Here is a 57,671-nt window from a genome sequence, read left to right as displayed (position 1 = left end):
GGGACAGCCAACGCGTGGCATTTTTATTATGCGTTGTTTTTTGTGGTTACGGTGTTATGCGGAAGCTTGGTTGTGGCGTTGGCTGCCCCTTAACCGGGCGTTAGCTTAAAACAATAAAAACCAATTGGTTGCAGCCTGTTTTTTCTTCCCTTGGTAGTTCGTTCAGGTTATTTCGGCAAATCAGCGTTGTTTGCTAATTCGAGTTCTGAGCGGTTGCCTCAATTGAGTTTTGGGGTTGCGCGAGTTTAGCAAGTTTGGCGCAAACTCGCTTTGGCAGTTTTGCTTTCGCGTTGAGTTTTTCGAAAATGTGTTGTCAAAATTTACTGATTTTCAAAGAGCACAAAATGTCACAAAGTTTGAATCAATTCGGGTTTTAAAACTCAAGCGGTTTGCTGGTTTTACAAATCAGGTTAATCTCGGGCTTAGTAAATCTAAGGTGCTGAAATTTAAGCTAACAAACTGCTTAAGAGGGATTCGCAATGCGTGGCATTTTCAGCATGCGGTGAGTTTTGTGATTAAGGCGGTGTGCGGTAGATTTTGCAGTGCATTGCTCACCCCTTAGCAGGGCGTTAGCTTAAAATATTAAAAATCAGTTGTTTGTGGCTTTTTCTTTCTTCCTCTGGCAATTCGTTCAGGTTTATCGGCAAATCAGTATTGTTTGCCAACGCGATTTTCGAGTTGTTGCCTCAATTGAATTTTGGGATTGCTCGAGGTGAGTAAGTTCGGCGCAAAGTCGCTTTGAAAGTTTTGCTTTCGCTATGAGTTTTCCGAAATTGATTTATAAAAATTTTCGGGTTTTCAAATCGCATGAAATGCCACAAAGTTTGAGTCAATTCGGGTTTTCAAACTCAAGCGTTTTGTTGGTTTCCCAAATCAGGTTAATCTCAACTTTAGCAAATCTAAGGTGCTGAAATTTAAGCTAACAAACTGCTTAAGAGGGATTCGCAATGCGTGGCATTTTCAGCATGCGGTGAGTTTTGTGATTAAGGCGGTGTGCGGTGGCTTTGGCAGTGTATTGCTCACCCCTTAGCAGGGCGTTAGCTTAAAACAATGAAAATCAATTGATTACAGCCTGTTTTTTCTTCCCTTGGCAGCTCGTTCCGGTTTCTCGGCAAATCAGCATTGTTTGCCAACGCGAGTTTTGAGCAGTTGCCTCAATTGAGTTTTGGGATTGCACGAGGTTAGCAAGTTTGGCGCAAAGTCGCTTTGGAAATGTCGCTTTCGCTTTAAGTTTTGCAAACATGTGTTATCAAAATTGATTGGTTTTCAAAGTAAATGAACAGTCACAAAGTTTGAATCAATTCGGGTTTTAAAACTCAGTTAGTTTGCCAGTTTTCCAAATCGGTTTAATCTCAGGTTTGGTTAATCTAAGGTGCTGAAATTTAAGCTAACAAGCTGCTTAAGAGGGATTCGCAATGCGTGGCATTTTCAGCATGCGGTGAGTTTTGAGATTAAGGCGGTTTGCGGTAGCTTTCGTAGTGCATTGCTCACCCCTTAGCAGGGCGTTAGCTTAAAACAAACAAAATCAACTGGTTGTGGTCTTTTCTTTCTGCCCTTGACCATTCGTTCAGGTTTTTCGGCAAATCAGTATTGTTTGATAACGCGAGTTTTGAGCTGTTGCCTCAATTGAGTTTTCGGATTGCGCGAGGTTAGCCAATTTGGTGCAAAGCCGCTTTGGAAGTTTTGAATTTTCCGAAAGTGATTTATTAAAATTTTCGGGTTTCCAAATAGCATGAAAGGCCACAAAGTTTGAGTCTATTCGGGTTTTAAAACTCAGGTGGTTTGTTAGGAACCCAAATAAGGTTAATCTCAACTTTGGTAAATCTAAGGTGCTGAAATTTAAGCTAACAAACTGCTTAAGAGGGATTCGCAATGCGTGGCATTTTCAGCATGCGGTGGGTTTTGTGATTAAGTCGGTGTGCGGTCGCTTTGGTAGTGCATTGCTCACCCCTTAGCAGGGCGTTAGGCTAATCAGGGAGAGAATGATGTCACTTTGGATTTTAATTCCGCTTTCATTTGTTCATATTACTGTTGGTGGAGCAATTGGTTTTGGTTTAGTTTTTGCTGCTTGTGCTGAACGTGGAGTGACAATGTCTCAGTTCAGTAATGATGTGTGTGTGGTTTTATGGTTCGCTTATACAATATCGTTGCTTTTAAGTGTTTTCTTAGTTATCTATTTTTATCTGGCAGATAGTGATGCGTCTTACTTTTGGTGGTACGCGATGCCATGGACGTTACTGATTGTGCTTATCACTTATTGGAGAGCATCGATCGTAAAATTAGCCTAACAAACTGCTTAAGAGGGATTCGCAATGCGTGGCATTTACAGCATGCGGTGAGTTTTGTGATTAAGGCGGCGTGCGGTAGCTTTTGCAGTGCATTGCTCACCCCTTAGCAGGGCGTTAGCTTAAAACACATAAAATCAATTGGTTGTGGTTTTTTCTTTCTTCCCTTGGCCATTCGCTCAGGTTTCTCGGCAAATCAGCATTGTTTGCCGGCGCAAGTTTTGAGCAGTTGCCTCAATGGAGTTTTAGGATTGCGCGAGGTTAGCAAGCTTGGCGCAAAGTCGCTTTGGAAGTTTTGCTTTCGCTTTGAGTTTGGCGAACATGTGTTGTCAAAAATTATTGGTTTTCAAATCACATGAAAGGCCACAAAGTTTGCGTCATTTCGGGTTTTAAAACTCAAGCGGTTTGTTGGTTTCCCAAATCGGGTTAATCTTAGCTTTGGTAAATCTAAGGTGCTGAAATTTAAGCTAACAAACTGCTTAAGAGGGATTCGCAATGCGTGGCATTTTCAGCATGCGGTGGGTTTTGTGATTAAGGCGGTGTGCGGTAGCATTCGTAGCGCATTGCTCACCCCTTAGCAGGGCGTTAGCTTAAAACATTAAAAATCAATTGGTTGTGGTCTTTTCTTTCTTCCTTGGCCATTCGTTCAGGTTTTTCGGCAAATCAGCATTGCTTATCAATGCGAGTTTTGAGTAGTTGCCTCAATTGAGTTTTGGGACTGCACGAGGTTAGCAAGTTTGCCGCAAAGTCGCTTTGGAAGTTTTGCTTTCGCTTTGAGTTTTCCGAAAGTGATTTATCAAAATTTACTGGTTTAAAAGCAAGTGAACGGTTACAAAGTTTGAGTCATTCCGAGTTTTAAAGCTCAAGTGGTTTGCCAGTTTTCTAAATCAAGTTAATCTCAGGTTTGATCAATCTAAGGTGCTGAAATTTAAGCTAACAAACTGCTTAAGCGGGATTCACAATGCGTGGCATTTTCAGCATGCGGTGAGTTTTGTGATTAAAGTTGTGTGCGGTAGCTTTCGTAGTGCATTGCTCACCCCTTAGCAGGGCGTTAGCTTAAAACAATAAAAATCAATTGGTTGTGGTCTTTTCTCTCTTCCCTTGGCCATTCGTTCTGGTTTTTCGGCAAATTAGCATTGTTTGTCAACGCGAGTTTTGAGCAGTTGCCTCAATCGAGCTTTGGGATTGCGCGAGGTTAGCCATTTTGCCGCAAAGTCGCTTTGGAAGTTTGGCTTTCGCTTTGAGTTCACCGAAAATGAATTTTCAAAATTTTCGGGTTTTCAAATCGCATGAAAGGCCACAAAGTTTGAGCCAATTCGGGTTTCAAAGCTTAAGTGGTTTGTTGGTTTTCCAAATCGGGTTAATCTCAAGCTTTTATAAATCTTAAGGTGCTGAAATTTAAGCTAACAAACTGCTTAAGCGGGATTCGCAATGCGTGGCATTTTCAGCATGCGGTGGGTTTCGTGATTAAGTCGGTGTGCGGTAGCTTTTGTAGTGCATTGCTCACCCCTTAGCAGGGCGTTATGCCTAAGGTGAAATTGATGATCAAGCAGCTTGATGTAAATGAAAAATTAGTGGTTGAACTGTCAGAGCGTTGCTTCGACGAACTTCGTCAAGTTTACAGGCCAACCGAGCTCGCAGTTAGCAATAAAAACAGTGCTAAAAGTGAGTGGAGTTGTTTTGGTTTCCATGTTGATCAGGTTTTAGTTGGAGTAGTTAAAGCTAAACAGGTTGGCTCAGAATTACAGCTTAGCTCGTTAGCAGTTACACCAAGTTTTCGCCAAAAAGGTGTAGCCAGAAAGCTCGTTGATTTCGTTGTTACACAGTTTAAGCGTATTAACTCAGTCTCGGTTTGGTGTGTTGAGCAAACAGGTAATGTCGCTGTTTTTAAGGCACTAGGCTTTAATGTGGTTCAACGTTTTGATTCAGACTTTTTCATACTTTCCGATGGTTCAAAAGCGGTAGAGGTTCACTTAAAACAAAAAGTAACGGCATAACAAAGCGTTTAAGAGGGACTTGGCACGCGTGGCATTTTCAATTTGCGTTGGGTTTAGTGGTTAAGGTGTTATGCGGTCACTTTTGTATTGCGTGCCTGCGCCCCTTAACGCGGCGTTAGCTTAAAACAATAAAAATCAATTGGTTGTAGCCTGTTTTTTCTTCCTCTGGCCATTCGTTCAGGTTTCTCGGCAAATCAGCATTGTTTGCCAACGCGAGTTTTGAGCAGTTGCCTCAATTCAGTTTTGGGCCTAATCGAGGTTAGCCAATTTGGTGCAAAGTCGCTTTGGAAGTTTTGCTTTCGCTTTGAGGAGTTTTCCGAAAATGAGTTCTCAAAATTTACTGGTTTTCAATGCGCATTAAAGGCCACAAAGTTTGAGCCTATTCGGGTTTTAAAACTCAGGTGGTTTGCCAGTTTTCCAAATCGGGTTAATCTCAGGTTTGGTTAATCTAAGGTGCTGAAATTTAAGCTAACAAACTGCTTAAGAGGGATTCGCAATGCGTGGCATTTTTAGCATGCGGTGGGTTTTGTGATTAGGTTGGTGTGCTGTAACTTTTGTAGTGCATTGCTCACCCCTTAGCAGGGCGTTATGTAACCGTAGAGAAAAAGCCCACAATGCATTGAAAATTAAAGTATTTTTATGATTTCTTCACTTTGAGTTTAGCTTCTGCTTTGCATGTTTTATTATTTTAACTGATTGTTTTAATGGGTTATTTTTAAAGTTGTAAATCCAGTTTTATTCATATTGGTTTAGGTTTAGTCTTCTTGTTCTTCGAGTCTGTACTCTGGGCTTTAATGGTAAAACGAGTTTGCGTTCAGCTTGTCTATAGTCATGATCCGCAGAACCAAGAGGCTTTTGTTGTTGCCAGAGTTTTTTCTACTGGGTCAATGCTGATTTTTCGTGTAAGTTAAATCGTGTTTGGCGATGCTGTTTTTGGTAATGCTTTGAAATGGTTAGTAAAGTTACATAACAAAGCATTTAAGAGGGACAATCAACGCGTGGCATTTTTGGTTTGGATACGCATTTGAGGTTAAGGCTGGCTAGTTTGAGCGCAGTTGTTCGCGTTGCTTGCCCCTTAATGCGGCGTTAGCTTAAAACAATGAAAATCAATTGGTTGTAGCCTGTTTTTTCTTCCCTTGGTAGTTCGTTCAGATTTCTCGGCAAATCGGCATTGTTTGCCAACGTGATTTTTGAGCAGTTGCCTCAATTAAATTTTGGGGCTGCGCGAGGTTAGCCAGCTTGGCGCAAAGTCGCTTTGGAAATGTCGCTTTCGTTTCGTGTGTTATCAAAATTTATTGTTTTTCAAAGCAGATGAACAGTTACAAAGTTTGAACCAATTCGGGTTTCAAAACTCAGGCAGTTTGCCAGTTTCCCAAATCAGGTTAATCTCGGGCTTAGTAAATCTAAGGTGCTGAAATTTAAGCTAACAAACTGCTTAAGAGGGATTCGCAATGCGTGGCATTTTCAGCATGCGGTGGGTTTTGTGATTAAGGCGGTGTGCGGTAGCTTTAGCAGTGCATTGCTCACCCCTTAGCAGGGCGTTAGCTTAAAACAATGAAAATCAATTGGTTGTGGCTTTTTCTTTCTTCCTTTAGCAATTCGTTCAGGTTTTTCGGCAAATCAGCATTGTATATGAACGTGAGTTTTGAGCTGTTGCCTCAATTGAGTTTTTAGGTTGCACGAGGTCAGTCAGTTTGGCGCAAAGTCGCTTTGGAAGTTTTGCTTTCGCTTTGAGTTTTCCGAAAATGAGTTCTCAAAATTTACTGGTTTTGTAAAGCAAATGAACGGCCACAAAGTTTGAGTCATTTCGGGTTTTAAAGCTCAGGTAGTTTGCCGGTTTCCTAAATCGGGTTAGTCTCAGGTTTGGTAAATCTAAGGCGTTGAAATTTAAGCTAACAAACTGCTTAAGAGGGATTCGCAATGCGTGGCATTTTCAGCATGCGTTGGGTTTTGTGATTAAGGCGGCGTGCGGCCGCTTTGGCAGTGCATTGCTCACCCCTTAGCAGGGCGTTATGTGCCTAATCCTGTATACGTGACTTAGGCTGTGAAATTCCAAATATCTTATGAAATTGGTTGTCTTTAGTAATAGTCTCAAGGTAATCAATTTTCAAGGATATAAAATCATGTTGGAACGCATAGAAAAAATACTGGATCTCAATGACATTGCTTATGAAAGCGGTGAAAGCACGATGTATGTAAAACTTGGCGGTCTGAGTTCAAAGGTAAAAATTAGGTATGATTATGCGAACAACACCTACAAATTTAGTTGTGGTGAGTTGAGAATGTTCATATCCAGTATCATCTTCTTTTGTCTGGCATTCAACACACTCATTCAAGCTAATCTCGGGTTATGGAATGGATATGCAGCAGGCTTAATGTTTGCTATAGCTATTGGAAATCTGTTTTCCGTGATAGTTACAAATATACAAATGTTAGATTTACGAACTCAACTCCGTCAGGAAGGCGTGTACTTGAAACCAGGCACATAACAAGGCGTTAAAGAGGGATTCATGCCGCGTGGCATTTTTGGTATGCGGTGATTTTTGGTGGTGAAAGTGGTCTGCTGAAGGTTGGTTTGTGCGGCATTCACCCCTTAACGCAGCGTTAGCTTAAAACAAATCAAATCAATTGGTTGTGGTCTGTTTTTTCTTCCTTTGGCCATTCGTTCAGGTTTTTCGGTAAATCTGTATTGTTTGCCCAATTCGAGTTTTAAGCAGTTGCCTCAATTGAGCTTTGAGATTGCGCGAGGTTAGCCAGTTTGCTGCAAAGTCGCTTTGGAAGTTTTGTGTTCGCTTTGAGTTTTTCGAAAGTGAGTTTTCAAAAATTTCGGGTTTTCAAATCGCATGAAAGACCACAAAGTTTGAGTCAATTCGGGTTTTAAAACTCAAGCGGTTTGCCGGTTTCCCAAATCGGGTTAATCTCAATTTTGGTAAATCTAAAGTGTTGAAATTTAAGCTAACAAACTGCTTAAGAGGGATTCACAATGCGTGGCATTTTCAGCATGCGGTGGGTTTTGTGATTAAAGCCGTGTGCGGTAGCTTTTGTAGTGCATTGCTCACCCCTTAGCAGGGCGTTAGCTTAAAACATTAAAAATCAGTTGTTTGTGGTTTTTCTTTCTTCCTTCGGCCATTCGCTCTGGTTCCACGGCAAATCCACATTGTTTGTCAACATGAGTTTCGAACAGTTGCCTCAATTGAGTTTTGGGACTGCGCGAGGTTCGCCAGTTTGGTGCAAAGTCGCTTTGGAGGTTTTGTTTTAGCTTTGAATTTTCCGAAAGTGATTTATCAAAATTTTCGGGTTTTCAAATCGCATGAAAGGCCACAAAGTTTGAGCCAATTCGGGTTTCAAAGCTTAAGTGGTTTGTTGATTTTCCAAATCGGTTTAATCTCAGGCTTGGTAAATCTAAGGTGCTGAAATTTAAGCTAACAAACTGCTTAAGCGGGATTCGCAATGCGTGGCATTTTCAGCATGCGGTGAGTTTTGTGATTAAGGCGGTGTGCAGTGGCTCTTGCAGTGCATTGCTCACCCCTTAGCAGGGCGTTAGCTTAAAATAAATAAAATCAATTGGTTGTGGTCTTTTCTTTCTTCCTTTGGCCATTCGTTCTGGTTTGTCGGCAAATCAGCATTGTTTGTCAACGTGAGTTTCGATCAGTTGCCTCAATTGAGTTTTGGGACTGCACGAGGTTAGCCAGTTTGCCGCAAAGTTGTTTTGGAAGTTTTGCTTTCGCTTTGAGTTTCCCGAAAGTGATCTATCAAAATTTTCGGGTTTTCAAATCGCATGAAAGGCCACAAAGTTTGAGCCAAATTGGGTTTTCAAACTCAAGCGGTTTGTTGGTTTTCCAAATCGGTTTAATCTCAGGTTTGGTAAATCTAAGGTACTGAAATTTAAGCTAACAAACTGCTTAAGAGGGATTCGCAATGCGTGGCATTTTCAGCATGCGGCGGGTTTTGTGATTCAGGTGGTGTGCGGTAGCTCTTGCAGTGCATTGCTCACCCCTTAGCAGGGCGTTAGCTTAAAACAATTAAAATCAATTGATTGCAGCCTGTCTTTTCTTCCCTTGGCAGCCCGTTCCGGTTTCTCGGCAAATCAGCATTGTTTGCCAACGCAAGTCTTGAGCAGTTGCCTCAATTGAGTTTTGGGAATGCGCGAGGTTAGTATGTTTGGCGCAAAGTCGCTTTGGCAGTTTTGCTTTCGCTTTTAGGAGTTTTCCGAAAATGAGTTCTCAAAATTTACTGGTTTCAAAGCAAGTGAACGGTTACAAAGCTTGAGTCATTCCGGGTTTTAAAGCTCAAGTGGTTTGTTGGTTTCCCAAATCGGGTAATCTCAGCTTTGATAAATCTTAAGGTGCTGAAATTTAAGCTAACAAACTGCTTAAGCGGGATTCGCAATGCGTGGCATTTTTAGCATGCGGTGAGTTTTGTGATTAAGGCGGCGTGCGGTAGCTTTGGTAGTGCATTGCTCACCCCTTAGCAGGGCGTTATGTTTTCGGGATAACTTGAGGAAAAGAGATGGATTTCATTTGGTTGGTTTTAGTTTTAGGCGCTGCTGCAACATTCTACTATTTCGTATTATATTCGAAGCCACAAGATGATGATTGGCACAAATTGCCGACACTTGAGAACTATTTGATAAAACATCCTGAATGTAAAACGGCAGATCCAGAAAGTGCTAAATGCTTTAGTTGTGGTTCAGACAAAGTGATTTTTCAACCATTAACAACTCATGCAGATCTTCGTTATAAACATATTTGCTTATCTTGCAAAAAAACACTTTTTAGAAGTAAGGCAATAATGTCTTAAATCAGTTGATGATCCTAAGAATATTTTCAGCAAAATCAGATGGTTGTAATAAAACATAACAAACGGTTCAAGAGGGACAACCAACGCGTGGCATTTTTACTATGCGTTGGTTTTTATGGTTACAGCGTTATGCGGAAGCTTGGTAGTGGCGTTGGTTGCCCCTTAACCGGGCGTTATGCCCTTGTCGTAATTTACTCAATAATTAACAATTTTCGTTAAATTTGGGCTTAATCAAATTGCAAGGTTTCTAACAACGCTATTGTCGAGTTTAAATTGAAATAACTTGGAACTGGCTTCAATGGAACGTTGTGGTAAATGTAAGCAATTCACTCGAACAAAAGAGAATGACAAGGATTTATGCGGAGCTTGGGAACAGCCAACTACAGCAGATAGGCAGGCTTGTCAGTTTTATATACCCAAAAATTTGAGCTTTTTCCAAAGCAAACAGGATTCAAAATCGTAGCAAACAAAAGGAACGGGCATAACAAACTGTTCAAGCAGATTCGGCATGCGTGGCATTTTTGGTTTGCGTTGGTTTTAGTGATGACGTAGTGTTGCGGAAGCTTTTGTAGTGCATGCCTCACTACTTAACAGGGCGTTAGCTTAAAACAATGAAAATCAATTGTTTGCAGCCTGTTTTTCTTCCCTTGGCAGTTCGTTCAGGTTATTTCGGCAAATCAGCATTGTTTGCCAACGTGAATTTTGAGTTGTTGTCTCAATTGGGTTTTGGGGCTACACGAGGTTAGCCAGTTTGGCGCAAAGTCGCTTTGGAAGTTTTGTGTTCGCTTTGAGTTCTCCGAAAATGAATTCTCAAAATTTACTGGTTTCAAAGCAAATGAACGGTCACAAAGTTTGAGTCAATGCGGGTTTTAAAGCTCAGGTAGTTTGTCGGTTTTCCAAATCAGGTTAATCTCGGGCTTAGTAAATCTAAGGCGTTGAAATTTAAGCTAACAAACTGCTTAAGCGGGATTCGCAATGCGTGGCATTTTTAGCATGCGGCGGGTTTTGTGGTTAAGGCGGTGTGCGGTAGCTTTTGTAGTGCATTGCTCACCCCTTAGCAGGGCGTTAGCTTAAAACATTAAAAATCAGTTGTTTGTGTTTTTTTCTTTCTTCCCTTGGTAATTCGTTCAGGTTTTTCGGCAAATCGGCATTGTTTGCCAACGCAAGCTTTGAGCAGTTGCCTCAATTGAGTTTCGTGGCTACACGAAGTTAGCCAGTTTGGCGCAAAGTCGCTTTGGAAGTTTTGCTTTCGCTTTGAGTTCTCCGAAAATGAGTTCTCAAAATTTACTGGTTTCAAAGCAAATGAACGGCCACAAAGTTTGAGTCATTTCGGGTTTTAAAACTCAAGCGGTTTGTCGGTTTCCCAAATCGGGTTAATCTCAATTTTGGTAAACCTAAGGTGCTGAAATTTAAGCTAACAAACTGCTTAAGCGGGATTCGCAATGCGTGGCATTTTTGGCATGCGGTGGGTTTCGTGATTCAGGCGGTGTGCGGTAGCTCTGGCAGTGCATTGCTCACCCCTTAGCAGGGCGTTAGCTGCTATCGAGGACAAAATGATTCGACACTTATTGCTTATCAAATTTAAACAATCCGCAGACTCATTAGAAATTGACAAGTTAAAGTGCTTGTTTGCGGCGATGCCGGAAAAAGTCGATGGTGTCCTTGCTGTTGAGTGGGGAGAAAACGATAGCCCCGAAGGCAAAAATCAAGGTTTCACGCATTCGGTTTTAATGACGCTTGCCGACGAAGCGGGCCGTCAAAACTATTTGCCACATCCAGAGCACGACGCACTTAAGCAAGTGTTTCGCCCGTTGCTCGAAGACATCGTGGTTTTTGATTACACAATCTAGAAGTGGGTAGCGCAGCTAACAAACTGTTCAAGTAGATTCGGCATGCGTGGCATTTTTGGTTTGCGTTGGTTTTAGTGATTACGTAGTGTTGCAGAAGCCTTTGTAGTGCATGCCTCACTACTTAACAGGGCGTTAGCTTAAAACAAATAAAATCAATTGGTTGTGGTTTTTTCTTTCTTCCTTCGGCCATTCGTTCTGGTTTCTCGGCAAATCAGCATTGTTTGCCAATTCAAGTTTTGAGCCGTTGCCTCAATTGAGTTTTGGGATTTAGCGAGGTTAGTCAATTTGGCGCAAAGTCGCTTTGGAAGTTTTACTTTCGCTTTGAGTTTTCCGAAAGTGATTTCTCAAAGTTTTAGGGTTTTCAAATCGGGTTAATCTCAAGCTTTTATAAATCTTAAGGTGCTGAAATTTAAGCTAACAAACTGCTTAAGCGGGATTCGCAATGCGTGGCATTTTCAGCATGCGGTGGGTTTCGTGATTAAGTCGGTGTGCGGTAGCTTTTGTAGTGCATTGCTCACCCCTTAGCAGGGCGTTAGCTTAAAACATTAAAAATCAGTTGTTTGTGGCTTTTTTTTCTTCCTTCGGCCATTCGCTCTGGTTCCTCGGCAAATCCACATTGTTTGTCAACGTGAGTTTCGAACAGTTGCCTCAATTGAGTTTTGGGACTGCGCGAGGTTCGCCAGTTTGGTGCAAAGTCGCTTTGGAGGTTTTGTTTTCGCTTTGAGTTTTCCGAAAGTGATTTGTCAAAATTTTCGGGTTTTCAAATCGCATGAAAGGCCACAAAGTTTGAGCCAATTCGGGTTTCAAAGCTTAAGTGGTTTGTTGGTTTCCCAAATCGGGTTAATCTTAGCTTTGGTAAATCTAAGGTGCTGAAATTTAAGCTAACAAACTGCTTAAGAGGGATTCGCAATGCGTGGCATTTTCAGCATGCGGTGGGTTTTGTGATTAAGGTGGTGTGCGGTAGCTTTTGTAGTGCATTGCTCACCCCTTAGCAGGGCGTTAGCTTAAAACAATAAAAATCAATTGTTTGCAGCCTGTTTTTTCTTCCTCTGGCCATTCGTTCAGGTTTCTCGGCAAATTAGCATTGTTTGTCAACGCGAGTTTTGAGTCGTGCCTCAATTGAATTTTGGGATTGCGCGAGGTTAGTCAATTTGGTGCCAAGTCGCTTTGGAAGTTTGGCATTCGCTTTGAGTTTCCCGAAAGTGTGTTATCAAAATTTGCAGGTTTTCAAAGCAAATGAACGGGCACAAAGTTTGAGTCAATTCGGGTTTTAAAACTCAAGCGGTTTGCCGGTTTCCCAAATCGGGTTAATCTCAATTTTGGTAAATCTAAGGTGCTGAAATTTAAGCTAACAAACTGCTTAAGCGGGATTCGCAATGCGTGGCATTTTTAGCATGCGGAGAGTTTCGTGATTAAGGCAGCATGCGGTAGCTTTTGCAGTGCATTGCTCACCCCTTAGCAGGGCGTTAGCTTAAAACAAATAAAATCAATTGGTTGCGGTCTATTCTTTCTTCCTTTGGCAATTCGTTTAGGTTTTCCGGCAAATCAGCATTGTTTAACAATGCGAGTTTTTGAGCTATTGCCTCAATTGAGTACTGGGATTGTGTGAGGTCAGCAAGTTTGGCGCAAAGTCGCTTTGGCAGTTTTGCTTTCGTTTTGAGGAGTCTTCCGAAAATGAGTTCTCAAAAATTACTGGTTTCAAAGCAAGTGAACGGTTACAAAGTTTGAGTCATTCCGGGTTTTAAAGCTCAAGTGGTTTGCCAGTTTTCTAAATCAAGTTAATCTCAGGTTTGATCAATCTAAGATGCTGAAATTTAAGCTAACAAACTGCTTAAGAGGGATTCGCAATGCGTGGCATTTTCAGCATGCGTTGGGTTTTGTGACTAAAGCGGTGTGCGGTACTTTCGTAGTGCATTGCTCACCCCTTAGCAGGGCGTTAGCTTAAAACAATTAAAATCAATTGGTTGTGGTCTTTTCTTTCTTCCTTAGGCAATTCGTTTCGGTTTATCGGCAAATCAGCGTTGTTTGCCAATGCGAGTTTTGAGCGCTTGCCTCAATTGAGTTTTGGGGTTGCGCGAGGTTAGCCAGTTTGGCGCAAAGTCGCTTTGGAAGTTTTGTGTTCGCACTGAGTTTTCCGAAAATGATTTATTAAAATTTTCGGGTTTTCAAATTACATGAAATTCCACATAGTTTGAGCCAATTTGGGTTTTAAAACTTAAGTGGTTTGCCGGTTTCCTAAATCGAGTAAATCTCAGGCTTGGTAAATCTAAGGCGTTGAAATTTAAGCTAACAAACTGCTTAAGAGGGATTCGCAATGCGTGGCATTTTCAGCATGCGGTGAGTTTTGTGATTAAGGCGGTTTGCGGTAGCTTTAGCAGTGCATTGCTCACCCCTTAGCAGGGCGTTAGCTTAAAACACATAAAATCAATTGGTTGTGGTTTTTTCTTTCTTCCCTTGGCCATTCGTTCAGGCTTCTCGGCAAATCAGCATTGTTTGCTAGCGCAAGTTTTGAGCAGTTGCCTCAATTGAGTTTTGGGATCGCGTGAGGTTAGCCAGTTTGCCGCAAAGTTGTTTTGGAAGTTTTGCTTTCGCTTTGAGTTTGCCGAAAATGATTTATCAAAAATTTTCGGATTTTCAAATCACATGAAAGGCCACAAAGTTTGCGTCATTTCGGGTTTTAAAACTCAAGCGGTTTGTTGGTTTCCCAAATCGGGTTAATCTTAGCTTTGGTAAATCTAAGGTGCTGAAATTTAAGCTAACAAACTGCTTAAGAGGGATTCGCAATGCGTGGCATTTTCAGCATGCGGTGGGTTTTGTAATTAAGGCGGTGTGCGGTAGCTTTCGTAGTGCATTGCTCACCCCTTAGCAGGGCGTTAGCTTAAAACATTAAAAATCAATTGTTTGCAGCCGTTTTTTCTTCCCTTGGCAGTTCGTTCAGGTTATTTCGGCAAGTCAGCATTGTTTGCCAACGTGACTTTTGAGTTGTTGCCTCAATTGGGTTTTGTGGCTACACGAGGTTAGCCAGTTTGGCGCGAAGTCGCTTTGGAAGTTTTTCTTTCGCTTTGAGTTCTCCGAAAATGAGTTCTCAAAATTTTCGGGTTTTCTAATCGCATGAACGGCCACAAAGTTTGAGTCATTCCGGGTTTTAAAACTCAGGTGGTTTGTCGTTTTTTCCAAACTGGGTTAGTCTCGGGTTTGGTAAATCTAAGGTGCTGAAATTTAAGCTAACAAACTGCTTAAGCGGGATTCGCAATGCGTGGCATTTTCAGCATGCGGTGGGTTTTGTGATTAAGGCGGTGTGCGGTAGCATTCGTAGCGCATTGCTCACCCCTTAGCAGGGCGTTAGCTTAAAACATTGAAAATCAATTGGTTGTGGTCTTTTTATCTTCTTTTAGCATTTGGTTCAGGCTTTTCGGCAAATCCACATTGTTTGTCAACGCAAGTTTTGAGCAGTTGCCTCAATTGAATTTTGGGATTGTGCGAGGTTCGCCAGTTTGGTGCAAAGTCGCTTTGGAGGTTTTGTTTTAGCTTTGAATTTTCCGAAAGTGATTTATCAAAATTTTCGGGTTTTCAAATCGCATGAAAGGCCACAAAGTTTGAGTCAATTCGGGTTTAAAACTCAAGTAGTTTGTTGGTTTCCCAAATCGGGTTAATCTCAGTTTTTGTAAATCTAAGGTGCTGAAATTTAAGCTAACAAACTGCTTAAGCGGGATTCGCAATGTGTGGCATTTTCAGCATGCGGTGGGTTTTGTGATTAAGGCGGTGTGCGGTAGCTTTCGTAGTGCATTGCTCACCCCTTAGCAGGGCGTTAGCTTAAAATAATGAAAATCAATTGTTTGCAGCCTGTTTTTCTTCCCTTGGCAGTTCGTTCAGGTTATTTCGGCAAATCAGCATTGTTTGCCAACGTGAATTTTGAGTTGTTGTCTCAATTGGGTTTTGGGGCTACACGAGGTTAGCCAGTTTGGCGCAAAGTCGCTTTGGAAGTTTTGCGTTCGCTCTGAGTTTTCCGAAAATGATTTATCAAAAATTTCGGGTTTTCAAACTTAAGTGGTTTGCCAGTTTCCTAAATCAGGTTAATCTCAGGTTTGGTAAATCTAAGACGTTGAAATTTAAGCTAACAAACTGCTTAAGAGGGATTCGCAATGCGTGGCATTTTCAGTATGCGGTGGGTTTTGTGATTAAGGCGGTGTGCGGTAGCATTCGTAGCGCATTGCTCACCCCTTAGCAGGGCGTTAGCTTAAAACAATTAAAATCAATTGGTTGTGGTCTTTTCTTTCTTCCTTTGGCCATTCGTTCAGGTTTTTCGGCAAATTAGCATTGGTTGTCAAAGCGAGTTTTGGGTTGTTGCCTCAATTGAATTTTGGGATTGCACGAGGTTAGCCAATTTGGTGCAAAGTTGCTTTGGCAGGTTTAGCTTTCGCTTTGAGTTTTGCGAAAACGTGTTTTCAAAACTTACTGGTTTTTAAAGCAAATGAACGGCCACAAAGTTTGAGCCATTTCGGGTTTTAAAACTCAGGTGGTTTGTTGCTTTTCCAAATTGGGTTAGTCTCGGGTTTGGTCAATCTAAGGTGCTGAAATTTAAGCTAACAAACTGCTTAAGTGGGATTCGCAATGCGTGGCATTTTTAGCATGCAGTGAGTTTCGTGATTAAGGCGGTGTGCGGTAGCTTCGTAGCGCATTGCTCACCCCTTAGCAGGGCGTTAGCTTAAAACGATAAAAATCAATTGATTGCAGCCTGTTTTTCCACCCTTGGCAGCTCGTTCCGGTTTTTCGGCAAATCAGCATTGTTTGCCAACGCGAGTTTTGAGCCGTTGCCTCAATTGAGTTTTGGGATTGCGCGAGGTTAGCCAGTTTGGCGCAAAGTCGCTTTGGAAGTTTTGCATTTGCTTTGAATTTGCCGAAAATGATCTATCAAAATTTTCAGGTTTTCAAATCGCATGAAAAGCCACAAAGTTTGAGTCATTTCGGGTATTAAAACTCTGGCTGTTTGTTAGGAACCCAAATCAGGTTAATCTCAGGCTTGGTAAATCTAAGGTGCTGAAATTTAAGCTAACAAACTGCTTAAGAGGGATTCGCAATGCGTGGCATTTTCAGCATGCGGTGGGTTTTGTAATTAAGGCGGTGTGCGGTAGCTTTCGTAGTGCATTGCTCACCCCTTAGCAGGGCGTTAGCTGTTAAAAAGTGTCTACCTATAAATTATTGGAGGATTTATGAAAGGTCATGCTAAATGTTTATGTGGCTCAGTCGCACTAGAAGTTGAATATGCTAGTAATGAGGTGGCGGCATGTCACTGTAGCATATGTCGCAATTGGGGCGGTGGTCCAATGCTAGCCATCGATTGTGCTGATTCAGTACAAATAGCAGGTGAAGAAAGTGTCACAAGATACTCATCCTCAGAGTGGGCAGACAGAGGGTTTTGCAATAAGTGTGGAACACATTTGTTTTATTACCTTAAGCCTGCAAATCAGTATCACCTGCCAGTTGGCTTGCTTCAAGGTGATGACAATTTTCAGTTTACTCATCAAATATTTGTTGATGAGAAGCCCGAATACTATGATTTCAAAAACGAAACTCAGAATATGACTGGTGCTGAAGTGTTTGCTCATTTTGAAGCTGAAAACAGCTAACAAAGCGTTAAAGAGGGACTTGGCACGCGTGGCATTTTCATTTTGCGTTGGGTTTAGTGGTTAAGTTGTCATGCGGTCACTTTTGTATTGCGTGCCTACGCCCCTTAACGCGGCGTTAGCTTAAAACATTGAAAATCAATTGGTTGTGGTCTTTTCTTTTTTCCTTTGGCCATTCGTTCAGGTTTCTCGGCAAATCAGCATTGTTTGCCAACGCGAGTTTTGAGCCGTTGCCTCAATTGAGTTTTGGGATCGCGCGAGGTTAGCCAGTTTGGCGCAAAGTCGCTGTGGTAGTTTTGCTTTCGTTTTGAGTATTTCGAAAATGATTTATCAAAATTTTCGAGTTTTCAAATCGCACGAAAGGCCACAAAGTTTGAGTCAATTCGGGTTTTAAATCTCAGGTGGTTTGTTGGTTTTCCAAATCGGGTTAATCTCAGTTTTGGCAAATCTAAGGTGCTGAAATTTAAGCTAACAAACTGCTTAAGCGGGATTCGCAATGCGTGGCATTTTTAGCATGCGGTGAGTTTTGTGATTAAAGCGTTGTGCGGTAGCTTTTGTAGTGCATTGCTCACCCCTTAGCAGGGCGTTAGCTTAAAACAAATAAATCAATTGGTTGCAGCCTGTTTTTTCTTCCCTTGGCAGCTCGTTTCGGTTTTTCGGCAAATCAGCATTTTTTGCCAGCGCGAGTTTTGATCTGTTGCCTCAATTTAGCTTTGGGATTGTGTGAGGTTAGTAAGTTTGGCGCAAAGTTGCTTTGGAAGTTTTGCTTTCGCTTTGAGTTCTCAGAAAATGATTTATCAAGATTTGCTGGTTTTCAAAGCAAATGAACGGCCACAAAGTTTGCGTTATTTCGGGTTTTAAAACTCAAGCGGTTTGTTGGTTTCCCAAATCGGGTTAATCTTAGCTTTGGTAAATCTAAGGTGCTGAAATTTAAGCTAACAAACTGCTTAAGAGGGATTCGCAATGCGTGGCATTTTCAGAATGCGGTGAGTTTTGTGATTAAGTTGGTGTGCGGTAGCTTTTGCAATGCATTGCTCACCCCTTAGCAGGGCGTTATATGCCAGTAATCAGAAAGTCGATAGCAGAGATGATCTCGTCTCTAAAAGTGCTTAGATCATTTACAGGCACTTTTAGAATTTTGGTTGGTACACTTGCCATTTGATGAGTCAGAATTACGAAGTCACCTTCATCAATATGGATTACGGGGCATAAATGACTGGGCGCTTTTTTCTCTAACAACGTAGTAGGCGTTAGCGGAATAACTAGCCGAGTGTTCAATGTATCAAGCAATTCACTTTGAACGTCAACAAAGTATGGGTATGCGGTTGAAGTGCTTTTATCGTTGTTTTTGTATAGCGAAAATTGTGGCATTAGAATACTCGGTAAGAATCAGAAAATAGTCCGTGGTTTTCAGTTAGCTCGTTGCAAGCATTAATGGCATCAGCATTTTGCTCTAACCATTCAGCTTTCAGGCGTTGACTCACTTCTTTCTCAAGTGCCTTTTCCATTGTTGCCGAAAGGTTTATATTTAAGCGTTTAGCCTCAGCGAGTAACTCACTGTTTAAGCTTAAGTTTGTAGCTTTCTTTGGTGCTTGCGTACTATATGCGTTTCTCATGATAGCAACCTATACGTATTGTGTGTGCGCATAAATTATAGGCGCAATACAAGCATATAACAAGGCGTTTAAGAGGGATTCATGCCGCGTGGCATTTTTGGTATGCGGTGAGTTTTGGTAGTGAAAATGCTCTGCGGAAAGTTGGTTTAGGCGGCATTCACCCCTTAACGCAGCGTTAGCTTAAAACAATGAAAATCAATTGATTGCAGCCTATTTTTTCTTCCCTTGGCGGCTCGTTCCGGTTTCTCGGCAAATCGGCATTGTTTGCCAACGTGATTTTTGAGCAGTTGCCTCAATTAAATTTTGGGGCTGCGCGAGGTTAGCCAGCTTGGCGCAAAGTCGCTTTGGAAGTTTTGCTTTCGCTTTGAGTTTTCTGAACGTGTGTTATCAAAATTTATTGTTTTTCAAAGCAAATGAACAGTTACAAAGTTTGAACCAATTCGGGTTTCAAAACTCAGGCAGTTTGCCAGTTTCCCAAATCAGGTTAATCTCGGGCTTAGTAAATCTAAGGTGCTGAAATTTAAGCTAACAAACTGCTTAAGCGGGATTCGCAATGCGTGGCATTTTCAGCATGCGGTGGGTTTTGTGATTAAGGCGGTGTGCGGTAGCTTTAGCAGTGCATTGCTCACCCCTTAGCAGGGCGTTAGCTTAAAACAATGAAAATCAATTGGTTGTAGCCTGTTTTTTCTTCCCTTGGCTGTTCGTTCAGATTTCTCGGCAAATCGGCATTGTTTGCCAACGTGATTTTTGAGCAGTTGCCTCAATTAAATTTTGGGGCTGCGCGAGGTTAGCCAGCTTGGCGCAAAGTCGCTTTGGAAGTTTTGCTTTCGCTTTGAGTTTCCCGAAAGTGATTTATCAAAATTTTCGGGTTTTTAAATCGCATGAAATGCCACAACGTTTGAGTCATTTCGGGTATTAAAACTCTGGCTGTTTGTTAGGAACCCAAATCAGGTTAATCTCAGGCTTGGTAAGTTTAAGGTGCTGAAATTTAAGCTAACAAACTGCTTAAGCGGGATTCGCAATGCGTGGCATTTTCAGCATGCGTTGGGTTTTGTGGTTAAGGCGGTGTGCGGTAACTTTCGTATTGCATTGCTCACCCCTTAGCAGGGCGTTATGCTTAATCTCACAAAATCAATCGGTTGTGGCCTTTTCTTTGTTCCTTCGGCCATTCGTTCGTGTTTGTCGGCAATTGAATAATGCTGTCGCGGTTTCATGTAAATTGATGCTGTGAATTCCGAGTGCTTGCCTCATTTTAGTTTCGAGCCGGTTCGTGTTGAGTTTCTTTTTCTCAAAGTCGCTTTGAGTGATTTGGTTCCTTGGCTTATCGGCCAAAAGCGCATCGGCAATTTGCTATTGTTTTGCGCTGCCTAATGAAAAGGCAATTTGGCTGGCGCTTGTGGTTCAGCGTTGTTGCCTCATTCGAGTTTTACGCCAATTTGCTGTGAGCTTGGTTGGTCAGATTTTCATTGAAAGGGCACTTTGTTATCTTGAGCGAAGTGAATTTAACTCAGTTTTTGTTCAAATCATGGTTTCGATCAGGTTAACGAGTTTTGGTGCTTGGGTTGGTTTGAAAGTCTGAGTTATTCTAATGGTTACTTAAACCTAAGTGTTTGAAGTTTAAGCATAACAAACGGTTCAAGAGGGACAGCCAACGCGTGGCATTTTCACTATGCGTTGGTTTTTGTGGTTACGGTGTTATGCGGAAGCTTGGTAATGGCGTTGGCTGCCCCTTAACCGGGCGTTAGCTTAAAACAAATAAAATCAATTGGTTGTGGTCTTTTCTTTCTTCCCTTGGCCATTCGTTCAGGTTTTTCGGCAAATCAGCATTGTTTAACAATGCGAGTTTTGAGCCGTTGCCTCAATTGAGTGCTGGGATTGTGCGAGGTTAGCTGATTTGGCGCAAAGTCGCTTTGGAAGTTTTGCGTTCGCTTTGAGTTTTGCGAAAACGGGTTGTCAAAATTTACTGATTTTTAATGTAAATGAACGGCCACAAAGTTTGCGTTATTTCGGGTTTCAAAGCTTAAGTGGTTTGTTGGTTTTCCAAATCGGGTTAATCTCAGTTTTGGCAAATCTAAGGTGCTGAAATTTAAGCTAACAAACTGCTTAAGCGGGATTCGCAATGCGTGGCATTTTCAGCATGCGGTGGGTTTTGTGATTAAAGCGGCGTGCGGTAGCTTTTGCAGTGCATTGCTCACCCCTTAGCAGGGCGTTAGCTTCTTAAAGGCTGGAATCATCAAAATCCAAACTCACTCGTTCTGAAAAATCAGCTTTTAGCATTCAAATTGCATAAGTTGGCTTTTGCGTTTTTTCTTGATGTTGATTTGGTCGAACGTGTTGAAAGTTCAGTGGTTTCAAAGTCGCTGAAAATCATCAAACCTCGATGCTTCAATGTTGTTGGACGTGTGTTTGTGAGATGCTTTTGCGTAAAATGCCTTTCAAGCAAATGTGTTAGAAAGCCATTGTGAAACAATAGGCTACGAAGCTAACAAACGCCTCAAGAGGGACTGTCAACGCGTGGCGTTTCCAGTCCCAATGAGCCGCGGTGGTTTCGGTTGTTGTGTTTGAGTTTTGTGGTAGTGCGTTGTCAGCCCCTTAGGCGGGCGTTATATGCTTTCAAAATCTGTGAGTAAAAGGGAGCTTAAAATGATTCTAAATCATGTCTCAGTTGGTGTTTCAAATGTGACATCTGCTGTCGCTTTTTACGATTCAGTTCTATCCGCATTATCCGTAAGGCGTTCGCATTACATCGAAAATGTAGCGGCTGCCTACGGTGAGAATTTTGAGTTTTGGGTGGGTTGTCCATGTGAAGATGGAGCTTCTTCTGGTAACGGAACTCACATTGCTTTCAATGCACCAAGTAAAGAAGCTGTTGACCTGTTTTATGCTACTGCATTGGAGCTTGGTGGCTCGTGTGCAGGTAAGCCTGGCTTATGTCCAGAGTACGGTGAGACTTACTATGCGGCATTTGTCCGCGATGCTGATGGAAACAAGGTTGAAGCAGTTTTTATGTAGTTTAAACAACGCATATAACAAAGCGTTAAAGCGGGACTTGGCACGCGTGGCATTTTCAATTTGCGTTGGGCTCAGTGATTAAGTTGTTATGCAGTCGCTTATGTATTGCGTGCCTGCGCCCCTTAACGCGGCGTTAGCCGTCATGGAGCTTGCTATGCTCAAAGTGATAGAATAGTATCACTTTAGTAATCCATAGGAGCAGCTCTCATGAAAGTAGAACTAGTTACATCACTCAAACGGCAAGCAACCAAGATCCTAGCCGATCTCCACGACACCAAAGAACCAGTGTTAATTACGGAGCATGGTAAGCCATCTGCGTATCTAGTACCCTTTCCATTTAGTTTTGAATGGTTAGTTCATCATAAGCCCGGTGAAGTTTGTTCCGGGCTTTGTCTACATCAAACAACCATTCAATGGATGCTTTCTCTGTATTGCGCATAGTCTCCCAAGCTTTAAGTTCCCGATGTAATTCCTCCCAACTCCCGATACGTCGATTAAGGCATTGCTGATTCATAACGCCGATCTCAATCTCCACCATGTTGAGCCAACTGGCATGAGGAGGGGTATAGTGGAAAGTGATTTTCCTTAATATTCGACGAGCCTCTCCCGCAGGGAACGTGTGATAAAGTGCGCCAGCCTTGTGAGTGGTAAAATTGTCTAATACAACATGAATTTGCTCTGCATCCGGGTAATGTTCATCAACTAACTCTTTCATGCACCAAGCAAAGTCTTCGAACTTTTTGGTTTTTGTTGCTTTCGCATGTCGCCAACCATTATGTCGGTCATACATCAGGAAGATATTCGCTACCGCTTCCCTGCGATATTCATAATCGATGCGTTCTGGTTGTCCAGGTTTAGCTGAAATAGGCTCTCTTGTATGGGAAATCATCTGCTTCATGGCCTCATCGAAGTTAATGACCGGCTCTTTGGGGTTGGCAGGTTGAGCATACAACTCCAAAACTTCTTCCATCTGTGCAATGAAGTCCGCATTGAGTTGACCAATGCACCACATTTTCTTCTGCCATGGTTTGAGTTGATTTTCCTTAAGTCGTGAGCGGATTGTTTCCAGAGAAATACTTTCTAAGTCCGTCAAAGCAATCAGCCTGTCTGCAATTAAAGAAAGCGTCCAGCGAGCGACCCCTTCAGGTGGCTTGGTACAGGCGATAGTGATAAGCGTGGCTTCCTCGCTTGAGCTTAATGCCTTCGGCTGCCCACGACGTTTTCCTTCTTCCAGGGCAGATTGCAGGCCTTCTTCAACAAAACCGCGTTTGGTTCTATAGACCGTTGAAGTACTGGTGTTTAAGAGCTGACATATTTCAGCGTCTGTATGTTGCCTGTGATTTGCCAGTAAAAGGATTTGGGCACGTTTTAGCTTTCTGGCGTTGTGCTTACCTTTACTGGTGAGTTCGTTAAGTTCAGCAATTTCTTCACAAGTCAGTTCAACACGGTAGGAAATATTCATGGCATGATAGGCTTCATTCTTAAAACCAATAATTGATCATACTCCGGTAAAAATGTCGATCTAAGATGGGAAAATGTCTGGAAAATACACCAAAAAACAAGGGCAGTATCTGGCCTATATTTACTACTACACCAAAGTGAATGGACGAGCGCCAGCTCATGCAGATCTACAAGATTACTTTGAGGTATCACCACCAAGTGTTCATCAGATGTTATTGAAGCTTGAAGAGCGTGGATTGATAACGAAAGAAGCTGGTGTCAGCCGAAGTATCAAGGTGGCTATTGATGTAAAAGAGCTACCATTGGATTGGTAGCTCAATCGATCAGAATTAAATGGAAACGGTACTAGTTGATGTTGATGATTACGAGTTTATGCAAAATCGTTTGGCCATTCTCGAAGGTATTGCACGAGGTGAACGCGCAGTAGCTGACGGAAAGGTTGTTGGTCACAATGAAGCCAAGGACAAAATGTCAAAATGGCTGAAGTAATTTGGACTGAACCAGCGCTATCTGACCTAAATGATATCGCTGAGTACATCGCGCTTGAAAATGTCGTGGCTGCAAAGCAACTGGTTCAAGCGATCTTCTCGAAAGTCGAACGTCTAGAAGTTTTCCCAGAGTCAGGTCGTATTCCGCCAGAATTAGAGCATTTGAGTTATCGTGAAGTTGTAGCAAATCCATGTCGTGTTTTCTATAAACAAGACGGTGATAAGGTATTTATACTGTTTGTTATGCGCGCCGAGAGAGATTTGCGTAAGTTCTTGTTAAGTAGACAATAACCTTTGGGAATGAGCGGCTAACAAACGCTTTAAGACGGATTCGCAACGCGTGGCATTTGTGGTTTGCGGTAAATTTAGTGATTTAGGTGGTGTGCGGTAACATAGTATTGCGTTGCTCACCGCTTAAGCGGGCGTTATGTTTAATCACGCAAAATCAGTTGGTTGTATCTTTTCTTTGTTCCCTCGGATGATTGGTTTTGTGTTTGTCGGCAAGTTGACTTCAGCGGGCGCTGTTTTCTGGACACTTATTCTTTGGCGCTGGAAATTCAGAGAATTGCCTCATTCAATTTTCGAGTAAGCGCGAGGTTAGGGCGGCTGGCGCAATCAGTATTTTGAACACAGGTTTTGGGGCTTGAATTGCCGAAATACAAAGTCTGTTTTTCAAATCTATGAGTCGTTTCCGTTTTTTAGGTCTTGGCTTTTGTTTGTGAATCAAAGCTGAGTTAATCTTGGTTTTGGTAAAACGTAAGTCATTGAAGCTTAAACATAACAAACGGTTCAAGAGGGACAGCCAACGCGTGGCATTTTTATTATGCGTTGTTTTTTGTGGTTACGGTGTTATGCGGAAGCTTGGTTGTGGCGTTGGCTGCCCCTTAACCGGGCGTTATGCTTAATCTCATAAAATCAATCGGTTGTGGCCTTTTCTCTGTTCCTTCAGCCATTCGATCTTGTTTGTCGGCAATTGGTTAAGGCGGTCGCTGTTTCAATTAAATTGATGCTGTAAATGTCGAGCGGTTGCCTCATTTTAGTTTTGAGCAGGTTCGTGTTGAGTGTCTTTTTCTCAAAGTCGCTTTGAGTGATTTGGCTCCTTGGCTTATCAGCCAAAAGCGTATCGGCAATTTACTATTGTTTTGCGCTGCCTAATGAAAAGGCAATTTCGTTGGCTCTGCTGGTTCAGCGTTGTTGCCTTAGTCGAGTTTTACGCCAATTTGCTGTGGGTTTGGTTGGTCAGGATTTTATTGAAAGGGCACTTTGTTCTTTTGATCGTAGTGAATTTAGCGTGGTTTTTATTCAAATCATGGTTTCGATCAGGTTAACGGATTTTGGTGCTTGGGTTGGTTTGAAAGTCTGAGTTATTCTAATGGTTACTTAAACCTAAGTGTTTGAAGTTTAAGCATAACAAACGGTTCAAGAGGGACAGCCAACGCGCGGCATTTTTACCATGCGTTGGTTTTGGTGGTTACGGTGTTATGCGGAAGCTTGGTAGTGGCGTTGTCTGCCCCTTAACCGGGCGTTATGTTTAATCACGTCAAATCAGTTGGTTGTATCTTTTCTTTGCTCCCTCGGCTTGTAGGTTTTGCGCTTGTCGGCAAGTTGGCTTCGTTTGGCGCTGGAAATTCAGAGAGTTGCCTCAGTCAATTCTCGGGTAAGCGCGAGGTTAGGGTGGTTGGCTCAATCAGAAAATTGATCTTAGGTTTTGGGCTTGAACAGTCGAAATTTGAAGTTGTTTTTCAAATCTATGAGTCATTTCAGTTTTTTAGGTCTTGGCTTTTGTTTGTGAGTCAACGCTGAGTTAATCTTGGTTTTTGTAAAACGTAAGCCCTTGAAGCTTAAACATAACAAACGCTTTAAGACGGATTCGCAACGCGTGGCATTTGTGGTTTGCGGTAAACTTAGTGATTTAGGTGGTGTGCGGTAACATCGTATTGCGTTGCTCACCACTTAAGCGGGCGTTATGTGTAAGGCCAAATTCCAATAACTTTTTCTATCACAAGATATTGTTTATAAAGGGATATTAACTATGGTTAACGTAAATGAAACCGAAAGTGAAGATCCTAAATCACCTTGTAATAGGCATTGCAGTCTAGATGAAAATGACATTTGTTTAGGATGTTTCAGAACACTCAATGACATACTCAAATGGCAATCATCAACGACAGCAGAAAGGATTGAAATTCTATCATTATGCCAAAAAAGAAAAGAGCACTATTCGAGGTAGAGCTTTTCATTATTCAAAATGTGGTCGGTAATTATTTTAGTGATTATGTGAAAGTCCAATTGAAACAAACACATAACAAACGGTTCAAGAGGGACAACCAACGCGTGGCATTTTTACTACGCGTTGTTTTTGTGGTTGCGGTGTTATGCGGAAAGTTGGTAGTAGCGTTGGTTGCCCCTTAACCGGGCGTTAGCTTAAAACATTTAAAATCAATTGTTTGTGGCTTTTTCTTTTTTCCTTTAGCAATTCGTTCAGGTTTCTCGGCAAATCAGCATTGTTTGCCAACGCAAGTTTTGAGCTGTTGCCTCAATGGAGTTTTGGGATTGCGCGAGGTTAGCAAGCTTGGCTCAAAGTCGCTTTGGAAGTTTTGCTTTCGCTTTGAGTTCTCCGAAAATGAGTTCTCAAAATTTACTGGTTTCAAAGCAAATGAACGGCCACAAAGTTTGAGTCATTTCGGGTTTTAAAACTCAAGCGGTTTGTCGGTTTCCCAAATCGGGTTAATCTCAATTTTGGTAAACCTAAGGTGCTGAAATTTAAGCTAACAAACTGCTTAAGCGGGATTCGCAATGCGTGGCATTTTTGGCATGCGGTGGGTTTCGTGATTCAGGCGGTGTGCGGTAGCTCTGGCAGTGCATTGCTCACCCCTTAGCAGGGCGTTATGTGTATGATGAGATGGTGAATCTATGGAAATAAATGAACATTACTATCAGAGACTTAACTCATCTTTTGATGATCTTTGTGAATGTACAGATTTTTGTAACGAACTCGAAGTAATTGAAGACTCAGACAGTATTCTATGTAAGGCCCTTACGATTTCACTTATTGTCACTTACGCTAGAAATTTCGCTAGCGCATACTCTTACCCTCGTCTTGGTAAAGACGAATCAAAAAAGCTCAAAAGTAAATACGATGAGTTGACAAAGTCCTGGCTTGAGACGCTGCCTGATGAAATGAAATGAAATGTTTTCATGAGTCAGTTCTCGAAAGGAGAAATAGCTCAGTTGCACATTCAGATGCAGCTTCTCGCGATTACAGATTAACAGGCAAACAATCAGTCTTGATGGGAGCGAACCCTCATCGAGTATTTGAAAAACATGAGATAGTTCTTATTCGAAATCTCATCGAAGGTTTTATGAAAGTTGTAGCGAGTGAACATACCTTAATTCGTGAAACAATATCACAACCATACACATAACAAGGCGTTTAAGAGGGATTCATGCCGCGTGGCATTTTTGGTATGCGGTGATTTTTGTGGTGAAAATGGTCTGCGGAAGGTTGGTTTAGGCGGCATTCACCCCTTAACGCAGCGTTATATGCTTTCAAAATCTGTGAGTAAAAGGGAGCTTAAAATGATTCTAAATCATGTCTCAGTTGGTGTTTCAAATGTGACATCTGCTGTCGCTTTTTACGATTCAGTTCTATCCGCATTATCCGTAAGGCGTTCGCATTACATCGAAAATGTAGCGGCTGCCTACGGTGAGAATTTTGAGTTTTGGGTGGGTTGTCCATGTGAAGATGGAGCTTCTTCTGGTAACGGAACTCACATTGCTTTCAATGCACCAAGTAAAGAAGCTGTTGACCTGTTTTATGCTACTGCATTGGAGCTTGGTGGCTCGTGTGCAGGTAAGCCTGGCTTATGTCCAGAGTACGGTGAGACTTACTATGCGGCATTTGTCCGCGATGCTGATGGAAACAAGGTTGAAGCAGTTTTTATGTAGTTTAAACAACGCATATAACAAAGCGTTAAAGCGGGACTTGGCACGCGTGGCATTTTCAATTTGCGTTGGGCTCAGTGATTAAGTTGTTATGCAGTCGCTTATGTATTGCGTGCCTGCGCCCCTTAACGCGGCGTTATGTTTTCGCAGCCAAATATTGAAGTCGACCGAGTTTTGCGTATTTTGATGCTCTAAGTTTTTGTGTGTTGTTTCATAATGCTTCCTTCTATGTGGGGGATATATGGATCAAATCAAAATTACCAATGCGATTGTTACATATCTTCTAGGTCTCGTTATTGCGGTGACGGTTTCTGGAGGCGCTTTTCTTACAACCGCCATTAAGTATCCTTTTGACTTTATATTTATGGGATTAGGTGGATTTTTAGCTTTTGCTGTATCTCATTTCTCTGTCAAATATATGCAGAGAGGCTTTTGGAAAGAATCTGTATTGATGTACTTACTTTACTATTATGGCTCGTTTGGGTTGTTTTCGGATGGTCACGCTGCAGGTTGGAGTCATAGCGAAGGGATCTTAGAAAAGTTAGTGATGTCACAAATGTACATTTTGATATCAGTATTTTCGTTGTTTATTCCACTTTTGTTTATTGCTTTGACCATTACTCATACCTTTTTGCTTTACTCTGAAGTAAAAAAGCTCAAACATAACAAAGCGTTAAAGAGGGACTTGGCACGCGTGGCATTTTCGGTTTGCAGTTTGTTTAGTGGTTAAGGTGTTATGCGGTCACTTTTGTATTGCGTGCCTGCGCCCCTTAACGCGGCGTTAGGGCTACTATGAGTTGCAATAACTGTGTGAGTATTGGGAAAAAGCATTTAGGAGGTTTTAAATCGCCTTCTAAATATGCTTTATCTCAAAAGGCATGTGATGCACTTGTCATCAGCAACATTTGGGTAGAAGAGCCCTCATCAAATCAGTTTGATAGGCGTTTTAAATGTAAGTGTTGTGGAGACCAGTGGCGTCTTGAGTGGCCTGATCCACCTATATCCGGAGGGCTTTGGCAAAAAACTTCTCGGCAACAGAAAATTGCCGAACTTTCCCAAAAACTCAGGAACAAACCAAGTGCTACAGTGTTTAAAAAATGGTAGCCCTAACAAACGCTTCAAGAGGGACTGTCAACGCGGAGCGTTTTCAGTCCCATTGAGCATAAGTGGTTACGGCTGTTGTGTTTGAGTTTAGTGTTATGCGTTGCCAGCCCCTTAAGCGGGCGTTATGTAACCGTAGAGAAAAAGACCAGAATGTATTGAAAGTTAAAGTGTTTTTATGGTTTCTTTACTTTAAATTTAGCTTCTACTTTGTATATTCGATACTTTCAACTGATTGTTTTAATTGGTTATTTATAAAGTTTGTAAAGTCAGTCTTATTCATGTTGATTTGGTTTTTGTCTTCTTGTTCTTCAAGTCTGTATTCTGAACTTCATGGTAAAGCGAGTTTGCGTTCAGTTTGTCTATAGTCATGATCCGCAGACTCAAGTTGTTTTTGTGGTTGCCAGAGTTTTTTCTACTGGGTCAATGCTGACTTTTCGTGTAAGTTAAATCGTGTTTGGCGATGCTGTTTGTGGTAATGCTTTGAAATAGTTAGTAAAGTTACATAACAAAGCATTTAAGAGGGACAATCAACGCGTGGCATTTTTGGTTTGGGTGGGCATTTGAGGTTACGGCTGGTTAGTTTGAGTTCAGCTGTTTGCGTTGCTTGCCCCTTAATGCGGCGTTAGCTTAAAACAATGAAAATCAATTGGTTGTAGCCTGTTTTTTCTTCCCTTGGCAGTTCGTTCAGATTTCTCGGCAAATCAGCATTGTTTGGCAATGGGAGTTTTGAGCAGTTGCCTCAATTGAGTTTTGGGATTGCGCGAGGTCAGCAAGTTTGGCGCAAAGTCGCTTTGGAAGTTTTGCGTTTGCTTTGAATTTGCCGAAAATGATCTATAAAAATTTTCGGGTTTTTAAATCGCATGAAATGCCACAAAGTTTGAGTCATTTCGGGTATTAAAACTCTGGCTGTTTGTTAGGAACCCAAATCAGGTTAATCTCAGGCTTGGTAAATCTAAGGTGCTGAAATTTAAGCTAACAAACTGCTTAAGCGGGATTCGCAATGCGTGGCATTTTCAGCATGCGTTGGGTTTTGTGATTAAGGCGGTGTGCGGTAGCTTTCGTAGTGCATTGCTCACCCCTTAGCAGGGCGTTAGCTTAAAACATTAAAAATCAGTTGTTTGTGTTTTTTTCTTTCTTCCCTTGGTAATTCGTTCAGGTTTACTCGGCAAATCAGCATTGTTTTCCAACGCGAGTTTTAAGCTGTTGCCTCAATTGAATTTTGGGATTGCGCGAGGTCAGTAAGCTTGGTGCAAAGTCGCGTTGGAAGTTTAGTTTTCGCTTTGATTTATCCGAACATGTACCATGAAAAATCGTTGGTTTCACCAAAAACGACTAGCTACAAAGTTTGAGTCATTCCGGGTTTTAAAGCTCAAGTGGTTTGCCAGTTTTCTAAATCAAGTTAATCTCAGGTTTGATCAATCTAAGGTGCTGAAATTTAAGCTAACAAACTGCTTAAGAGGGATTCGCAATGCGTGGCATTTTCAGCATGCGGTGGGTTTTGTGATTAAGTCGGCGTGCGGTAGCTTTTGCAGTGCATTGCTCACCCCTTAGCAGGGCGTTAGCTTAAAACAAATAAAATCAATTGGTTGTGGTCTTTTTTCTTCCTTTGGCCACTCGTTCAGGTTTCTCGGCAAATCAGCATTGTTTGCCAATGCAAGTTTTGAGCTGTTGCCTCAATTGAGTTTTGGGGTTGCGCGAGGTTAGCCAGTTTGGCGCAAAGTCGCTTTGGAAGTTTTGCGTTCGCTCTGAGTTTTCCGAAAGGTGACATATCAAAATTTCGGGTTTTCAAATCGCATGAAATGCCACAAAGTTTGAGTCAATTCGGATTTCAAAACTCAAGGCGGTTTGTTGGTTTCTCAAATCGGGTTAATCTCAGGTTTGGCAAATCTAAGATGCTGAAATTTAAGCTAACAAACTGCTTAAGAGGGATTCGCAATGCGTGGCATTTTTAGCATGCGTTGGGTTTTCGTGATTAAGGCGGTGTGCGGTAGCCTTTGCAGTGCATTGCTCACCCCTTAGCAGGGCGTTATGTGCCTAATCCTGTATACGTGACTTAGGCTGTGAAATTCCAAATATCTTATGAAATTGGTTGTCTTTAGTAATAGTCTCAAGGTAATCAATTTTCAAGGATATAAAATCATGTTGGAACGCATAGAAAAAATACTGGATCTCAATGACATTGCTTATGAAAGCGGTGAAAGCACGATGTATGTAAAACTTGGCGGTCTGAGTTCAAAGGTAAAAATTAGGTATGATTATGCGGACAACACCTACAAATTTAGTTGTGGTGAGTTGAGAATGTTCATATCCAGTATCATCTTCTTTTGTCTGGCATTCAACACACTCATTCAAGCTAATCTCGGGTTATGGAATGGATATGCAGCAGGCTTAATGTTTGCTATAGCTATTGGAAATCTGTTTTCCGTGATAGTTACAAATATACAAATGTTAGATTTACGAACTCAACTCCGTCAGGAAGGCGTGTACTTGAAACCAGGCACATAACAAGGCGTTAAAGAGGGATTCATGCCGCGTGGCATTTTTGGTATGCGGTGATTTTTGGTGGTGAAAGTGGTCTGCTGAAGGTTGGTTTGTGCGGCATTCACCCCTTAACGCAGCGTTAGCTTAAAACAAATAAAATCAATTGGTTGTGGTCTTTTCTTTCTTCCCTTGGCCATTCGTTCAGGTTTTTCGGCAAATCAGCATTGTTTAACAATGCGAGTTTTGAGCCGTTGCCTCAATTGAGTGCTGGGATTGTGCGAGGTTAGCTGATTTGGCGCAAAGTCGCTTTGGAAGTTTTGCGTTCGCTTTGATTTTTGCGAAAACGGGTTGTCAAAATTTACTGATTTTTAATGTAAATGAACGGCCACAAAGTTTGCGTTATTTCGGGTTTCAAAGCTTAAGTGGTTTGTTGGTTTTCCAAATCGGTTTAATCTCAGGCTTGGTAAATCTAAAGTGCTGAAATTTAAGCTAACAAACTGCTTAAGAGGGATTCGCAATGCGTGGCATTTTCAGCATGCGTTGGGTTTTGTGGTTAAGGCGGTGTGCGGTAGCTTTCGTATTGCATTGCTCACCCCTTAGCAGGGCGTTAGCTTAAAACAAATAAAATCAATTGGTTGTGGTCTTTTCTTTCTTCCCTTGGCAATTCGCTCAGATTCTTCGGCAAATCAGCATTGTTTGCCAACGCAAGTTTTGAGTAGTTGCCTCAATGGAGTTTTGGAATTGCGCGAGGTTAGTCTCTTTGGCGCAAAGTCGCTTTGGCAGTTCAGTTTTCGCTTTGAGTTTTCCGAAAGTTATTTCTCAAAATTTACTGGTTTCAAAGCAAGTGAATGGTTACAAAGCAAGTGAACGGTTACAAAGCTTGAGTCATTCCGGGTTTTAAAGCTCAAGTGGTTTACCAGTTTTCTAAATCAAGTTAATCTCAGGTTTGATCAATCTAAGGTGCTGAAATTTAAGCTAACAAACTGCTTAAGCGGGATTCGCAATGCTTGGCATTTTCAGCATGCGGTGAGTTTTGTGATTAAGGCGGTGTGCGGTAGTGTTTGTAGTGCATTGCTCACCCCTTAGCAGGGCGTTAGCTTAAAACATTAAAAATCAGTTGTTTGTGGTTTTTCTTTCTTCCTTTGTCCATTCGTTCTGGTTTCTCGGCAAGTTAGCATTGTTTGTCAACGCAAGTTTTGAGCTGTTGCCTCAATTGAATTTTGGGAATGAGCGAGGTCCGGTGTTTTTCAAGATAGTTGCCATCATTTGCTTGCTTATTAAGCAGCTTCTCTTTCTGGATTTAGGTGGACTTCACCAACTGGTTCACAGTTCCTGATATCACCAGGCCAGCGCTCAGGTTTTCGCTGTTTTGCTGCGAGCAATACCTCAGCTCGGCGCTTCAAGATCTCTTCATCTTTTCCATTATGACGCTCTGAAGGCGTGACATAATTTAGCTTACTGTGTTTGTGCTCGGTGTTGTACCAGCGCACGAAGGCTTCAACCCAACGTCGACTGCTGTCGAGACTTTCAAAGCCCTTTGTCGGCCAGTTTGGCATGTACTTTACCGTGCGGAACAACGATTCTACATACGGATTATCATCACTGACTCTTGGACGGCTATACGATGAGGTAATGCCTAACTCATCCATCTTCGCTTTGAACGTCAGCGACTTCATAGGCGCACCGTTATCTGAGTGAAGAACCAGCGGTTGACTGAAGCACTGCTCTCGCATCAACGTCCGCTGCAGGAGTTGTGAGGCTAACTCGCCGCACTCACGTTCATACACCTCATAACCCACGATTTTTCGGCTGTAGATGTCCTCAATGACGTACAGATAATAGTGCTGGCCTCGAACCTTTGAAGGCAAGTAAGTGATATCCCATGTGTAGACTTGATTCGAGCCTGTCGCCGTATAACTCGTTGGCTTCGCTTGTGTTTGTCTACTCCTCTGACGGCCTCGATGATGAAGTTGCCCTTGTGCACTCAGTACCCGATAATAGCTCGACTCTGAGGCGATATACTCACCTTTATCAAGCAGTGTCGGTACGATTTGAGTTGGAGGTAAGCTCGCGAACTCTGGGCGGTTACACACCTCGATAATGGCATCACGCTCTTGCTGAGAGAGCTTGTTAGCTGGCTCAGGTCTGGCACAGGTCGGTCTTTTATCCGCTTGAACCTCTCCTTGCCGATACCATCGACGATACGTTCTCAGGTCAATTTGAACCTCATAACAAGCTCGCTCTAAGCGGCAACCACTTTGCTTGGCATCGTGGATAAGAGCAATCAGGTGCTGCCTTTCATCGGTTGAGGTTAGTCGTCCTCTGGCTCTTCCCCGTAAAAGGCTATGAGCTTTTTTCGTAGAACCAACAGGGCAGCCGTTTCAGCGAGCGCCTTTTCTTTGTGGCGTAACTCCTTCCTAAGCTCTTTGATTTCAAGCTTATCCGCTTTGGCCTGCTTCTTTGCTTGTGCTTCCCGCTCTTTACTCGACATGAAGCCTTGCATACATTCGCTGCGCCAGCGTTGGACTTGCTCTGGAAACAGACCTTTTTCACGACAATATTGGCTGAGTTCATTCTCGGTCATCGAGTAAGTCTCGGCGACGATGGCGAGTTTAGTTTGAGCAGACCACTGCTCTGATGAAGTGTTGCTGTTTGGCACTGCGGCTCCTGAACGTCTGAGTTGCTGTCGCCAATGATACAGGGTTGCAGTGCTAATGCCTTCCTCTTTTGAAAGTTCGCTCACTGACATTGAGTATGGAGGCAGCAGCTTCTTCAATATGGCTTCTTTTCTTTCTGTTGGAATACGAGACACAATTCACTCTTACCGCCCTAGACTGGTTAAATTTTAACAGTGACAACTATCCTGCCAGAGGGGGGGGCGGTCAGTTTGGTGTAAAGTCGATTTGGAAGTTTTGCTTTCGTTTCGAGTTTTCAAATCGCATGACAGGCCACAAAGTTTGAGTCAATGCGGGTTTTAAAACTCAAGTAGTTTTCCGGCTTTTCAAATCAGGTTAATCTCGGGCTTAGTAAATCTAAGGTGCTGAAATTTAAGCTAACAAACTGCTTAAGAGGGATTCGCAATGCGTGGCATTTTTAGCATGCGGTGGGTTTTGTGATTAAGTCGGTGTGCGGTCGCTTTGGTAGTGCATTGCTCACCCCTTAGCAGGGCGTTATGCAACATGAGGTAATATGAAAAGGTCAAGCTTTTTATTTCGAAATTTCTTTCTATGGTTTTTTTCTTGGCTATTTTTATTTGTATTAGCAATTCACAACGAAAGTGAAGTGTTCAAAACTCTGTTAATTGGAGTCTTGCTGACATGTATTGCTGCTATGGCAGCTTTTGACAATATGGATATGAACGAAAAAAAGAAAAAAGCAAGAGAAGATATTGATAATTATATGGAGTTAATAGAAATTATATCTACTAGATATTTTTCAATTAAGAAAATATGTGAAATGTGTAATCGAGAAACTAATATTGATCATAGGTATACAAGAGGATTAAGGATCCCGGAGTTACATGTCCCCACAATGTATGGTGATATTAAGTTTAGTAAATATGGCTTTATTGTTAAAGGTATGTCGAAATTTTCCTTTGATGACGATGAAGATATAAAATACGCATTGGATTTGATGAATTATATTAACATTGAATCTAGTTATAGAAATCTCATATCATCGATTGCATTAAGAAATCAACAGCATAGAGATATAATAGATAGATTAAATGATAAGGGTGAATATCAAGGTGCTGATTTTTTCATGTATAGTGCCCGTGAATATTCTTCAGTAATGAGCTTCTATGAGTTTTCTAGTTATCTAAAACAGACTGAGAGAATAATCATCGATATGAATTATTTAATCGAAGACTATAAAAGAATAACAATGGGGCTTAAGTTTTGTATTGATAAGCTCTTTGATAATGAGGTGGCTAAAGAATATGGCGGGATCTTTGAGGTTCCATTATATGAAGATCCAATTGAGTTCAAGTATGTAAACCTGAGTGAGCAGGAACTATTAAAGTTGGATTATCCTGATTTCCCACATAATGTTGCATAACAAAGCGTTTAAGTGGGACTCATGCCGCGTGGCATTTTTAGCATGCGGTGATTTAAGTGGTGAAAATAGTCTGCGTAAAATGGGGTTAGGCGGCATTCGCCCCTTAACGCGGCGTTAGTTTTTTCAGGTCAAATCAATACAAACGTAGTTGGTCGATAAAATGAAAAATAAAAATGGGTATGTAAGTGTTAGTGGCTCCGAGATTTATTACGAGCTTTCAGGTAATCATGATGGCAAGCCCTTATTGATGCTTCATGGCGGTCTTGGTTCATTGAATGAGTTAAGTTCAATTCATAAATATGTTGCTGCTGACTATCAATTGATAAGTATAGATTTCCGTGGTCACGGGAAGTCTCTTTTAGGTGATCGTCCACTTAATTACATGCAATATCAACAAGACGTTCAGCATGTTCTGAGCTATTTGGGTATCGATAAATATTCAATTTTTGGTTTCAGTGACGGTGGTATCGTAGGTTATCGGTTAGCAATACAAGAGCCGGAAAGGGTATCTTGTTTGGTGACACTTGGCTCGCAGTGGCGATTAGAGGCAGATGATCCATCGGTTGAATTACTAAGTGGTTTGACGGCTGAATTTTGGTCATCAAGGTTTGCCGATGATGTTGCTTTATATGAGGCGTCAAATCCTAAACCGGATTTCCCTAAACTCGTAGACGCTGTGAAAGCAGTCTGGCTTGATACAACAGAATCTGGTTATCCACATAAATTAGTTGAAAAAATTAGTTGCCCGACATTAGTAATGCGAGGTGATAATGACTTCTTGTTTTCGTTGGATGAGGCAGCTGCTTTGAAGTCGAAAATTACAGGTTGTAGTTTTGCCAATATCCCATTGACAGGACATTCGTCGCATCAAGAATCTCCGGAATTGATTGGTAAAATGTTAGAGCAGTTCTTGTCGCAGCACAAAAACTAACAAACGCTTCAAGAGGGACAGCCAACGCGCGGCATTTTTACTATGCGTTGGTTTTTGTGGTTACGGTGTTATGCGGAAAGTTGGTAGTAGCGTTGTCTGCCCCTTAAGCGGGCGTTAGCTTAAAACATTAAAAATCAGTTGTTTGTGGTTTTTTCTTTCTTCCTTTGGCAATTCGTTCAGGTTTATCGGCAAATCAGTATTGTTTGCCAACGCGATTTTCGAGTTGTTGCCTCAATTGAATTTTGGGACTGCGCGAGGTTAGCCAGTTTGCCGCAAAGTCGCTTTGGAAGTTTTGCTTTCGCTTTGAGTTTCCCGAAAGTGATCTATCAAAATTTTCGGGTTTTCAAATCGCATGAAAGGCAACAAAGTTTGAGTCAATGCAGGTTTCAAAACTCAAGTGGTTTTCCGGCTTTTCAAATCAGGTTAATCTTAGGCTTGGTAAATCTAAGATGCTGAAATTTAAGCTAACAAACTGCTTAAGCGGGATTCGCAATGCGTGGCATTTTCAGCATGCGGTGAGTTTTGTGAGTAAGGCGGTGTGCAGTGGCTTTTGCAGTGCATTGCTCACCCCTTAGCAGGGCGTTAGCTTAAAACAATAAAAATCAATTGGTTGCGGCTTTTTCTTTCTTCCATCGGCAATTCGTTTAGGTTTCTCGGCAAATCAGCATTGTTTGCCAATGCAAGTTTTGATCTGTTGCCTCAATTGGATTTTGGGATTGCTCGAGGTTAGCCAGATTGTCGCAAAGTCGCTTTGGAAGTTTTGCTTTCGCTTTGAGTTTTCCGAAAATGATTTATCAAAATTTTCGAGTTTTCAAATCGCACGAAAGGCCACAAAGTTTGAGTCAATTCGGGTTTTAAATCTCAGGTGGTTTGTTGGTTTTCCAAATCGGGTTAATCTCAGTTTTGGCAAATCTAAGGTGCTGAAATTTAAGCTAACAAACTGCTTAAGAGGGATTCGCAATGCGTGGCATTTTTGGCATGCGGTGAGTTTTGTGATTAAGGCGGTGTGCGGTAGCTTTTGCAGTGCATTGCTCACCCCTTAGCAGGGCGTTAGCTTAAAACAATGAAAATCAATTGGTTGTAGCCTGTTTTTTCTTCCCTTGGCTGTTCGTTCAGATTTCTCGGCAAATCGGCATTGTTTGCCAACGTGATTTTTGAGCAGTTGCCTCAATTAAATTTTGGGGCTGCGCGAGGTTAGCCAGCTTGGCGCAAAGCCGCTTTGGAAGTTTTGCTTTCGCTTTGAGTTTTCTGAACGTGTGTTATCAAAATTTATTGTTTTTCAAAGCAAATGAACAGTTACAAAGTTTGAACCAATTCGGGTTTCAAAACTCAGGCAGTTTGCCAGTTTCCCAAATCAGGTTAATCTCGGGCTTAGTAAATCTAAGGTGCTGAAATTTAAGCTAACAAACTGCTTAAGCGGGATTCGCAATGCGTGGCATTTTCAGCATGCGGTGGGTTTTGTGATTAAGGCGGTGTGCGGTAGCTTTAGCAGTGCATTGCTCACCCCTTAGCAGGGCGTTAGCTTTGCTCAATTCGAGAGGTATTAAATTTGAAAAAAATCGAGATCTTCGGCTCGGTTATTACGGCCATATGGATTGTATGCTTTGCATTTCTGGTTGTTATAAAATGGGATAATGCAGCAAAAATGAACCTCAATGAATGGGGAGATTTCTTAGCGGGAATAACAGCTCCAGTAGCATTCCTTTGGTTGATCATCGGATATTTTTTGCAAAGAGTTGAGCTTAAGGAAAATACAGCGGCTTTGGTTGAACAGAGAGAGGAAATGACGAAGCAAGCGCAAGAGTTAGCCAATCAAACTAAACATTTAGATGAATCTGTTCGGATAGCAGAACAGCAGGCAATAATAGCGCGTCATAAGTATTAAGCTGGAGTCGGGCCGTAGTAAAACCTTGTTCCCACGAAAGCTAACAAAGCGTTAAAGAGGGACTTGGCACGCGTGGCATTTTCGGTTTGCAGTTTGTTTAGTGGTTAAGGCGTAATGCGGTCACTTTTGTATTGCGTGCCTGCGCCCCTTAACGCGGCGTTAGCTTAAAATAATGAAAATCAATTGTTTGCAGCCTGTTTTTCTTCCCTTGGCAGTTCGTTCAGGTTATTTCGGCAAATCAGCATTGTTTGCCAACGTGAATTTTGAGTTGTTGTCTCAATTGGGTTTTGGGGCTACACGAGGTTAGCCAGTTTGGCGCAAAGTCGCTTTGGAAGTTTTGCGTTCGCTCTGAGTTTTCCGAAAATGATTTATCAAAAATTTCGGGTTTTCAAACTTAAGTGGTTTGCCAGTTTCCTAAATCAGGTTAATCTCAGGTTTGGTAAATCTAAGACGTTGAAATTTAAGCTAACAAACTGCTTAAGAGGGATTCGCAATGCGTGGCATTTTCAGTATGCGGTGGGTTTTGTGATTAAGGCGGTGTGCGGTAGCATTCGTAGCGCATTGCTCACCCCTTAGCAGGGCGTTATGTGCTAGGGAGTAATATAGGTTATGCCCAAGATAAAAATTGAATTTACTCAATCTACTGATGTACCGAAGTTCGTGCAAGTATTGCATATGAACACGGACATTGTGAAAGGGTCTATTGAGATGCTAGCTCAAGAACTGACAACACAAGGTGTGGTCACAATTCCATTGGAAATTGAGTTTAACATTAATGGGTTGTTGAAAGGTCTTAGCACAGCAAAGGTTGAGGTTTCCTTTTCAGAATAATGGTCGTTCTTAAAGGTTCTGTACAAAACTTTGTAATCGAGGGGCAAAAATGTAATTGATTGCAAATTTGGTCCGCACATAACAAACTGTTCAAGCAGATTCGGCATGCGTGGCATTTTTGGTTTGCGGTGGTTTGAGTGATTACGTAGTGATGCGGTAACTTTTGTTGTGCATGCCTCACTCCTTAACAGGGCGTTATGCCCTTGTCGTAATTTACTCAATAATTAACAATTTTCGTTAAATTTGGGCTTAATCAAATTGCAAGGTTACTAACAACGTTATTGTCGAGTTTAAATTGAAACAACTTGGAACTGGCTTCGATGGAACGTTGTGGGAAATGTAAGCAATTCACTCGAACAAAAGAGAATGACAAGGATTTATGCGGAGCTTGGGAGCAGCCAACTACAGCAGATAGGCAGGCTTGTCAGTTTTATATGCCCAAAAATTTGAGCTTTTTTCAAAGTAAGCAGGATTCAAAATCTCAGTAAGCAAAAGGCACGGGCATAACAAACTGTTCAAGCAGATTCGGCATGCGTGGCATTTTTGGTTTGCGTTGGTTTTGGTGATTACGTAGTGTTGCGGAAGCTTTTGTAGCGCATGCCTCACTACTTAACAGGGCGTTATGTGCCACTAAGGTTCATCAGAACAAATCACTATGAGAGCCAATTCTTGCTAACTGGAGCTGGCCATCAAAAATGCGATAAATGAGCACTAGATCTGGTTTAACGTGACAGTCACGGAATCCAACCCATCCGCCAGTTAAAGGGTGATCAACATTTTTAGGGTCGAGTTTTTCGCCTCTTTGTAGCTTTGATATGATGTTGCCGACTTCAATGATGTCCGAAATCGGCATTTTGGTGATTTTTTTGAAGTCTTTTTTGAATTGTGTTGAGTATTCTAAGCTATACATTCTTAACTTTGCCTTCAGTTAGCTCAGTAAGCATAGCGTCAACAGATTCTGCTTTATGCCCATGGCCTTGAACAAGTTCATTCATTGCAGAAATCGTTGTTTCATTTGGTTGAGGCACACGTAAGTCAAATGGAATACCACCATGATTAATCACGGCTTTTGCAAAAATTTTAATAGCTTGTGATGTACTAAGACCCATTTCGTCACAAATGCTAGTAAAAGCAACTTTGGTATCATGGTCTATGCGAGTACTTAGCATTTCTGTTCTCATAACAGCACCTTTGGTTGTACAATGTATTACATAGTTAAACATTAGTATAATGGCACATAACAAACGCTTCAAGAGGGACAGCCAACGCGCGGCATTTTTACTATGCGTTGGTTTTTATGATTACGGTGTTATGCGGTAAGTTGGTAGTAGCGTTGGCTGCCCCTTAAGCGGGCGTTATGCTTAATCAAGAAAAATCAGTGGGTTATCATTTTTATTTGTTCCCTCGGCTTGTTAGTTTCGAGTTTGTCGGCAAGTTGGCTTCAGTGGGCGCTGTTTTCCGGACACTTATTCTTTGACGCTGAAAATTCAGAGAATTGCCTCAATCAGTTCTCGCGTAAGAGCGAGGTTAGGGCGGTTGGCTCAATCAGAAATTTGATTTTAGTTTTACGGTCTTGGATAGCCGAAATTCGAAGTATGTTTTTCAAAACTATGAGTTGTTTCGGTTTTCTACGTTTTGGTTTTTGTTTATGAATCAAAGTCGAGTTAATCTTGGTTCTATTAAAACGTAAGTTATTGAAGCTTAAGCATAACAAACGCTTTAAGACGGATTCGCAACGCGTGGCATTTTTACCATGCATTAAGTTTAGTGATTTAGGTGGTTTGCGGAAATATCGTATTGCGTTGCTCACCACTTAAGCGGGCGTTAGCTTAAAACAAATAAAATCAACTGGTTGTGGTCTTTTCTTTCTGCCCTTGACCATTCGTTCAGGTTTTTCGGCAAATCAGCATTGTTTGCCAATGCGAGTTTTGAGCGCTTGCCTCAATTGAGTTTTGGGGTTGCGCGAGGTTAGCCAGTTTGGCGTAAAGTCGCTTTGGAAGTTTTGTGTTCGCACTGAGTTTTCCGAAAATGATTTATTAAAATTTTCGGGTTTTCAAATTGCATGAAATTCCACATAGTTTGAGCCAATTTGGGTTTTAAAACCTAAGTGGTTTGCCGGTTTCCTAAATCGAGTAAATCTCAGGCTTGGTAAATCTAAGGTGCTGAAATTTAAGCTAACAAACTGCTTAAGAGGGATTCGCAATACGTGGCATTTTCAGCATGCGGTGAGTTTCGTGATTAAGGCGGTGTGCGGTAGCTTTCGTAGTGCATTGCTCACCCCTTAGCAGGGCGTTAGCTTAAAACATTAAAAATTAGTTGTTTGTGGTTTTTCTTTCTTCCTTTGTCCATTCGTTCTGGTTTCTCGGCAAGTTAGCATTGTTTGTCAACGCAAGTTTTGAGCTGTTGCCTCAATTGAATTTTGGGAATGAGCGAGGTCGGTCAGTTTGGTGTAAAGTCGCTTTGGAAGTTTTGCTTTCGTTTCGAGTTTTCAAATCGCATGAAAGGCCACAAAGTTTGAGTCAATGCGGGTTTTAAAACTCAAGTAGTTTTCCGGCTTTTCAAATCAGGTTAATCTCGGGCTTAGTAAATCTAAGGTGCTGAAATTTAAGCTAACAAACTGCTTAAGAGGGATTCGCAATGCGTGGCATTTTCAGCATGCGGTGAGTTTTGTGATTAAGTCGGTGTGCGGTAGCTTTTGCAGTACATTGCTCACCCCTTAGCAGGGCGTTATAACCTAATGGGAAATCATGAACTTAGAAGAGTTTCAAGAATCGGATTTTGATCTGCTTATAAAATGGATTGACTCAGATGAGTTGAACTATTTGTGGGGTGGTCCAGCGTATGTTTTTCCGTTGACTTATGAACAGATTCATTCCCACTGTAGCAAAGCAGAAGTATTTCCCTATCTGCTAAAAGTGAACGGTAGACATGCTGGGTTTGTTGAGTTGTACAAAGTCACCGATGAGCAATATCGGATTTGCCGTGTGTTTATTTCAAATGCTTATCGTGGGCAAGGACTATCAAAATCGATGTTGATGTTATTAATCGATAAAGCCCGATTAGATTTTTCTGCAACCAAGCTTAGCTTAGGCGTTTTTGAACAGAACCGGTGTTTTTCAAGATAGTTGCCATCATTTGCTTGCTTATTAAGCAGCTTCTCTTTCTGGATTTAGGTGGACTTCACCAACTGGTTCACAGTTCCTGATATCACCAGGCCAGCGCTCAGGTTTTCGCTGTTTTGCTGCGAGCAATACCTCAGCTCGGCGCTTCAAGATCTCTTCATCTTTTCCATTATGACGCTCTGAAGGCGTGACATAATTTAGCTTACTGTGTTTGTGCTCGGTGTTGTACCAGCGCACGAAGGCTTCAACCCAACGTCGACTGCTGTCGAGACTTTCAAAGCCCTTTGTCGGCCAGTTTGGCATGTACTTTACCGTGCGGAACAACGATTCTACATACGGATTATCATCACTGACTCTTGGACGGCTATACGATGAGGTAATGCCTAACTCATCCATCTTCGCTTTGAACGTCAGCGACTTCATAGGCGCACCGTTATCTGAGTGAAGAACCAGCGGTTGACTGAAGCACTGCTCTCGCATCAACGTCCGCTGCAGGAGTTGTGAGGCTAACTCGCCGCACTCACGTTCATACACCTCATAACCCACGATTTTTCGGCTGTAGATGTCCTCAATGACGTACAGATAATAGTGCTGGCCTCGAACCTTTGAAGGCAAGTAAGTGATATCCCATGTGTAGACTTGATTCGAGCCTGTCGCCGTATAACTCGTTGGCTTCGCTTGTGTTTGTCTACTCCTCTGACGGCCTCGATGATGAAGTTGCCCTTGTGCACTCAGTACCCGATAATAGCTCGACTCTGAGGCGATATACTCACCTTTATCAAGCAGTGTCGGTACGATTTGAGTTGGAGGTAAGCTCGCGAACTCTGGGCGGTTACACACCTCGATAATGGCATCACGCTCTTGCTGAGAGAGCTTGTTAGCTGGCTCAGGTCTGGCACAGGTCGGTCTTTTATCCGCTTGAACCTCTCCTTGCCGATACCATCGACGATACGTTCTCAGGTCAATTTGAACCTCATAACAAGCTCGCTCTAAGCGGCAACCACTTTGCTTGGCATCGTGGATAAGAGCAATCAGGTGCTGCCTTTCATCGGTTGAGGTTAGTCGTCCTCTGGCTCTTCCCCGTAAAAGGCTATGAGCTTTTTTCGTAGAACCAACAGGGCAGCCGTTTCAGCGAGCGCCTTTTCTTTGTGGCGTAACTCCTTCCTAAGCTCTTTGATTTCAAGCTTATCCGCTTTGGCCTGCTTCTTTGCTTGTGCTTCCCGCTCTTTACTCGACATGAAGCCTTGCATACATTCGCTGCGCCAGCGTTGGACTTGCTCTGGAAACAGACCTTTTTCACGACAATATTGGCTGAGTTCATTCTCGGTCATCGAGTAAGTCTCGGCGACGATGGCGAGTTTAGTTTGAGCAGACCACTGCTCTGATGAAGTGTTGCTGTTTGGCACTGCGGCTCCTGAACGTCTGAGTTGCTGTCGCCAATGATACAGGGTTGCAGTGCTAATGCCTTCCTCTTTTGAAAGTTCGCTCACTGACATTGAGTATGGAGGCAGCAGCTTCTTCAATATGGCTTCTTTTCTTTCTGTTGGAATACGAGACACAATTCACTCTTACCGCCCTAGACTGGTTAAATTTTAACAGTGACAACTATCCTGCCAGAGGGGGGAACACGGTTGCTAGAAAATGTTATGAGTCATTCGGTTTTGAAGTGGTTTCGACAGAAATTGGTACAAGATCTTTTAATGGTAAGTTATGGGATCTGGTGCGAATGGAAAAACGGTTATAACAAACGGTTCAAGAGGGACAACCAACGCGTGGCATTTTTATTATGCGTTGGTTTTTGTGATTACAGTGTTATGCGGAAAGTTGGTAGTAGCGTTGGTTGCCCCTTAACCGGGCGTTAGCCGTCATGGAGCTTGCTATGCTCAAAGTGATAGAATAGTATCACTTTAGTAATCCATAGGAGCAGCTCTCATGAAAGTAGAACTAGTTACATCACTCAAACGGCAAGCAACCAAGATCCTAGCCGATCTCCACGACACCAAAGAACCAGTGTTAATTACGGAGCATGGTAAGCCATCTGCGTATCTAGTTGATGTTGATGATTACGAGTTTATGCAAAATCGTTTGGCCATTCTCGAAGGTATTGCACGAGGTGAACGCGCAGTAGCTGACGGAAAGGTTGTTGGTCACAATGAAGCCAAGGACAAAATGTCAAAATGGCTGAAGTAATTTGGACTGAACCAGCGCTATCTGACCTAAATGATATCGCTGAGTACATCGCGCTTGAAAATGTCGTGGCTGCAAAGCAACTGGTTCAAGCGATCTTCTCGAAAGTCGAACGTCTAGAAGTTTTCCCAGAGTCAGGTCGTATTCCGCCAGAATTAGAGCATTTGAGTTATCGTGAAGTTGTAGCAAATCCATGTCGTGTTTTCTATAAACAAGACGGTGATAAGGTATTTATACTGTTTGTTATGCGCGCCGAGAGAGATTTGCGTAAGTTCTTGTTAAGTAGACAATAACCTTTGGGAATGAGCGGCTAACAAACGCTTTAAGACGGATTCGCAACGCGTGGCATTTTTATTATGCGTTGGTTTTTGTGATTACAGTGTTATGCGGAAAGTTGGTAGTAGCGTTGGTTGCCCCTTAACCGGGCGTTAGCCGTCATGGAGCTTGCTATGCTCAAAGTGATAGAATAGTATCACTTTAGTAATCCATAGGAGCAGCTCTCATGAAAGTAGAACTAGTTACATCACTCAAACGGCAAGCAACCAAGATCCTAGCCGATCTCCACGACACCAAAGAACCAGTGTTAATTACGGAGCATGGTAAGCCATCTGCGTATCTAGTTGATGTTGATGATTACGAGTTTATGCAAAATCGTTTGGCCATTCTCGAAGGTATTGCACGAGGTGAACGCGCAGTAGCTGACGGAAAGGTTGTTGGTCACAATGAAGCCAAGGACAAAATGTCAAAATGGCTGAAGTAATTTGGACTGAACCAGCGCTATCTGACCTAAATGATATCGCTGAGTACATCGCGCTTGAAAATGTCGTGGCTGCAAAGCAACTGGTTCAAGCGATCTTCTCGAAAGTCGAACGTCTAGAAGTTTTCCCAGAGTCAGGTCGTATTCCGCCAGAATTAGAGCATTTGAGTTATCGTGAAGTTGTAGCAAATCCATGTCGTGTTTTCTATAAACAAGACGGTGATAAGGTATTTATACTGTTTGTTATGCGCGCCGAGAGAGATTTGCGTAAGTTCTTGTTAAGTAGACAATAACCTTTGGGAATGAGCGGCTAACAAACGCTTTAAGACGGATTCGCAACGCGTGGCATTTGTGGTTTGCGGTAAATTTAGTGATTTAGGTGGTGTGCGGTAACATAGTATTGCGTTGCTCACCGCTTAAGCGGGCGTTAAGTGTTTAAAAAGGAGTACAGGTGAAAGAGTTTTTTCTACAGATGATATCTAAGGCTTACAGGATGAGCCGCAAGTTTCACGTACTCGCTTATAAACGATTTCTTAAACTAATTGGCTATAGTGGTGATTCTACTTCTAGAAGTTTGTTTCGCCTATTTCAAGCCGCGTCTTATTCAGTTTTGACTGTTTTCTTAGTAAATTTGCTTTCTATTGGTAAAAATAGTTTTGGAGAATGGGGAGATTTTTTTGGCGGTGTATTAAACCCATTGTTAACTTTTCTTACTTTTATGGGGTTACTGTTGACGATAGTTCTTCAAAATAAAGAATTGAGGCAAGCGAGGGTTGAGGCTAGACGATCTGCAGATGCTTTGGTGAGTCAAAATAAAACAACTGAAAAGCAGTCATTTGAACAAACCGTTTTTAATATGCTTGGGCTTCAGCAACAAATAATCAATTCTATTGATCTTTTCGAAACAAAAACGCGAAGAGTAACTGTAGGGCGGGACTGTTTTGAGGTCTTCTACACACGCTTTGAGAAATGTGCGGAATCAAAAGGGGTTACTTTGTTTGGTACAGTCAAAGATTTTGAACAGGAGGAAGTAAGAATAAATGATGCCTGGAAAATGTTTTGGAACACACACCAAAGTGAGTTAGGGCATTATTTTAGATATCTGTATAACATAATTCGATTTATAGACGAGAAGAACTATGACACAGCCACTTACATGAGAATTGTTAGAGCACAGCTGTCTGATCAGGAACTATTGATTTTGTTTTACAATTGCTTAAGTGTTCATGGGAGAGAAAAATTCAAACCTTTAGTAGAAAATTATGCTTTGTTTGATAACTTGCCAATTAGTAAATTAATAAATAGAAATCATGGCAAACTCTACAATAGTAGAGCCTTCGGTGAAATAAACACTTAACAAACAATTTAAGCAGATTCGCAACGCGTGGCAGTTTTGGTTTGCAGTGAGTTTGGTGTTTAAGGCGCAATGCGGTGGCTTTTGTAATGCGTTGCTCACTACTTAATTGGGCGTTATGTGCATGAGCCAAGCTTGATTAAACGATATGTGAATCTATAAGTCTCTGTTTTTATGAATTAATCACGATCATACAGGAAGTGAAATGGACAACTTATTTGAAAGTGTATGGCTTAACTTCGGTGTTTCTCTTCTGATAGCACTTTCAGTGGGCTTTGCCATTGAAGTGTTTTTAAAAAAGGTGTTAAAGCCGAAAGGCTTGTGGTGGGTGTTTATACTGCTCTTTTCAGCATGCATTTTTTTAGTTGCTTCTACTTTGAGTTCCAATGAAAACTTTTTCTATTGGTTTATTTCATCGGCCAAGTGGGCGTTGGTAGGCATTGCAGGTCTTTCGATAGCAAAACTGAGAGAAAGTTAGCGTAAACGTCGCCGATATGCACATAACAAAGCGTTTAAGACGGATTCACAACGCTTGGCATTTTTAGTTTGAATCGGCTTTAGTGTTTACGGCACAATGGGTTAGGTTGGGTGGTTGCGTTGTTCACCACTTAACGCGGCGTTATATTTTTCATCAAGTTTGGAGTATGAATTGAAAGTTAGTAATCCTTTAACAATTGTGGCGATTTTTGCTGGTGTAGCAGAAGCGTTTGCAACTGGTGCTTTGGTTCTACTGCCATTAGAGATTCAACAAAATTTTGTTTATTTCGTGATGTTTTTCCCGTTACTCATAGTAGTGACATTTTTTGGTATTTTAGTTAAAAAGCCTCAGGTTCTATATGCTCCCAGTGACTATTCTGATGAAAAAAACTTCATCGTTGCCAATGGTATTGAGAAAGTGTTAAGTGCTAAAACCGAAGAGGTAGTTGAATCCATTAAGCGGGACGCTCCAGAACTAAACTCGTCTACAATCGAATCGTTAAGGCATAGTTTGAAAAATAGCTTTAAAACTGCTGCGGAAGACAGTTTTGAACAACTTATTTTGGATTACCTAAAAGAGCACCCTAACAATGCTTACACTGCGACTGGTATTGGTCATATATTATCAATTAGTTTTAGGGTAGTGGCTGATACCCTGCTTAAGCTAGAAAGTCAGGGGTTGGTAGTCAGGGGTGTTGAAAAGGATACAAACATCACTTTGTGGCAAATAAAAATATAACAAACTGTTCAAGAGTGATTCAGCACGCGTGGCATTTTTGGTATGCGTTGATTTCGGTGTTGAAGTGCCATGCGGAAGCTTGGTCATTGCGTGCTTCACACCTTAACAGGGCGTTATACGAATTAGGGAAAATTCAGAATATGGAAATAAAAATAGATGACTTATCGGGTGGTGAGGTGTTCAAATTACTTGAAGAACATTTAGCTGATATGTACGCAACTTCACCCCCTGAAAGTGCTCACGCTCTCGATGTTCATGCGCTGAAATCACCAGACATTACATTTTTCAGTGGTTGGATTGGTAATGAACTGCAAGGTTGTTTGGCTTTCAAACAATTAACTCCTCAGCATATTGAACTCAAGTCAATGAGAACTTCAAGCCCATCTCGTAAATCCGGTGTAGCAACTCAACTGCTTGCTCATGCTCTAAACGTCGCAATAGACAGAGGGTATCAAAAAGTTAGTTTAGAGACAGGTACTCATGAATTTTTCCAAAGAAGTGGCCCCCAATTTTCGGACATGACTTTAAGTGGTCGATCTGTTTTGATAGTACCCAACAATACAGGGACAGATTATGACTAGAAAACGTAGAAACCACTCTCCTGAGTTTAAAGCTAAGGTGGCTCTCGATGCCGCTAAAGGCGATAAAACCGTCGCTGAGCTAGCTCAGAAATATAACCTGCACGCTAACCAGATCTCAACATGGAAAAAGGAGCTGCTTGAAAACGCAGCCATGATTTTTGCCACCGAAAATCACTCAGGAAAAGAGAGTTCCGAAGATGTGGACAAACTTCACGCCAAGATCGGTCAATTGACCATGGAAAATGATTTTTTGGCCAAAGTGCTCGGTCGTTAGACCGAGCCCAGCGAAAGAGTTCGCTGGTTAAATCCACCCCATTGCCGATAAAGCGCCAATGTGAGCTGCTCAATATTGCTCGCTCTACCGCTTACTATCAGCCCATCGGACTCTCTGCTGAGGAGATCACGTTACGACGTATGATTGACGAAATTCATCTGCAGTATCCGTTTATGGGCAGTCGGCGCATTCGAACTGAGCTGGCTAAAAAGGGCCATAGCGTTAATCGTAAGCGTGTTGTTCGACTCATGCGCGATATGGGGATTGGGGCGATTTATCCCAAGCCCAAAACGACGCTGGCTAACAAAGCACACAAGGTGTATCCCTACCTGTTGCGTGATATCGAAGTCACTTACCCAAACCAAGCTTGGGCGATTGATATCACGTACATCCCGATGGCGAAGGGGTTCCTGTACCTCGTTGCGATTATCGACTGGTATAGCCGCAAAGTGCTGGCTTGGCGACTATCCAACACCATGGACACGAGTTTTTGTATCGAAGCGCTTGAGGAAGCGCTGAAGCATTATGGGCCACCTGATATCTTTAACTCAGATCAAGGCAGCCAGTTTACCAGCACAGAGTTCACACAGAAGTTAATTGAACATGACATACGTATAAGCATGGACGGGAAAGGCCGCTGGGTTGACAATGTTTTCATTGAGCGATTATGGCGAAGCCTGAAATATGAGGAGGTTTACTTAAAGGCTTATACCACGCCCCGTGAAGCCGAGCTTGAAATCGGCAACTACATGGTGTTTTATAATGAAGAGCGTAACCATCAAGGACTGAATAACCTCACTCCTGATGAGGCCTACTTCGGTAGGCAAAGATACGCAGCATGAGCTGGGTCAACCACTTAACAAATGAGCTTATGTGTCCAACCAGCGGGGTCCACTTCTCAACCAGCAATAAACCTGTATGAAAAGTTTGGGTTCACTTACTGCGCTCCTTTTGCTGATTACAATTTGGATCCACATAGTCACTTTATGACACGGGATTTGGTGGAAAAATTCGTATAACAAAGCGTTTAAGACGGATTCACAACGCTTGGCATTTTTAGTTTGAATCGGCTTTAGTGTTTACGGCACAATGGGTTAGGTTGGGTGGTTGCGTTGTTCACCACTTAACGCGGCGTTAGAATTATTGAAGGAGTTGAGATGTCAGAAGATAAAAAGAAAAGGGATTGGATAGATGTTACGGAGACTATTAGTAAGCTTATAGCAACAATTATAATACCAGTGGTTATATTTTTCGTAGGCCAATCCTACACAGAAGCTCAAGTCGAAAGCCAAGTAAGAAGTGAATATATAAAAATGGGAGTTGGTCTTTTCCCCAGGGCAAGATCATGAACATTTCTTGTACAACGCAAGGTTAAATTTGACCTGAAGCACGGTCTGTGATCTTATGCTCTTCTTTTGGGGAGCGACCATGAATATTAATACCATCAAAGCGCATTTCAGTATCATCCGTGACAAACGACAAAGTGCAAAAGTTGATTATCCTCTGTTTGATATTTTGTTTGGGTCTATCTGTGCCGTGATAGCCGGAGGTCAAGGCTGGACTGACATTCGTGAATATGTTCTTGGCCACCATGAGTGGTTTCTTAAACAGGGACTGTTTGAAAACGGTGTGCCTGTCGACGATACCTTTGCTCGTTTGATTGCAAATATTGATCCTGCCGAGTTTCGCGACTGCTTCCTGGGTTGGATGAATGCGGTACATACCATGACGTTTGGTGAGGTGATTGCCATTGATGGCAAGACTTTGCGCGGCTCCTACGATAGAGACGACAGGAAAAGCACCATCCATATGGTGAGCGCCTATGCAAGTGCCAACCAACTGGTATTGGGCCAACTCAAAACCAACAATAAGAGCAATGAAATTACCGCGATTCCAGAGCTTATTAAGATGCTCGACTTGCGCGGAGCTATCGTGACGATTGATGCGATGGCCTGCCAGACCAAGATTGCCAAGGCGATCACTAGCAAGGGCGGTGATTACTTGTTGGCAGTAAAGGGGAATCAAGGCAAGTTGTCGGCAGCCATACAGACAGCCTTCGCCCCACACCGCCGTGCCCCGATTGACAAAACCACTTATCAAATCGAGAAACAAAAAGGCCGCGTTGAAGCACGTACTTGCCATGTACTCAAGGCTAGTGAGTTAGAGGGTGACTTCTCAACGTGGAGCGGACTCGCCAGTATTGTCATGGTTGAAAATTACCGAGTAGCCAAAGGTAAAGCGCCAAAGCTGGAGTACCGCTACTACATAAGTTCAGCAGACCTGACCGCGGAGCAGGCAGGAAATGCCATTCGAGCCCACTGGGGCATAGAGTCAATGCACTGGATTTTAGATGTGAGCATGCGAGAAGATGCTTGTCAGATTTACCGACAAAACGCGGCTGAAAATTTGGCAGGTTTAAGACACATGGCGCTTAACATGCTAAGAGCTGAGCCAAGCAAAATTAGTGTGCCAATGAAGCAGAAACGTTGCATGATGAACCCCGGCTTCTTGGAGCAAGTCTTAGTCGCTGGATTTAAGTCAATGACTAAATTCTAACCACTCATGCGGACGCCCTGGTCTTTTCCCCCTCTGGCAGGATAGTTGTCACTGTTAAAATTTAACCAGTCTAGGGCGGTAAGAGTGAATTGTGTCTCGTATTCCAACAGAAAGAAAAGAAGCCATATTGAAGAAGCTGCTGCCTCCATACTCAATGTCAGTGAGCGAACTTTCAAAAGAGGAAGGCATTAGCACTGCAACCCTGTATCATTGGCGACAGCAACTCAGACGTTCAGGAGCCGCAGTGCCAAACAGCAACACTTCATCAGAGCAGTGGTCTGCTCAAACTAAACTCGCCATCGTCGCCGAGACTTACTCGATGACCGAGAATGAACTCAGCCAATATTGTCGTGAAAAAGGTCTGTTTCCAGAGCAAGTCCAACGCTGGCGCAGCGAATGTATGCAAGGCTTCATGTCGAGTAAAGAGCGGGAAGCACAAGCAAAGAAGCAGGCCAAAGCGGATAAGCTTGAAATCAAAGAGCTTAGGAAGGAGTTACGCCACAAAGAAAAGGCGCTCGCTGAAACGGCTGCCCTGTTGGTTCTACGAAAAAAGCTCATAGCCTTTTACGGGGAAGAGCCAGAGGACGACTAACCTCAACCGATGAAAGGCAGCACCTGATTGCTCTTATCCACGATGCCAAGCAAAGTGGTTGCCGCTTAGAGCGAGCTTGTTATGAGGTTCAAATTGACCTGAGAACGTATCGTCGATGGTATCGGCAAGGAGAGGTTCAAGCGGATAAAAGACCGACCTGTGCCAGACCTGAGCCAGCTAACAAGCTCTCTCAGCAAGAGCGTGATGCCATTATCGAGGTGTGTAACCGCCCAGAGTTCGCGAGCTTACCTCCAACTCAAATCGTACCGACACTGCTTGATAAAGGTGAGTATATCGCCTCAGAGTCGAGCTATTATCGGGTACTGAGTGCACAAGGGCAACTTCATCATCGAGGCCGTCAGAGGAGTAGACAAACACAAGCGAAGCCAACGAGTTATACGGCGACAGGCTCGAATCAAGTCTACACATGGGATATCACTTACTTGCCTTCAAAGGTTCGAGGCCAGCACTATTATCTGTACGTCATTGAGGACATCTACAGCCGAAAAATCGTGGGTTATGAGGTGTATGAACGTGAGTGCGGCGAGTTAGCCTCACAACTCCTGCAGCGGACGTTGATGCGAGAGCAGTGCTTCAGTCAACCGCTGGTTCTTCACTCAGATAACGGTGCGCCTATGAAGTCGCTGACGTTCAAAGCGAAGATGGATGAGTTAGGCATTACCTCATCGTATAGCCGTCCAAGAGTCAGTGATGATAATCCGTATGTAGAATCGTTGTTCCGCACGGTAAAGTACATGCCAAACTGGCCGACAAAGGGCTTTGAAAGTCTCGACAGCAGTCGACGTTGGGTTGAAGCCTTCGTGCGCTGGTACAACACCGAGCACAAACACAGTAAGCTAAATTATGTCACGCCTTCAGAGCGTCATAATGGAAAAGATGAAGAGATCTTGAAGCGCCGAGCTGAGGTATTGCTCGCAGCAAAACAGCGAAAACCTGAGCGCTGGCCTGGTGATATCAGGAACTGTGAACCAGTTGGTGAAGTCCACCTAAATCCAGAAAGAGAAGCTGCTTAATAAGCAAGCAAATGATGGCAACTATCTTGAAAAACACCGAGAGTCAGAAGTAACGGTTCGATATTATATTAGTTCGAAAGCGCTCAGTGCTAAAGAATTGTTAAATGCTTCACGCTCGCACTGGTTAGTCGAGTCGATGCATTGGATGTTGGATACTGCATTTGGTGAAGATGCTTGCCGTAAACGAGCGGAAGAACGAGCAGAGAATTTCGCAAGGATCAGACAGATGTGTTTAAACATGCTAAAAAGTGAAACGACACTAAAAGCGAGTATTAAACACAAAAGAGCGATGTGCGCGATGGATCCGGAGTACCTTTTGAAGGTTCTGGGAAGCCTTTATTTACGGGAATGTTCATGATTTTTCCGTGTTCCTTCGGCCATTCGATCTTGTTTGTCGGCAATGATTCAAAGCTGTCGCTGTTTGAAATGAATTGATGCTGTGAGTTTCGAGCGGTTGCCTCATTTTAGTTTTGAGCCGGTTCGTGTGGAGTTTCTCTTTCTCAAAGTCGCTTTGAGTGATTTGGCTCCTCGGCTTATCGGCTAAAAGCGTATCGGCAATTTACTATTGTTTTGCGCTGCCTAATGAAAAGGCAATTTCGTTGGCTCTGCTGGTTCAGCGTTGTTGCCTCAGTCGAGTTTTACGCCAATGTGCTGTGGGTTTGGTTGGTCAGGATTTTATTGAAAGGGCACTTTGTTCTTTTGATCGTAGTGAATTTAACGTGGTTTTTATTCAAATCATGGTTTCGATCAGGTTAACGGATTTTGGTGCTTGGGTTGGTTTGAAATTCTGAGTTATTCTAGTGTTTGATTAAATCTAAGTGTTTGAAGTTTAAGCATAACAAACGGTTCAAGAGGGATTCGCAACGCGCAGCATTTTTGTAATGCGTTGATTTTTGTGGTTTACAGTGTTGTGCGGTGAGTTGGTCGTTGCGTTGCTCACCCCTTAACCGGGCGTTATATGCTCCCAATATTTGGGAGCACAGTATTATTGAGAAAAAGCTTCGTTTTCAGCTTTTACAGCTAATGCACCGTGAGCCAGTTGAACTAAAGTATCGAATTTAGGCGAAGTATGAGGACTTAAAGCCTTGTATATACTAGGTCTACTTTTAAGGTTAGTTTTAAGTTGCACGTTTTGAACTCCATACTCCTCGATATAGCCACGAATAGCAGCTTGAAGAATATCTGGTCTATTAAGCGTGATCGAATCCCAAGCAGCTTGTTTTAGAACAGCTTCAATATCATCAGGTGAAATAGCTCTTTCTTTAGCTTCAAGGTATTTACCTTGCTCCTCTGCTAATTGGCGTAACTTCGTAGCTGATATTTCAGCAACACCCCAATCGATGTAAGTCCCCTCAAGAGAAAACTCTGTAAAAGAGTCAACTTGAGAAAACGCTTCAGTTTCAAAGATAGCAGTCAGGTCAGCAATTCCACGAAAACCATCGCTAAACTCAAGTTCTAACTCGTAACCAGACTCCCAATCAACATCAATGATTTTTAACATCAGTTAACCCTCTTAATCGTTACACCTTTGACGGCTTTGTTCCATTCGTTCAGCAATTCGCTTTTATGTTGCTCAATGTACTTCTCGGCTTTGACGAGTTTTTTAGCTGGCAAATATCCAGCAAGTAATTCAATATCATCAATAGCAATGGAGGCGCGGTGCTCACCATACTCAACATGCACATGAGGGCGGTTGTGAGAGTCATTGTCTAAGTAATACATGACAAACTTCAAACCTAACAACTTTTTGAGTATCTCGGGCATCAACAACTCCTATAATCTTTGTTTAGTGTACGCCAGTATCTTTCCGGATACAAGTCGGCGCATACAGGGCAAGATCATGAACATTTCTTGTACAACGCAAGGTTAAATTTGACCTGAAGCACGGTCTGTGATCTTATGCTCTTCTTTTGGGGAGCGACCATGAATATTAATACCATCAAAGCGCATTTCAGTATCATCCGTGACAAACGACAAAGTGCAAAAGTTGATTATCCTCTGTTTGATATTTTGTTTGGGTCTATCTGTGCCGTGATAGCCGGAGGTCAAGGCTGGACTGACATTCGTGAATATGTTCTTGGCCACCATGAGTGGTTTCTTAAACAGGGACTGTTTGAAAACGGTGTGCCTGTCGACGATACCTTTGCTCGTTTGATTGCAAATATTGATCCTGCCGAGTTTCGCGACTGCTTCCTGGGTTGGATGAATGCGGTACATACCATGACGTTTGGTGAGGTGATTGCCATTGATGGCAAGACTTTGCGCGGCTCCTACGATAGAGACGACAGGAAAAGCACCATCCATATGGTGAGCGCCTATGCAAGTGCCAACCAACTGGTATTGGGCCAACTCAAAACCAACAATAAGAGCAATGAAATTACCGCGATTCCAGAGCTTATTAAGATGCTCGACTTGCGCGGAGCTATCGTGACGATTGATGCGATGGCCTGCCAGACCAAGATTGCCAAGGCGATCACTAGCAAGGGCGGTGATTACTTGTTGGCAGTAAAGGGGAATCAAGGCAAGTTGTCGGCAGCCATACAGACAGCCTTCGCCCCACACCGCCGTGCCCCGATTGACAAAACCACTTATCAAATCGAGAAACAAAAAGGCCGCGTTGAAGCACGTACTTGCCATGTACTCAAGGCTAGTGAGTTAGAGGGTGACTTCTCAACGTGGAGCGGACTCGCCAGTATTGTCATGGTTGAAAATTACCGAGTAGCCAAAGGTAAAGCGCCAAAGCTGGAGTACCGCTACTACATAAGTTCAGCAGACCTGACCGCGGAGCAGGCAGGAAATGCCATTCGAGCCCACTGGGGCATAGAGTCAATGCACTGGATTTTAGATGTGAGCATGCGAGAAGATGCTTGTCAGATTTACCGACAAAACGCGGCTGAAAATTTGGCAGGTTTAAGACACATGGCGCTTAACATGCTAAGAGCTGAGCCAAGCAAAATTAGTGTGCCAATGAAGCAGAAACGTTGCATGATGAACCCCGGCTTCTTGGAGCAAGTCTTAGTCGCTGGATTTAAGTCAATGACTAAATTCTAACCACTCATGCGGACGCCCTGGGGCGGCTGGCGCAATCAGTATTTTGAACACAGGTTTTGGGGCTTGAATTGCCGAAATACAAAGTCTGTTTTTCAAATCTATGAGTCGTTTCCGTTTTTTAGGTCTTGGCTTTTGTTTGTGAATCAAAGCTGAGTTAATCTTGGTTTTGGTAAAACGTAAGTCATTGAAGCTTAAACATAACAAACGGTTCAAGAGGGACAGCCAACGCGTGGCATTTTTATTATGCGTTGTTTTTTGTGGTTACGGTGTTATGCGGAAGCTTGGTTGTGGCGTTGGCTGCCCCTTAACCGGGCGTTAGCTATTATTTTATTCAGCAGTAAGGAAATTCAAGATGCCAAAATATCAATTTTTCTGTAAACCAAATTCAAATCGTGGTGAGTTTACTTATCTGAATATGGACTCAGAAACTTATCTTTTTGAAAAGAAAGAACTCTTGAGTTCGGGGCTTGAAGTAGACGGTGATACGATACAAGCTCCCACTCCAGAAGAAGCGATTGAGAAGTTCAAATTAAATTTCTGTCAGCCTTTAGAAGATTATGCAAATTCAAGTGCTTCAGGTGGGTTGGCGACATTCATTTTTGAATCATTCAAATCAATTACTGAGAAAAAATAGCTAACAAACTGCTTAAGAGGGATTCGCAATGCGTGGCATTTTCAGCATGCGGTGGGTTTTGTGATTAAGTTGGTGTGCGGTAGCTTTCGCAGTGCATTGCTCACCCCTTAGCAGGGCGTTATGGCGCAGGGCAAATTTCAGCCTAGGGAACTATATGAGTGATAAAGTGAAAGTAGCCTTGAACTGGCTCAAAGAACTCTTGGATTCTGAGGCGGTTGAGTACCAAATTGTTGGTGGGCTAGCTGCAACGCTCCATGGCGGCAGTCGTGAAATTGCGGACATAGACCTTTATATCCGTAATTCTGACGCAAACAAGGTCTTAGCTCGTGTATCGCAGTTTATATCTAAACCCTTAACTCATTACGCTGAATACGGTTGGAATCTAGAGTATTTCCAGTTGGTTTATCACAATCAGAAAATTGAAATCGGTTTATCACAAAACACGAAGATACAATCTGCTCTGGATGGCTCTTGGCATGAGCTTGAAATCCATTTTTCAGAGTCAGTGATAAAACACTATAAGGGCATTGAATTACCAGTTATGCCAGTCCATCATCTCGTTGAGTACAAGCGAATCTTGGGTAGGGAAGTCGACCTAATTGACATACAAGAACTAACATTGAGTTCAGCACCATAACAAAGCGTTTAAGAGGGACTCATGCCGCGTGGCATTTTTAGCATGCGGTGATTTAAGTGGTGAAAATGGTCTGCGGAAAGTGGGTTTAGGCGGCATTCGCCCCTTAACGCAGCGTTATGTTTAATCACGTCAAATCAGTTGGTTGTATCTTTTCTTTGCTCCCTCGGCTTGTAGGTTTTGCGCTTGTCGGCAAGTTGGCTTCGTTTGGCGCTGGAAATTCAGAGAGTTGCCTCAGTCAATTCTCGGGTAAGCGCGAGGTTAGGGTGGTTGGCTCAATCAGAAAATTGATCTTAGGTTTTGGGCTTGAACAGTCGAAATTTGAAGTTGTTTTTCAAATCTATGAGTCATTTCAGTTTTTTAGGTCTTGGCTTTTGTTTGTGAGTCAACGCTGAGTTAATCTTGGTTTTTGTAAAACGTAAGCCCTTGAAGCTTAAACATAACAAACGCTTTAAGACGGATTCGCAACGCGTGGCATTTGTGGTTTGCGGTAAACTTAGTGATTTAGGTGGTGTGCGGTAACATCGTATTGCGTTGCTCACCACTTAAGCGGGCGTTAGCTTAAAACAATGAAAATCAATTGATTGCAGCCTATTTTTTCTTCCCTTGGCGGCTCGTTCCGGTTTCTCGGCAAATCAGCATTGTTTGCCAACGCGAGTTTTGAGCAGTTGCCTCAATTGAATTTTGGGATTGCGCGAGGTCAGTAGGTTTGCCGCAAAGTCGCTTTGGAAGTTTTGCTTTCGCTTTGAGTTTCCCGAAAGTGATTTATCAAAATTTTCGGGTTTTTAAATCGCATGAAATGCCACAACGTTTGAGTCATTTCGGGTATTAAAACTCTGGCTGTTTGTTAGGAACCCAAATCAGGTTAATCTCAGGCTTGGTAAGTTTAAGGTGCTGAAATTTAAGCTAACAAACTGCTTAAGCGGGATTCGCAATGCGTGGCATTTTCAGCATGCGTTGGGTTTTGTGGTTAAGGCGGTGTGCGGTAACTTTCGTATTGCATTGCTCACCCCTTAGCAGGGCGTTATGTGCTAGGGAGTAATATAGGTTATGCCCAAGATAAAAATTGAATTTACTCAATCTACTGATGTACCGAAGTTCGTGCAAGTATTGCATATGAACACGGACATTGTGAAAGGGTCTATTGAGATGCTAGCTCAAGAACTGACAACACAAGGTGTGGTCACAATTCCATTGGAAATTGAGTTTAACATTAATGGGTTGTTGAAAGGTCTTAGCACAGCAAAGGTTGAGGTTTCCTTTTCAGAATAATGGTCGTTCTTAAAGGTTCTGTACAAAACTTTGTAATC

General features: G+C 42.4%; 41 protein-coding genes and 6 pseudogenes. 38 read left to right on the top strand and 9 right to left on the bottom strand.

The window, feature by feature from the left end; all coding sequences use genetic code 11:
• Positions 1–1,985 precede the first annotated feature (1,985 nt).
• The 6 genes from EA26_RS14340 to EA26_RS14305 all read left to right on the top strand — a co-directional run bounded on the left by EA26_RS14340 (position 1,986) and on the right by EA26_RS14305 (position 16,559).
• Complete coding sequence (locus tag EA26_RS14340; RefSeq protein ID WP_039428637.1) at positions 1,986–2,288, top strand: hypothetical protein; 303 nt, start codon at positions 1,986–1,988, stop codon at positions 2,286–2,288.
• Between the two features lie 1,538 nt (positions 2,289–3,826).
• Complete coding sequence (locus EA26_RS14330; RefSeq protein ID WP_193244240.1) at positions 3,827–4,282, top strand: GNAT family N-acetyltransferase; 456 nt, start codon at positions 3,827–3,829, stop codon at positions 4,280–4,282.
• A 2,123-nt stretch (positions 4,283–6,405) separates the two neighbouring features.
• Positions 6,406–6,771 carry a hypothetical protein gene (locus EA26_RS14325; RefSeq protein ID WP_039428632.1) on the top strand — a complete coding sequence of 122 codons (366 nt, stop codon included), beginning with the start codon at positions 6,406–6,408 and terminating at the stop codon, positions 6,769–6,771.
• A gap of 2,020 nt (positions 6,772–8,791) precedes the next feature.
• On the top strand, positions 8,792–9,082 hold the full coding sequence (locus EA26_RS20920; protein ID WP_081947109.1) for a hypothetical protein: 291 nt from the start codon (positions 8,792–8,794) through the stop codon (positions 9,080–9,082).
• A gap of 1,553 nt (positions 9,083–10,635) precedes the next feature.
• Positions 10,636–10,932, top strand: coding sequence for a Dabb family protein (locus tag EA26_RS14320; RefSeq protein WP_039428630.1), 297 nt, complete (start codon positions 10,636–10,638; stop codon positions 10,930–10,932).
• A 5,210-nt stretch (positions 10,933–16,142) separates the two neighbouring features.
• Positions 16,143–16,559, top strand: a complete 417-nt coding sequence (locus tag EA26_RS14305) for a GFA family protein (protein ID WP_039428628.1) — start codon at positions 16,143–16,145, stop codon at positions 16,557–16,559.
• Between the two features lie 1,050 nt (positions 16,560–17,609).
• Here the strand turns inward: EA26_RS14305 and EA26_RS14300 are convergent.
• Together EA26_RS14300 and EA26_RS14295 are read right to left on the bottom strand one after the other, a co-directional pair.
• Positions 17,610–17,927 carry a CcdB family protein gene (locus EA26_RS14300; protein WP_039428625.1) on the bottom strand — a complete coding sequence of 106 codons (318 nt, stop codon included), beginning with the start codon at positions 17,925–17,927 and terminating at the stop codon, positions 17,610–17,612.
• Entirely contained in the window at positions 17,927–18,172 is a 246-nt protein-coding gene (locus EA26_RS14295; protein ID WP_017420672.1) for a type II toxin-antitoxin system CcdA family antitoxin, read from the bottom strand. The genes EA26_RS14300 and EA26_RS14295 overlap by 1 nt, the downstream gene beginning before the upstream one ends.
• Before the next feature lie 2,643 nt (positions 18,173–20,815).
• Between EA26_RS14295 and EA26_RS14285 the strand changes: the two genes are divergently transcribed.
• Positions 20,816–21,184 (top strand): VOC family protein, encoded by a 369-nt coding sequence (locus tag EA26_RS14285; RefSeq protein WP_039428616.1) that lies wholly within the window; start codon positions 20,816–20,818, stop codon positions 21,182–21,184.
• A gap of 207 nt (positions 21,185–21,391) precedes the next feature.
• Positions 21,392–21,511: pseudogene (locus EA26_RS20820) on the top strand (type II toxin-antitoxin system Phd/YefM family antitoxin); the annotation flags it as partial.
• Positions 21,512–21,521: 10 nt separating this feature from the next.
• Here the strand turns inward: EA26_RS20820 and EA26_RS14280 are convergent.
• Positions 21,522–22,646 carry an IS630 family transposase gene (locus tag EA26_RS14280; RefSeq protein ID WP_039423633.1) on the bottom strand — a complete coding sequence of 375 codons (1,125 nt, stop codon included), beginning with the start codon at positions 22,644–22,646 and terminating at the stop codon, positions 21,522–21,524.
• Between the two features lie 73 nt (positions 22,647–22,719).
• Here EA26_RS14280 and EA26_RS14275 point away from each other — a divergent pair, with 73 nt between their 5' ends.
• From EA26_RS14275 to EA26_RS14230, 7 genes and pseudogenes are all read left to right on the top strand, one after another.
• Positions 22,720–22,959 (top strand): LexA family protein, encoded by a 240-nt coding sequence (locus EA26_RS14275; RefSeq protein ID WP_020432846.1) that lies wholly within the window; start codon positions 22,720–22,722, stop codon positions 22,957–22,959.
• Positions 22,960–22,990: 31 nt separating this feature from the next.
• A pseudogene (locus tag EA26_RS14270) lies at positions 22,991–23,134 on the top strand (type II toxin-antitoxin system Phd/YefM family antitoxin); the annotation flags it as partial.
• Positions 23,122–23,424 (top strand): type II toxin-antitoxin system RelE/ParE family toxin, encoded by a 303-nt coding sequence (locus tag EA26_RS14265; protein WP_000852547.1) that lies wholly within the window; start codon positions 23,122–23,124, stop codon positions 23,422–23,424. The pseudogene EA26_RS14270 and the gene EA26_RS14265, both read left to right, overlap by 13 nt.
• Before the next feature lie 1,741 nt (positions 23,425–25,165).
• The gene (locus EA26_RS20805) at positions 25,166–25,363 is read left to right on the top strand and encodes a DUF1289 domain-containing protein (protein WP_081947082.1); all 198 of its coding nucleotides are present in this window, start codon (positions 25,166–25,168) and stop codon (positions 25,361–25,363) included.
• Positions 25,364–26,712: 1,349 nt separating this feature from the next.
• The gene (locus tag EA26_RS14240; RefSeq protein WP_039428616.1) at positions 26,713–27,081 is read left to right on the top strand and encodes a VOC family protein; all 369 of its coding nucleotides are present in this window, start codon (positions 26,713–26,715) and stop codon (positions 27,079–27,081) included.
• A 238-nt stretch (positions 27,082–27,319) separates the two neighbouring features.
• Positions 27,320–27,808 (top strand): hypothetical protein, encoded by a 489-nt coding sequence (locus EA26_RS22515; protein ID WP_226978408.1) that lies wholly within the window; start codon positions 27,320–27,322, stop codon positions 27,806–27,808.
• Between the two features lie 2,513 nt (positions 27,809–30,321).
• A complete protein-coding gene (locus tag EA26_RS14230; RefSeq protein WP_039428613.1) occupies positions 30,322–30,687 on the top strand; it encodes a hypothetical protein in 366 nt (121 codons plus the stop codon).
• Positions 30,688–31,940: 1,253 nt separating this feature from the next.
• Here EA26_RS14230 and EA26_RS14220 read toward each other — a convergent pair.
• Positions 31,941–33,475, bottom strand: a protein-coding gene (locus EA26_RS14220) for an IS3 family transposase (protein ID WP_404975831.1) whose coding sequence is annotated in 2 segments (ribosomal slippage) — positions 31,941–33,022 and positions 33,022–33,475 — 1,536 coding nt in all. Because the reading frame shifts where the segments join, the coding sequence is not laid out codon by codon here.
• Between the two features lie 470 nt (positions 33,476–33,945).
• Here EA26_RS14220 and EA26_RS14210 point away from each other — a divergent pair.
• The 4 genes from EA26_RS14210 to EA26_RS21895 all read left to right on the top strand — a co-directional run bounded on the left by EA26_RS14210 (position 33,946) and on the right by EA26_RS21895 (position 38,369).
• Positions 33,946–34,722 carry a hypothetical protein gene (locus EA26_RS14210; RefSeq protein WP_152593701.1) on the top strand — a complete coding sequence of 259 codons (777 nt, stop codon included), beginning with the start codon at positions 33,946–33,948 and terminating at the stop codon, positions 34,720–34,722.
• Positions 34,723–34,882: 160 nt separating this feature from the next.
• Positions 34,883–35,653, top strand: a complete 771-nt coding sequence (locus tag EA26_RS14205) for an alpha/beta fold hydrolase (protein ID WP_039428608.1) — start codon at positions 34,883–34,885, stop codon at positions 35,651–35,653.
• 1,549 nt (positions 35,654–37,202) lie between these two features.
• On the top strand, positions 37,203–37,538 hold the full coding sequence (locus EA26_RS14195) for a hypothetical protein (RefSeq protein ID WP_052079777.1): 336 nt from the start codon (positions 37,203–37,205) through the stop codon (positions 37,536–37,538).
• Between the two features lie 609 nt (positions 37,539–38,147).
• Positions 38,148–38,369, top strand: a complete 222-nt coding sequence (locus tag EA26_RS21895) for a hypothetical protein (protein WP_039428561.1) — start codon at positions 38,148–38,150, stop codon at positions 38,367–38,369.
• A 640-nt stretch (positions 38,370–39,009) separates the two neighbouring features.
• Here the strand turns inward: EA26_RS21895 and EA26_RS14180 are convergent.
• Positions 39,010–39,279, bottom strand: a complete 270-nt coding sequence (locus tag EA26_RS14180) for a type II toxin-antitoxin system YafQ family toxin (RefSeq protein ID WP_039428600.1) — start codon at positions 39,277–39,279, stop codon at positions 39,010–39,012.
• Positions 39,272–39,550 carry a type II toxin-antitoxin system RelB/DinJ family antitoxin gene (locus EA26_RS14175; RefSeq protein ID WP_032480862.1) on the bottom strand — a complete coding sequence of 93 codons (279 nt, stop codon included), beginning with the start codon at positions 39,548–39,550 and terminating at the stop codon, positions 39,272–39,274. The genes EA26_RS14180 and EA26_RS14175 overlap by 8 nt, the downstream gene beginning before the upstream one ends.
• A 1,566-nt stretch (positions 39,551–41,116) precedes the next feature.
• Between EA26_RS14175 and EA26_RS14170 the strand changes: the two are divergent.
• Positions 41,117–41,476: pseudogene (locus EA26_RS14170) on the top strand (GNAT family N-acetyltransferase); the annotation flags it as partial.
• Positions 41,477–41,515: 39 nt separating this feature from the next.
• On the opposite strand, the gene EA26_RS14165 reads toward EA26_RS14170, so the two are convergent.
• Positions 41,516–43,050 (bottom strand): IS3 family transposase gene (locus EA26_RS14165; RefSeq protein WP_404975831.1). Its coding sequence is split into 2 segments (ribosomal slippage): positions 41,516–42,597 and positions 42,597–43,050, totalling 1,536 coding nucleotides; the frame shifts between segments, so codons are not numbered across the junction.
• A 65-nt stretch (positions 43,051–43,115) separates the two neighbouring features.
• On the opposite strand from EA26_RS14165, the pseudogene EA26_RS20725 reads away from it, so the two are divergent.
• From EA26_RS20725 to EA26_RS20695, 14 genes and pseudogenes are all read left to right on the top strand, one after another.
• Positions 43,116–43,235: pseudogene (locus EA26_RS20725) on the top strand (GNAT family N-acetyltransferase); the annotation flags it as partial.
• Between the two features lie 188 nt (positions 43,236–43,423).
• Positions 43,424–43,681, top strand: coding sequence for a type II toxin-antitoxin system Phd/YefM family antitoxin (locus EA26_RS14155; protein ID WP_039428595.1), 258 nt, complete (start codon positions 43,424–43,426; stop codon positions 43,679–43,681).
• Positions 43,669–43,971: a type II toxin-antitoxin system RelE/ParE family toxin gene (locus EA26_RS14150; protein WP_000852547.1), complete on the top strand. Its 303-nt coding sequence runs from the start codon at positions 43,669–43,671 to the stop codon at positions 43,969–43,971. Before EA26_RS14155 ends, EA26_RS14150 begins: the two co-directional genes overlap by 13 nt.
• 209 nt (positions 43,972–44,180) lie before the next feature.
• Positions 44,181–44,438: a type II toxin-antitoxin system Phd/YefM family antitoxin gene (locus tag EA26_RS14145; RefSeq protein ID WP_039428595.1), complete on the top strand. Its 258-nt coding sequence runs from the start codon at positions 44,181–44,183 to the stop codon at positions 44,436–44,438.
• Entirely contained in the window at positions 44,426–44,728 is a 303-nt protein-coding gene (locus tag EA26_RS14140) for a type II toxin-antitoxin system RelE/ParE family toxin (protein ID WP_000852547.1), read from the top strand. The genes EA26_RS14145 and EA26_RS14140 overlap by 13 nt, the downstream gene beginning before the upstream one ends.
• A 158-nt stretch (positions 44,729–44,886) precedes the next feature.
• Complete coding sequence (locus EA26_RS14135) at positions 44,887–45,792, top strand: putative phage abortive infection protein (protein WP_152593696.1); 906 nt, start codon at positions 44,887–44,889, stop codon at positions 45,790–45,792.
• Between the two features lie 202 nt (positions 45,793–45,994).
• Complete coding sequence (locus EA26_RS14130) at positions 45,995–46,267, top strand: hypothetical protein (RefSeq protein WP_014258248.1); 273 nt, start codon at positions 45,995–45,997, stop codon at positions 46,265–46,267.
• Between the two features lie 171 nt (positions 46,268–46,438).
• Positions 46,439–47,005: a hypothetical protein gene (locus EA26_RS20105; protein WP_043037929.1), complete on the top strand. Its 567-nt coding sequence runs from the start codon at positions 46,439–46,441 to the stop codon at positions 47,003–47,005.
• A 140-nt stretch (positions 47,006–47,145) separates the two neighbouring features.
• Positions 47,146–47,499: pseudogene (locus EA26_RS14120) on the top strand (GNAT family N-acetyltransferase); the annotation flags it as partial.
• 79 nt (positions 47,500–47,578) lie between these two features.
• A protein-coding gene (locus EA26_RS14110; protein ID WP_100269006.1) for an IS3-like element ISVpa4 family transposase occupies positions 47,579–48,702 on the top strand; the annotation gives its coding sequence in 2 pieces (ribosomal slippage) (positions 47,579–47,831 and positions 47,831–48,702; 1,125 coding nt in all).
• Between the two features lie 315 nt (positions 48,703–49,017).
• Positions 49,018–49,209, top strand: a complete 192-nt coding sequence (locus EA26_RS14105) for a hypothetical protein (RefSeq protein WP_039428576.1) — start codon at positions 49,018–49,020, stop codon at positions 49,207–49,209.
• A 79-nt stretch (positions 49,210–49,288) separates the two neighbouring features.
• Positions 49,289–50,416, top strand: coding sequence for an ISAs1 family transposase (locus tag EA26_RS14100; protein ID WP_039428566.1), 1,128 nt, complete (start codon positions 49,289–49,291; stop codon positions 50,414–50,416).
• Positions 50,417–50,507: 91 nt separating this feature from the next.
• Positions 50,508–52,042, top strand: a protein-coding gene (locus tag EA26_RS14090) for an IS3 family transposase (RefSeq protein WP_404975831.1) whose coding sequence is annotated in 2 segments (ribosomal slippage) — positions 50,508–50,961 and positions 50,961–52,042 — 1,536 coding nt in all. Because the reading frame shifts where the segments join, the coding sequence is not laid out codon by codon here.
• Positions 52,043–52,082: 40 nt separating this feature from the next.
• A pseudogene (locus EA26_RS20695) lies at positions 52,083–52,400 on the top strand (ISAs1 family transposase); the annotation flags it as partial.
• Between the two features lie 627 nt (positions 52,401–53,027).
• Here EA26_RS20695 and dhiA read toward each other — a convergent pair.
• On the bottom strand, positions 53,028–53,543 hold the full coding sequence (gene dhiA / locus EA26_RS14080; RefSeq protein ID WP_039428571.1) for a type II toxin-antitoxin system antitoxin DhiA: 516 nt from the start codon (positions 53,541–53,543) through the stop codon (positions 53,028–53,030).
• Positions 53,543–53,806, bottom strand: a complete 264-nt coding sequence (gene dhiT / locus EA26_RS14075; protein ID WP_039428569.1) for a type II toxin-antitoxin system toxin DhiT — start codon at positions 53,804–53,806, stop codon at positions 53,543–53,545. The genes dhiA and dhiT overlap by 1 nt, the downstream gene beginning before the upstream one ends.
• Before the next feature lie 159 nt (positions 53,807–53,965).
• Here dhiT and EA26_RS14070 point away from each other — a divergent pair, with 159 nt between their 5' ends.
• From EA26_RS14070 to EA26_RS14050, 4 genes are all read left to right on the top strand, one after another.
• Positions 53,966–55,093: an ISAs1 family transposase gene (locus EA26_RS14070; protein ID WP_039428566.1), complete on the top strand. Its 1,128-nt coding sequence runs from the start codon at positions 53,966–53,968 to the stop codon at positions 55,091–55,093.
• Between the two features lie 352 nt (positions 55,094–55,445).
• Positions 55,446–55,727, top strand: a complete 282-nt coding sequence (locus EA26_RS14065) for a hypothetical protein (protein ID WP_039428564.1) — start codon at positions 55,446–55,448, stop codon at positions 55,725–55,727.
• 154 nt (positions 55,728–55,881) lie between these two features.
• The gene (locus EA26_RS14060; protein ID WP_001281103.1) at positions 55,882–56,364 is read left to right on the top strand and encodes a hypothetical protein; all 483 of its coding nucleotides are present in this window, start codon (positions 55,882–55,884) and stop codon (positions 56,362–56,364) included.
• A 1,047-nt stretch (positions 56,365–57,411) separates the two neighbouring features.
• Complete coding sequence (locus EA26_RS14050; protein ID WP_039428561.1) at positions 57,412–57,633, top strand: hypothetical protein; 222 nt, start codon at positions 57,412–57,414, stop codon at positions 57,631–57,633.
• Positions 57,634–57,671: the final 38 nt, after the last annotated feature.

The organism is Vibrio navarrensis (genome assembly GCF_000764325.1).
In the GTDB taxonomy this organism is placed as follows: domain Bacteria; phylum Pseudomonadota; class Gammaproteobacteria; order Enterobacterales; family Vibrionaceae; genus Vibrio; species Vibrio navarrensis.
This window is presented reverse-complemented; position numbering and strand designations above follow the sequence as displayed.

Coding starts and splice junctions, on each gene's coding strand:
- EA26_RS14145 (WP_039428595.1), top strand. CDS start 44,181: ATGAAAGTAGAACTAGTTACATCACTCAAACGGCAAGCAACCAAGATC.
- EA26_RS14050 (WP_039428561.1), top strand. CDS start 57,412: ATGCCCAAGATAAAAATTGAATTTACTCAATCTACTGATGTACCGAAG.
- dhiA (WP_039428571.1), bottom strand. CDS start 53,543: ATGTTAAAAATCATTGATGTTGATTGGGAGTCTGGTTACGAGTTAGAA.
- EA26_RS14265 (WP_000852547.1), top strand. CDS start 23,122: ATGGCTGAAGTAATTTGGACTGAACCAGCGCTATCTGACCTAAATGAT.
- EA26_RS14325 (WP_039428632.1), top strand. CDS start 6,406: ATGTTGGAACGCATAGAAAAAATACTGGATCTCAATGACATTGCTTAT.
- EA26_RS14275 (WP_020432846.1), top strand. CDS start 22,720: ATGTCTGGAAAATACACCAAAAAACAAGGGCAGTATCTGGCCTATATT.
- EA26_RS14180 (WP_039428600.1), bottom strand. CDS start 39,279: ATGTATAGCTTAGAATACTCAACACAATTCAAAAAAGACTTCAAAAAA.
- EA26_RS14340 (WP_039428637.1), top strand. CDS start 1,986: ATGTCACTTTGGATTTTAATTCCGCTTTCATTTGTTCATATTACTGTT.
- dhiT (WP_039428569.1), bottom strand. CDS start 53,806: ATGCCCGAGATACTCAAAAAGTTGTTAGGTTTGAAGTTTGTCATGTAT.
- EA26_RS20805 (WP_081947082.1), top strand. CDS start 25,166: ATGGTTAACGTAAATGAAACCGAAAGTGAAGATCCTAAATCACCTTGT.
- EA26_RS22515 (WP_226978408.1), top strand. CDS start 27,320: ATGGATCAAATCAAAATTACCAATGCGATTGTTACATATCTTCTAGGT.
- EA26_RS14300 (WP_039428625.1), bottom strand. CDS start 17,927: ATGCCACAATTTTCGCTATACAAAAACAACGATAAAAGCACTTCAACC.
- EA26_RS14330 (WP_193244240.1), top strand. CDS start 3,827: ATGATCAAGCAGCTTGATGTAAATGAAAAATTAGTGGTTGAACTGTCA.
- EA26_RS14065 (WP_039428564.1), top strand. CDS start 55,446: ATGCCAAAATATCAATTTTTCTGTAAACCAAATTCAAATCGTGGTGAG.
- EA26_RS20920 (WP_081947109.1), top strand. CDS start 8,792: ATGGATTTCATTTGGTTGGTTTTAGTTTTAGGCGCTGCTGCAACATTC.
- EA26_RS21895 (WP_039428561.1), top strand. CDS start 38,148: ATGCCCAAGATAAAAATTGAATTTACTCAATCTACTGATGTACCGAAG.
- EA26_RS14155 (WP_039428595.1), top strand. CDS start 43,424: ATGAAAGTAGAACTAGTTACATCACTCAAACGGCAAGCAACCAAGATC.
- EA26_RS14320 (WP_039428630.1), top strand. CDS start 10,636: ATGATTCGACACTTATTGCTTATCAAATTTAAACAATCCGCAGACTCA.
- EA26_RS14230 (WP_039428613.1), top strand. CDS start 30,322: ATGTTGGAACGCATAGAAAAAATACTGGATCTCAATGACATTGCTTAT.
- EA26_RS14305 (WP_039428628.1), top strand. CDS start 16,143: ATGAAAGGTCATGCTAAATGTTTATGTGGCTCAGTCGCACTAGAAGTT.
- EA26_RS14240 (WP_039428616.1), top strand. CDS start 26,713: ATGATTCTAAATCATGTCTCAGTTGGTGTTTCAAATGTGACATCTGCT.
- EA26_RS14105 (WP_039428576.1), top strand. CDS start 49,018: ATGTCAGAAGATAAAAAGAAAAGGGATTGGATAGATGTTACGGAGACT.
- EA26_RS14060 (WP_001281103.1), top strand. CDS start 55,882: ATGAGTGATAAAGTGAAAGTAGCCTTGAACTGGCTCAAAGAACTCTTG.
- EA26_RS14070 (WP_039428566.1), top strand. CDS start 53,966: ATGAATATTAATACCATCAAAGCGCATTTCAGTATCATCCGTGACAAA.
- EA26_RS14280 (WP_039423633.1), bottom strand. CDS start 22,646: ATGAATATTTCCTACCGTGTTGAACTGACTTGTGAAGAAATTGCTGAA.
- EA26_RS14100 (WP_039428566.1), top strand. CDS start 49,289: ATGAATATTAATACCATCAAAGCGCATTTCAGTATCATCCGTGACAAA.
- EA26_RS14140 (WP_000852547.1), top strand. CDS start 44,426: ATGGCTGAAGTAATTTGGACTGAACCAGCGCTATCTGACCTAAATGAT.
- EA26_RS14150 (WP_000852547.1), top strand. CDS start 43,669: ATGGCTGAAGTAATTTGGACTGAACCAGCGCTATCTGACCTAAATGAT.
- EA26_RS14130 (WP_014258248.1), top strand. CDS start 45,995: ATGGACAACTTATTTGAAAGTGTATGGCTTAACTTCGGTGTTTCTCTT.
- EA26_RS14205 (WP_039428608.1), top strand. CDS start 34,883: ATGAAAAATAAAAATGGGTATGTAAGTGTTAGTGGCTCCGAGATTTAT.
- EA26_RS14175 (WP_032480862.1), bottom strand. CDS start 39,550: ATGAGAACAGAAATGCTAAGTACTCGCATAGACCATGATACCAAAGTT.
- EA26_RS14295 (WP_017420672.1), bottom strand. CDS start 18,172: ATGAGAAACGCATATAGTACGCAAGCACCAAAGAAAGCTACAAACTTA.
- EA26_RS14285 (WP_039428616.1), top strand. CDS start 20,816: ATGATTCTAAATCATGTCTCAGTTGGTGTTTCAAATGTGACATCTGCT.